At 69.3% G+C, this 53183-nt stretch carries 62 protein-coding genes and 2 pseudogenes (1 of these 64 running past the window's edge); 31 read left to right on the plus strand and 33 right to left on the minus strand.

All coding sequences use genetic code 11. The features are described 5' to 3' along the window. The first annotated feature begins 420 nt into the window (after positions 1 to 420). Together ACFY0I_RS37660 and ACFY0I_RS37665 are read left to right on the plus strand one after the other, a co-directional pair. The gene (locus tag ACFY0I_RS37660) at positions 421 to 651 is read left to right on the plus strand and encodes a helicase-related protein (protein WP_388904179.1); all 231 of its coding nucleotides are present in this window, start codon (positions 421 to 423) and stop codon (positions 649 to 651) included. Further along, positions 645 to 1148: a hypothetical protein gene (locus ACFY0I_RS37665; protein ID WP_388904180.1), complete on the plus strand. Its 504-nt coding sequence runs from the start codon at positions 645 to 647 to the stop codon at positions 1146 to 1148. The genes ACFY0I_RS37660 and ACFY0I_RS37665 overlap by 7 nt, the downstream gene beginning before the upstream one ends. Positions 1149 to 1327: 179 nt before the next feature. Here the strand turns inward: ACFY0I_RS37665 and ACFY0I_RS37670 are convergent, their stop codons facing one another. Then, complete coding sequence (locus ACFY0I_RS37670) at positions 1328 to 1483, minus strand: hypothetical protein (protein WP_388904181.1); 156 nt, start codon at positions 1481 to 1483, stop codon at positions 1328 to 1330. An 804-nt stretch (positions 1484 to 2287) separates the two neighbouring features. Here ACFY0I_RS37670 and ACFY0I_RS37675 point away from each other — a divergent pair. After that, a complete protein-coding gene (locus tag ACFY0I_RS37675; RefSeq protein ID WP_388904182.1) occupies positions 2288 to 2995 on the plus strand; it encodes a hypothetical protein in 708 nt (235 codons plus the stop codon). Positions 2996 to 3384: 389 nt separating this feature from the next. Here ACFY0I_RS37675 and ACFY0I_RS37680 read toward each other — a convergent pair whose 3' ends face one another. After that, a complete protein-coding gene (locus ACFY0I_RS37680; protein WP_388904184.1) occupies positions 3385 to 3573 on the minus strand; it encodes a hypothetical protein in 189 nt (62 codons plus the stop codon). 625 nt (positions 3574 to 4198) lie between these two features. Between ACFY0I_RS37680 and ACFY0I_RS37685 the strand changes: the two genes are divergently transcribed. The 4 genes from ACFY0I_RS37685 (at position 4199) to ACFY0I_RS37700 (ending at position 8870) form a co-directional block, all read left to right on the plus strand. Beyond that, entirely contained in the window at positions 4199 to 4735 is a 537-nt protein-coding gene (locus tag ACFY0I_RS37685; protein WP_388904185.1) for a transaldolase family protein, read from the plus strand. Positions 4736 to 5385: 650 nt separating this feature from the next. Continuing rightward, positions 5386 to 6579 (plus strand): lycopene cyclase family protein, encoded by a 1194-nt coding sequence (locus ACFY0I_RS37690; protein WP_388904186.1) that lies wholly within the window; start codon positions 5386 to 5388, stop codon positions 6577 to 6579. A 9-nt stretch (positions 6580 to 6588) separates the two neighbouring features. Beyond that, on the plus strand, positions 6589 to 7296 hold the full coding sequence (locus tag ACFY0I_RS37695) for a class I SAM-dependent methyltransferase (RefSeq protein WP_388904187.1): 708 nt from the start codon (positions 6589 to 6591) through the stop codon (positions 7294 to 7296). Continuing rightward, positions 7293 to 8870, plus strand: coding sequence for an FAD-dependent oxidoreductase (locus tag ACFY0I_RS37700; RefSeq protein ID WP_388904189.1), 1578 nt, complete (start codon positions 7293 to 7295; stop codon positions 8868 to 8870). The genes ACFY0I_RS37695 and ACFY0I_RS37700 overlap by 4 nt, the downstream gene beginning before the upstream one ends. Positions 8871 to 9107: 237 nt before the next feature. Here the strand turns inward: ACFY0I_RS37700 and ACFY0I_RS37705 are convergent, their stop codons facing one another. The 5 genes from ACFY0I_RS37705 to ACFY0I_RS37725 form a co-directional block, all read right to left on the minus strand. Continuing rightward, positions 9108 to 9536: a hypothetical protein gene (locus tag ACFY0I_RS37705; protein ID WP_388904190.1), complete on the minus strand. Its 429-nt coding sequence runs from the start codon at positions 9534 to 9536 to the stop codon at positions 9108 to 9110. A gap of 209 nt (positions 9537 to 9745) precedes the next feature. Then, complete coding sequence (locus ACFY0I_RS37710; RefSeq protein WP_388904191.1) at positions 9746 to 10735, minus strand: DUF5914 domain-containing protein; 990 nt, start codon at positions 10733 to 10735, stop codon at positions 9746 to 9748. Further along, positions 10732 to 11715 carry a phytoene/squalene synthase family protein gene (locus tag ACFY0I_RS37715; RefSeq protein WP_388904192.1) on the minus strand — a complete coding sequence of 328 codons (984 nt, stop codon included), beginning with the start codon at positions 11713 to 11715 and terminating at the stop codon, positions 10732 to 10734. The genes ACFY0I_RS37710 and ACFY0I_RS37715 overlap by 4 nt, the downstream gene beginning before the upstream one ends. Then, entirely contained in the window at positions 11712 to 13250 is a 1539-nt protein-coding gene (crtI, locus tag ACFY0I_RS37720; RefSeq protein ID WP_388904194.1) for a phytoene desaturase family protein, read from the minus strand. The genes ACFY0I_RS37715 and crtI overlap by 4 nt, the downstream gene beginning before the upstream one ends. After that, complete coding sequence (locus ACFY0I_RS37725; protein WP_388904195.1) at positions 13247 to 14440, minus strand: polyprenyl synthetase family protein; 1194 nt, start codon at positions 14438 to 14440, stop codon at positions 13247 to 13249. Before ACFY0I_RS37725 ends, crtI begins: the two co-directional genes overlap by 4 nt. Positions 14441 to 15113: 673 nt before the next feature. On the opposite strand from ACFY0I_RS37725, the gene ACFY0I_RS37730 reads away from it, so the two are divergent. After that, a complete protein-coding gene (locus ACFY0I_RS37730) occupies positions 15114 to 17384 on the plus strand; it encodes a catalase (RefSeq protein ID WP_388904196.1) in 2271 nt (756 codons plus the stop codon). Positions 17385 to 17509: 125 nt separating this feature from the next. Here ACFY0I_RS37730 and ACFY0I_RS37735 read toward each other — a convergent pair whose 3' ends face one another. Both ACFY0I_RS37735 and ACFY0I_RS37740 read right to left on the minus strand, forming a co-directional pair. Then, positions 17510 to 18196, minus strand: a complete 687-nt coding sequence (locus ACFY0I_RS37735) for a HemK2/MTQ2 family protein methyltransferase (protein ID WP_388904197.1) — start codon at positions 18194 to 18196, stop codon at positions 17510 to 17512. A 572-nt stretch (positions 18197 to 18768) separates the two neighbouring features. After that, complete coding sequence (locus tag ACFY0I_RS37740; protein ID WP_388904198.1) at positions 18769 to 19443, minus strand: hypothetical protein; 675 nt, start codon at positions 19441 to 19443, stop codon at positions 18769 to 18771. A gap of 277 nt (positions 19444 to 19720) precedes the next feature. Here ACFY0I_RS37740 and ACFY0I_RS37745 point away from each other — a divergent pair, with 277 nt between their 5' ends. Beyond that, entirely contained in the window at positions 19721 to 20194 is a 474-nt protein-coding gene (locus ACFY0I_RS37745; protein WP_388904200.1) for a hemerythrin domain-containing protein, read from the plus strand. Between the two features lie 166 nt (positions 20195 to 20360). Here ACFY0I_RS37745 and ACFY0I_RS37750 read toward each other — a convergent pair whose 3' ends face one another. Beyond that, complete coding sequence (locus ACFY0I_RS37750) at positions 20361 to 20714, minus strand: MerR family transcriptional regulator (protein ID WP_388904201.1); 354 nt, start codon at positions 20712 to 20714, stop codon at positions 20361 to 20363. 1017 nt (positions 20715 to 21731) lie between these two features. On the opposite strand from ACFY0I_RS37750, the gene ACFY0I_RS37755 reads away from it, so the two are divergent. Beyond that, positions 21732 to 21878, plus strand: coding sequence for a hypothetical protein (locus tag ACFY0I_RS37755; RefSeq protein ID WP_388904202.1), 147 nt, complete (start codon positions 21732 to 21734; stop codon positions 21876 to 21878). A gap of 395 nt (positions 21879 to 22273) precedes the next feature. On the opposite strand, the gene ACFY0I_RS37760 is transcribed toward ACFY0I_RS37755, so the two are convergent. Next, entirely contained in the window at positions 22274 to 22567 is a 294-nt protein-coding gene (locus ACFY0I_RS37760) for a hypothetical protein (RefSeq protein WP_388904203.1), read from the minus strand. Positions 22568 to 22843: 276 nt separating this feature from the next. On the opposite strand from ACFY0I_RS37760, the gene ACFY0I_RS37765 reads away from it, so the two are divergent. After that, positions 22844 to 23209, plus strand: a complete 366-nt coding sequence (locus ACFY0I_RS37765) for a hypothetical protein (RefSeq protein WP_388904204.1) — start codon at positions 22844 to 22846, stop codon at positions 23207 to 23209. A gap of 20 nt (positions 23210 to 23229) precedes the next feature. On the opposite strand, the gene ACFY0I_RS37770 is transcribed toward ACFY0I_RS37765, so the two are convergent. Then, positions 23230 to 23433: a hypothetical protein gene (locus ACFY0I_RS37770; protein ID WP_388904205.1), complete on the minus strand. Its 204-nt coding sequence runs from the start codon at positions 23431 to 23433 to the stop codon at positions 23230 to 23232. 303 nt (positions 23434 to 23736) lie between these two features. On the opposite strand from ACFY0I_RS37770, the gene ACFY0I_RS37775 reads away from it, so the two are divergent. Then, complete coding sequence (locus ACFY0I_RS37775; protein WP_388904206.1) at positions 23737 to 24147, plus strand: ATP-binding protein; 411 nt, start codon at positions 23737 to 23739, stop codon at positions 24145 to 24147. 576 nt (positions 24148 to 24723) lie between these two features. Here the strand turns inward: ACFY0I_RS37775 and ACFY0I_RS37780 are convergent. Next, the gene (locus ACFY0I_RS37780) at positions 24724 to 25602 is read right to left on the minus strand and encodes a SigB/SigF/SigG family RNA polymerase sigma factor (RefSeq protein WP_388904208.1); all 879 of its coding nucleotides are present in this window, start codon (positions 25600 to 25602) and stop codon (positions 24724 to 24726) included. Positions 25603 to 26175: 573 nt separating this feature from the next. Between ACFY0I_RS37780 and ACFY0I_RS37785 the strand changes: the two genes are divergently transcribed. From ACFY0I_RS37785 to ACFY0I_RS37800, 4 genes are all read left to right on the plus strand, one after another. Then, entirely contained in the window at positions 26176 to 26655 is a 480-nt protein-coding gene (locus tag ACFY0I_RS37785) for an STAS domain-containing protein (protein WP_388904209.1), read from the plus strand. A gap of 136 nt (positions 26656 to 26791) precedes the next feature. Beyond that, positions 26792 to 27595, plus strand: a complete 804-nt coding sequence (locus ACFY0I_RS37790) for an alpha/beta fold hydrolase (protein ID WP_388904210.1) — start codon at positions 26792 to 26794, stop codon at positions 27593 to 27595. Continuing rightward, positions 27595 to 28932, plus strand: coding sequence for a PP2C family protein-serine/threonine phosphatase (locus tag ACFY0I_RS37795; RefSeq protein WP_388904212.1), 1338 nt, complete (start codon positions 27595 to 27597; stop codon positions 28930 to 28932). Before ACFY0I_RS37790 ends, ACFY0I_RS37795 begins: the two co-directional genes overlap by 1 nt. Continuing rightward, on the plus strand, positions 28929 to 29282 hold the full coding sequence (locus ACFY0I_RS37800) for an STAS domain-containing protein (protein ID WP_388904213.1): 354 nt from the start codon (positions 28929 to 28931) through the stop codon (positions 29280 to 29282). The genes ACFY0I_RS37795 and ACFY0I_RS37800 overlap by 4 nt, the downstream gene beginning before the upstream one ends. 233 nt (positions 29283 to 29515) lie before the next feature. On the opposite strand, the gene ACFY0I_RS37805 is transcribed toward ACFY0I_RS37800, so the two are convergent. Together ACFY0I_RS37805 and ACFY0I_RS37810 are read right to left on the minus strand one after the other, a co-directional pair. Further along, positions 29516 to 29878 carry an ATP-binding protein gene (locus ACFY0I_RS37805; protein ID WP_388904214.1) on the minus strand — a complete coding sequence of 121 codons (363 nt, stop codon included), beginning with the start codon at positions 29876 to 29878 and terminating at the stop codon, positions 29516 to 29518. 121 nt (positions 29879 to 29999) lie between these two features. Next, on the minus strand, positions 30000 to 30347 hold the full coding sequence (locus tag ACFY0I_RS37810) for an STAS domain-containing protein (protein ID WP_388904215.1): 348 nt from the start codon (positions 30345 to 30347) through the stop codon (positions 30000 to 30002). Between the two features lie 259 nt (positions 30348 to 30606). Here ACFY0I_RS37810 and ACFY0I_RS37815 point away from each other — a divergent pair, with 259 nt between their 5' ends. From ACFY0I_RS37815 to ppk2, 3 genes are all read left to right on the plus strand, one after another. Then, the gene (locus ACFY0I_RS37815) at positions 30607 to 30738 is read left to right on the plus strand and encodes a hypothetical protein (protein WP_388904217.1); all 132 of its coding nucleotides are present in this window, start codon (positions 30607 to 30609) and stop codon (positions 30736 to 30738) included. 112 nt (positions 30739 to 30850) lie between these two features. Beyond that, positions 30851 to 31024: a CsbD family protein gene (locus ACFY0I_RS37820; RefSeq protein ID WP_388904218.1), complete on the plus strand. Its 174-nt coding sequence runs from the start codon at positions 30851 to 30853 to the stop codon at positions 31022 to 31024. 231 nt (positions 31025 to 31255) lie between these two features. Continuing rightward, positions 31256 to 32245, plus strand: coding sequence for a polyphosphate kinase 2 (gene ppk2 / locus ACFY0I_RS37825; RefSeq protein ID WP_388904219.1), 990 nt, complete (start codon positions 31256 to 31258; stop codon positions 32243 to 32245). A gap of 106 nt (positions 32246 to 32351) precedes the next feature. Here the strand turns inward: ppk2 and ACFY0I_RS37830 are convergent, their stop codons facing one another. The 3 genes from ACFY0I_RS37830 to ACFY0I_RS37840 all read right to left on the minus strand — a co-directional run bounded on the left by ACFY0I_RS37830 (position 32352) and on the right by ACFY0I_RS37840 (position 33819). Further along, positions 32352 to 32804, minus strand: a complete 453-nt coding sequence (locus ACFY0I_RS37830) for a DUF2267 domain-containing protein (RefSeq protein ID WP_388904220.1) — start codon at positions 32802 to 32804, stop codon at positions 32352 to 32354. A gap of 74 nt (positions 32805 to 32878) precedes the next feature. Beyond that, positions 32879 to 33274: a DUF2267 domain-containing protein gene (locus tag ACFY0I_RS37835; RefSeq protein WP_388904221.1), complete on the minus strand. Its 396-nt coding sequence runs from the start codon at positions 33272 to 33274 to the stop codon at positions 32879 to 32881. A gap of 110 nt (positions 33275 to 33384) precedes the next feature. Next, the gene (locus ACFY0I_RS37840; protein ID WP_388904222.1) at positions 33385 to 33819 is read right to left on the minus strand and encodes an Hsp20/alpha crystallin family protein; all 435 of its coding nucleotides are present in this window, start codon (positions 33817 to 33819) and stop codon (positions 33385 to 33387) included. Positions 33820 to 33958: 139 nt separating this feature from the next. Between ACFY0I_RS37840 and ACFY0I_RS37845 the strand changes: the two genes are divergently transcribed. The 4 genes and pseudogenes from ACFY0I_RS37845 to ACFY0I_RS37860 form a co-directional block, all read left to right on the plus strand. Then, positions 33959 to 34636 carry an HSP18 transcriptional regulator gene (locus ACFY0I_RS37845; protein WP_388904223.1) on the plus strand — a complete coding sequence of 226 codons (678 nt, stop codon included), beginning with the start codon at positions 33959 to 33961 and terminating at the stop codon, positions 34634 to 34636. Positions 34637 to 34689: 53 nt separating this feature from the next. Then, the gene (locus ACFY0I_RS37850; protein WP_388904224.1) at positions 34690 to 35058 is read left to right on the plus strand and encodes an STAS domain-containing protein; all 369 of its coding nucleotides are present in this window, start codon (positions 34690 to 34692) and stop codon (positions 35056 to 35058) included. Positions 35059 to 35317: 259 nt separating this feature from the next. Then, positions 35318 to 36496: a PP2C family protein-serine/threonine phosphatase gene (locus ACFY0I_RS37855; protein ID WP_388904225.1), complete on the plus strand. Its 1179-nt coding sequence runs from the start codon at positions 35318 to 35320 to the stop codon at positions 36494 to 36496. Between the two features lie 114 nt (positions 36497 to 36610). Next, positions 36611 to 37096: pseudogene (locus ACFY0I_RS37860) on the plus strand (IS5 family transposase); the annotation flags it as partial. Here ACFY0I_RS37860 and ACFY0I_RS37865 read toward each other — a convergent pair. The 5 genes and pseudogenes from ACFY0I_RS37865 to ACFY0I_RS37885 form a co-directional block, all read right to left on the minus strand. Beyond that, positions 37061 to 37465, minus strand: coding sequence for a hypothetical protein (locus tag ACFY0I_RS37865; RefSeq protein WP_388904226.1), 405 nt, complete (start codon positions 37463 to 37465; stop codon positions 37061 to 37063). The pseudogene ACFY0I_RS37860 and the gene ACFY0I_RS37865 overlap by 36 nt on opposite strands. Continuing rightward, positions 37439 to 37690 (minus strand): annotated as a pseudogene (locus ACFY0I_RS37870) (transposase); the annotation flags it as partial. The pseudogene ACFY0I_RS37870 and the gene ACFY0I_RS37865, both read right to left, overlap by 27 nt. 197 nt (positions 37691 to 37887) lie before the next feature. After that, on the minus strand, positions 37888 to 38490 hold the full coding sequence (locus tag ACFY0I_RS37875) for an SMI1/KNR4 family protein (RefSeq protein ID WP_388904227.1): 603 nt from the start codon (positions 38488 to 38490) through the stop codon (positions 37888 to 37890). Positions 38491 to 38744: 254 nt separating this feature from the next. After that, positions 38745 to 38918, minus strand: coding sequence for a CsbD family protein (locus ACFY0I_RS37880; RefSeq protein WP_388904228.1), 174 nt, complete (start codon positions 38916 to 38918; stop codon positions 38745 to 38747). 261 nt (positions 38919 to 39179) lie between these two features. Continuing rightward, positions 39180 to 39611, minus strand: coding sequence for an ATP-binding protein (locus ACFY0I_RS37885; RefSeq protein ID WP_388904230.1), 432 nt, complete (start codon positions 39609 to 39611; stop codon positions 39180 to 39182). Positions 39612 to 39937: 326 nt separating this feature from the next. Here ACFY0I_RS37885 and ACFY0I_RS37890 point away from each other — a divergent pair, with 326 nt between their 5' ends. Beyond that, entirely contained in the window at positions 39938 to 40099 is a 162-nt protein-coding gene (locus ACFY0I_RS37890) for a hydrophobic protein (protein WP_267726032.1), read from the plus strand. Positions 40100 to 41204: 1105 nt separating this feature from the next. Here ACFY0I_RS37890 and ACFY0I_RS37895 read toward each other — a convergent pair. The 4 genes from ACFY0I_RS37895 to ACFY0I_RS37910 all read right to left on the minus strand — a co-directional run bounded on the left by ACFY0I_RS37895 (position 41205) and on the right by ACFY0I_RS37910 (position 42956). Beyond that, positions 41205 to 41444, minus strand: a complete 240-nt coding sequence (locus tag ACFY0I_RS37895) for a hypothetical protein (RefSeq protein ID WP_388904231.1) — start codon at positions 41442 to 41444, stop codon at positions 41205 to 41207. Between the two features lie 139 nt (positions 41445 to 41583). Then, positions 41584 to 42264: an HNH endonuclease family protein gene (locus ACFY0I_RS37900; RefSeq protein ID WP_388904232.1), complete on the minus strand. Its 681-nt coding sequence runs from the start codon at positions 42262 to 42264 to the stop codon at positions 41584 to 41586. 121 nt (positions 42265 to 42385) lie between these two features. Next, on the minus strand, positions 42386 to 42520 hold the full coding sequence (locus ACFY0I_RS37905; RefSeq protein WP_388904233.1) for a hypothetical protein: 135 nt from the start codon (positions 42518 to 42520) through the stop codon (positions 42386 to 42388). A gap of 91 nt (positions 42521 to 42611) precedes the next feature. After that, complete coding sequence (locus ACFY0I_RS37910) at positions 42612 to 42956, minus strand: MerR family transcriptional regulator (protein ID WP_388904234.1); 345 nt, start codon at positions 42954 to 42956, stop codon at positions 42612 to 42614. 1182 nt (positions 42957 to 44138) lie between these two features. On the opposite strand from ACFY0I_RS37910, the gene ACFY0I_RS37915 reads away from it, so the two are divergent. Beyond that, positions 44139 to 44471, plus strand: a complete 333-nt coding sequence (locus ACFY0I_RS37915; RefSeq protein WP_388904236.1) for an STAS domain-containing protein — start codon at positions 44139 to 44141, stop codon at positions 44469 to 44471. Between the two features lie 36 nt (positions 44472 to 44507). On the opposite strand, the gene ACFY0I_RS37920 is transcribed toward ACFY0I_RS37915, so the two are convergent. After that, positions 44508 to 44672, minus strand: a complete 165-nt coding sequence (locus ACFY0I_RS37920; RefSeq protein ID WP_388904237.1) for a hypothetical protein — start codon at positions 44670 to 44672, stop codon at positions 44508 to 44510. On the opposite strand from ACFY0I_RS37920, the gene ACFY0I_RS37925 reads away from it, so the two are divergent. The 3 genes from ACFY0I_RS37925 to ACFY0I_RS37935 all read left to right on the plus strand — a co-directional run bounded on the left by ACFY0I_RS37925 (position 44671) and on the right by ACFY0I_RS37935 (position 46648). Continuing rightward, positions 44671 to 44913, plus strand: coding sequence for a hypothetical protein (locus ACFY0I_RS37925; protein WP_388904238.1), 243 nt, complete (start codon positions 44671 to 44673; stop codon positions 44911 to 44913). The two genes, ACFY0I_RS37920 and ACFY0I_RS37925, sit on opposite strands and share 2 nt — an antisense overlap. 569 nt (positions 44914 to 45482) lie before the next feature. Beyond that, a complete protein-coding gene (locus ACFY0I_RS37930; protein WP_388904263.1) occupies positions 45483 to 45875 on the plus strand; it encodes a hypothetical protein in 393 nt (130 codons plus the stop codon). Between the two features lie 356 nt (positions 45876 to 46231). Continuing rightward, entirely contained in the window at positions 46232 to 46648 is a 417-nt protein-coding gene (locus ACFY0I_RS37935) for a hypothetical protein (protein ID WP_388904239.1), read from the plus strand. 130 nt (positions 46649 to 46778) lie between these two features. Here ACFY0I_RS37935 and ACFY0I_RS37940 read toward each other — a convergent pair whose 3' ends face one another. Next, positions 46779 to 46991 (minus strand): hypothetical protein, encoded by a 213-nt coding sequence (locus ACFY0I_RS37940; protein WP_388904240.1) that lies wholly within the window; start codon positions 46989 to 46991, stop codon positions 46779 to 46781. A 1155-nt stretch (positions 46992 to 48146) separates the two neighbouring features. On the opposite strand from ACFY0I_RS37940, the gene ACFY0I_RS37945 reads away from it, so the two are divergent. The 3 genes from ACFY0I_RS37945 to ACFY0I_RS37955 are packed head-to-tail and all read left to right on the plus strand — an operon-like array spanning position 48147 to position 50859. Further along, positions 48147 to 48476 (plus strand): hypothetical protein, encoded by a 330-nt coding sequence (locus ACFY0I_RS37945; protein ID WP_388904242.1) that lies wholly within the window; start codon positions 48147 to 48149, stop codon positions 48474 to 48476. Further along, a complete protein-coding gene (locus tag ACFY0I_RS37950; protein WP_388904243.1) occupies positions 48470 to 49117 on the plus strand; it encodes an RNA polymerase sigma factor in 648 nt (215 codons plus the stop codon). Before ACFY0I_RS37945 ends, ACFY0I_RS37950 begins: the two co-directional genes overlap by 7 nt. Then, complete coding sequence (locus ACFY0I_RS37955) at positions 49114 to 50859, plus strand: IclR family transcriptional regulator C-terminal domain-containing protein (RefSeq protein WP_388904245.1); 1746 nt, start codon at positions 49114 to 49116, stop codon at positions 50857 to 50859. The genes ACFY0I_RS37950 and ACFY0I_RS37955 overlap by 4 nt, the downstream gene beginning before the upstream one ends. A 639-nt stretch (positions 50860 to 51498) precedes the next feature. Here the strand turns inward: ACFY0I_RS37955 and ACFY0I_RS37960 are convergent. The 4 genes from ACFY0I_RS37960 to ACFY0I_RS37975 form a co-directional block, all read right to left on the minus strand. Then, complete coding sequence (locus ACFY0I_RS37960; RefSeq protein ID WP_388904246.1) at positions 51499 to 51927, minus strand: ATP-binding protein; 429 nt, start codon at positions 51925 to 51927, stop codon at positions 51499 to 51501. A gap of 51 nt (positions 51928 to 51978) precedes the next feature. Continuing rightward, the gene (locus ACFY0I_RS37965) at positions 51979 to 52146 is read right to left on the minus strand and encodes a hypothetical protein (protein ID WP_388904247.1); all 168 of its coding nucleotides are present in this window, start codon (positions 52144 to 52146) and stop codon (positions 51979 to 51981) included. 466 nt (positions 52147 to 52612) lie between these two features. Further along, positions 52613 to 52945: an STAS domain-containing protein gene (locus ACFY0I_RS37970; protein ID WP_388904249.1), complete on the minus strand. Its 333-nt coding sequence runs from the start codon at positions 52943 to 52945 to the stop codon at positions 52613 to 52615. Positions 52946 to 53059: 114 nt separating this feature from the next. Continuing rightward, positions 53060 to 53183 carry the 3' portion of a MerR family transcriptional regulator gene (locus ACFY0I_RS37975; RefSeq protein WP_388904250.1) on the minus strand. Its footprint extends 245 nt past the window's final position, so the window shows 124 of its 369 coding nt (coding positions 246-369); the start codon falls outside the window, past its right edge; the stop codon is at positions 53060 to 53062.

Raw genomic sequence — 53183 nt, forward strand, 5'->3', positions numbered from 1 at the left:
CCGACGCCGGCCTCACGGCCATCACCGCCGCCACCGCCCGCGAACACGCCCTACTGCGCCAGACCGGCGGCGGCCTCACCGACCGCGAGGTGGCCTCCTGCGTCAAGGTGTTGGGCCAAATGCTGAACCTCTTCGACGACGTCGAGGCCAGGGGGACACCACCACGTTAGAGCGGCAACCCCCGGCCCGGTGCACGGGCCGGTTCGGCCGCCGGCAGGCCCGCCACAGTTCGCGGTGTGAACACGCACGCCCACGGCAGCCAGCCACCTTCGCGATTGGCGCCTGCCGGCAACCTGAATACCACGATCACCTTCCACCACCGCACAGTCGAGGCGCAGGCGTTCGTCGGCGGGCTCGACCGTGTGGCGCGCCGGCTGCACGCGGTGGACCCGTGCGGCGTCCCGAGACCGTGTGGAGCGGGTGGCTGCGCGGCGAACACGAACCGGGGCACCACCGGGCCGCCGTGTTGGCGGACTTCGGGCGCCGGGCCGGGCCCGCGCCGTCCTGGCGAACTGCAAGGTGCTGGGTGAAGGCGTCGATATCCGGGTCGTGGGCAACTTGATTCTCATCGACCCGAAGGGGTCGGCCGGCGACATCGTCCAAGCCGTCGGCCGGGCCCTGCGGCAAAAGCCCGGCGAGGGAACATGGTGACGCTGATCGTGCCGATATTACTGCGGGAGGACGAGAATCCCGAGGACATTCTCTCCTCGAAGTCGTACGGCACGTTGATTCAGGTGTTGAACGGGCTCCGGGCGCATGATGAACGGGTGGAAATGCTAGCCATGCCCCAGGAGAACCAGAAGCACGTCGTGGAGCCGTCGTCGCTCATCGGTGAGGCGCCGGGCGACGGCGAGGAGGAAGCTCGGCTGCTGATCCGGTGCGCAGCCCCCCGCGACCCGGCCCTGGTCGCGAAGTGGATCAGCTATCAGCCCACGATCGCAGATGCGGAGGGGGACGGTGTTGGGCTCGCCTGGTGTACGGCGGGCAACGCCCCCTGGACAGCTGTGCTGCTCCCCGGTGTGGTCGTCACGCTGGTATCCCCGGCGCAGGCCACCGCTCCGGCAATCATCCCGGAGAGCATCAGGGCGAGTGCACGGTGCATCGCGCCTCCCGGTGCACAGAGGGGCTCATCAGAGCGCGGAACGTAGGGAAAATTCCACGATGCTGGCGGCGGTGCAGTGGTCAAGCCTTTGGCGAGGAGCTCACGGACCTGCGGCCAGTCGTCGCGAATGACGCAGTGCAGGGTCTCAGTCCCGTACCTCGCCGTCGGGCACCGGGGAATGCGCTCGCCGCACACCCTCGATGACCCACCCGACCTGACTCACCGTCACTCCGAGGTGGCGTCCGCCTCGTCCAGCGCGGCAGCGCGCTTCTCCTCCTCCTTGTCGGAGAGGGCAAGATCGCTGGAAGGCTTGACGATGGTGTGCGTGATGACCTGCCCCTGGATGTGCTTGGTTTCCAGCTTCTGCTTGCCGTCTGTCACGTCCTGTCTCCTTTACCTGTGCCCGATAAGTTCGTTCGCTGGCATGCTCCCATCCGGGCAACCTCGCTACGAGACGATAGCGAGACAGCGATCTCCCTGTTTTCGGCTTGAAACGACTACAGAAGCCGAGACCCCATGTCCGCAGTTCCCTCCGGCGCGTTCAGCAAGCTGAGCGTGAAGAAGGCCGGACGGGCGCGTAAGGCCGTCGCGGCGTCCGGGCCCGGCGCGGGCGCGGGCGCGGGCGCGGGCGCGGGCGCGGGCGGCGAGGTGTTCCACAAGCCTGGAGGTGCTCGCGCAGCACGTCACGGGGGAGGGCCGGCTGCCGGGGCGCGGCATCGTGGCGGTCTTGGCCGATGGGCCGAGCCTCGGCCTCGGATCTGGGTCGCGAACGTGGAATGTTCTCCGTGACAGGCTCGACCTGGTGCAGCGCGCTGCCCGAGGGCGACAGGGACGGGCCTGAGGCTACGAGAGAGGGCAGGGGCGGCCCGGTGTCCGTCGTACGAATCGTGATTCTGCGTCCGACCATGATTGGGCCGGGCCTCAGTGCTCTTGACGAGCCGCCCCAGACGCCGGCAGGTATTCTCGAAAAAGGAGCCCCATGGCGCGGGGCCGCCGCAGGCCGTTACGAAGGCCGGTCATCCCGCCCGTGCCCGCGGACAGTCGGCATCGAGCATTGATCCCACGTCTGCAGCCGGCCGGTCGCGCCCCTCTTGCCGCGACACCTCTCGCGTCACCCGCCATGGCGAGCCCGATCCCTGATTTCGCACACACCCCGGCAGTATCTCTGCCATGGAGGGAAAGCGTATGAATCGGCAACGTCGTTGTGCGCTGGTCGCCCCACTCCTGGCCTCCGCGATGGCCCTGCCCCCGGCGATGGCGGCCCAGGCGGCCCCGTCGACCGAGCAGGCCCCTGCCTCCCCGGTATGCCAACTGCAACCCGTGGGCGGCGCCTCGTCCAACGTGAACGTGGTGATCACCGGCTTCCCGTCGAACCAAAAGATCACGATCAGCCGGGTCGGCGGCAGGACCTCGGACGTGCGGGTCGACGCGCAAGGCAGCCTCACCGCGAAGAACCTGCGCGATGGGACCTACAACGTCAAACCTCACAACGGTGGACGCGGCTCCAGCGTCTCGTGCAAGGACGCGCCCGCACCCGTAAGCGTCAACATCGCCGAGGCCGACCTGGTCGCGACCAAGCCGGACACCCCCACGGTCAACTGCAACCAGGCGACTCCCGTGACCTTCGAAGGCACTCTCACCGGCACGGGAGCCGGTGACATCAAGGTCGTGTGGATCAGCCCGGACACCGGTAAGCGGTCCGAGCCCACGATGAAGTTCACCGGCCCGAGCACCAAAACCCCAGCATTCGTCGTCAACGCCCCCGCCCGCGCGAACCCCGCGGAACCGCGACCCACGGTGAAGGCCCAACTCCTTGTTCCCCGGCAGGGATCGGAGCAGGGCGTCTCGTCGGCGGTGTTCACGGTGACGCTGCATTGCGCAGCCGGCACCTGATCTGAACAATGGCGACAACACGCCAGGAGGGACCAACGCAGGATGTGGCGGCCCGTGCCTCTCTCGGGGCACGGGCCGCGCCGGTGTAACAGGCGTTTGGGCTTTCGGTCATGGGGCGCCGTGATCGCGCCGAGCACGAACCGGGCCATGCCCCGCCGGCCACGGGCTGCGGCTTGAGGGCGACCGGATCCTGGTCACCGTCCTCACCCCGGACCTTCTCGCGCAGACCGCCCAGACGGTGTGTCACCCGGGTCCGATCGTCACGGTTTTCGCAGGAAGACGCACCGGGGCTGAACGCGAACGAACGTGTACGGCCCAACACGGTGCGCACCCACAGAGGTCCGGCCGACGACCGCTCAGCCAGTCCACTGATGCGTGGGGTCACCCCGCTAATCCACCAGATTCGGATCGTCCAGCGCGTTCTCCGCCTCGATGACTCCGGCGGCCTCCAGGAACATGATCAGCTCTGTGTCCGAGTGAGCCCGGCCCAAGATCTCCTCGCGTCCCCCAGAGCGCATGATGACCTGCTGGCCATCACTGGGAAGGCACCGGTGCACGACCACGGGCACGCTGTTCACGTCTTCAGGATGCGACCGTACGGAGCACTGCGCACCCGGCCTGGGCGCACACGGCAGTCCTAGCCCTGGTGTTGAAGTTTGGCGCGATCCCCATGCCTCGCCCTGCGGCCAGGCGCGGGCCCGGTGGGCGCGGCCTACGGCCCGCCGGCCGGACAAGTCCAAACACCCTGCAGGCCGGACGTCCCGCATCGGTGCAGGTTGATCGGTGTCAACATCACCTCCATGGGCGGCAAGATCCACACCCAGCTCGGCGGCTGGTACCACGGCACCATGTTCGCTCGAAGCCCTCAGCGAACGGCTCGGGTGGTGCCGACGACCGGTCAGGGCCGACATCGTGCGCGGTGGTCCGACCCCGGTCCAAGGGCCGGAGGTAGGGGTGCCGGGTAAGCCCGCTCCGTCTCCCCGTAGCTGACCCAACCCACAGCACCGGTCTTTACCCCGCCGCACAGCAGGGAGTAGAGACCACCGGTGTCCAAAGCCGCCATTCCGCGTGATGCGCTTGCCGCAGGGCGATTCGGGCAGGTGCGGAGGGAACCACCGTGTCGAGCGCCGCCGCCGGCAATTCGTCCCTCAGCCGAATCGCCTTCCAAGCGTGCGTGGTGCCGCACCGTTTTGGAGGTTTCGCATGCCCCTCTCCGCTGAATCCGGCCCGCTCGCCAACCTGTCTGCGGCCGGTGTATCGGTCTGGCTCGACGATCTGTCCCGGGAACTCCTCGCGGGTGGAGAACTGAAAGGGCTAATCGCGGACAAGAACGTCGTGGGAGTCACCACGAATCCCACGATCTTCGCATCGGCCCTGTCCAAGGGGGACCGCTACAACGAGCAGCTGCGCCGCCTCGGCGACGAGGGAAGCAGCGTCGACGACGCGGTCTTCGCCCTCACCACCGACGACGTGCGTGACGCCTGTGACGTCCTGAGCCCGGTGTACGAACGGACCGCGGGCAGCGACGGGCGGGGCTCCATCGAGGTCGATCCGCGGCTGGCGCAGGACGCCGAGGCCACGGTCGGGGCCGCCTCAAGACCAACGGTCATCTCCTCTCCCGGTCCCCGCTCAGCGACGTCCTCGAGGCAGAGTCCATGCTCATGGGCGTCCAGGGCAAAACCGCCTGCTGGCGCGCCCTCCGCGCCCTCGCCGAGACCGACGAACGGCTCACCGCCGTAGACCTGGACGTGCTGCTGGAACGAGCCGAACAGCAGAGCACCACGCTGGAGGAGCTGCACTCCGCCGCGGCAGCCCGAACGATGCGATCCCGGCCCACGGCCACGCGGCAAGAACGACCAGTGCATCAGTGAGTGCCGACCGGTTGGGCCACGAGCATGCATCCCCGGAGTGGGACTCGCGCGTTGAGGGCTTCGCCGTGGATGTCGCGGTCCGGTACGTCGGGGTGGCTCAAGCTCGACCATCGGATCGCGCCGCCTTTCGGGCCCACCAGCGCGGCGAACTTTTCCTCGGTCCTTCCAACGGCCCGGTAGTCACCAAAGCAGCTGGTCGAGGAGGGGAGGTCCGGATCGGTCGAGAGGTCGGGGGCTGGACACGCTGTGCAGGGCCGTCAGGTCGGAGGGATCTTTCTGAGGTTCCGAGGGTCATGCCGGGGAGCATCCGGTACGACACGATCGGCTGTCCCTGTCCCTGTCTCAGTGCCGGCCATACGCGTTCAGCAGCCCGAACCGGATCTGCGGCGTGTGTGCTCCACCTTCCTGGGGCAGGTGGGGCCACACTGGTGTCTTTTCTGCATCCGTCCAGGCGTCCGGGTCGGAAGACGGACCGTCGCCGCACCTGTCGGAAGGCCCGAATTGAGCTGGGACGCTGATGTGACGATTGTCGGAGCTGGAGCGGCAGGGCTGTCCCTGGCGGCTCGCCTGGCCGGGTCGCCCTCCTGCTCAGGGTTTGGGCCGCGTGTCCTGGTGGTGGAGGCCCCTCCGGGGCCCCTGCGTTCTCCGGAGCGGACCTGGTGCTTTTGGGAGGCGGGCGGTGGGGCGTACGACGATGTGCTCGAAACGAGTTGGGACCGGCTGCGCGTATATGGGCCTGACGGGACGGTTGTCGACCGGTCGTTGGGGGCGTTGCGGTACAAGATGCTCAGGTCGGGGCGGTTCGAGGAGGCCATGTTCGAGCGGCTGCGCGGATCGGGGGTCGTGGTGCGGCAGCTCGCGGTCGAGCGGGTCACGGACATCGGTGACGAAGCCGTGGTGTGGGGCCGTGATGCGACTGGGGCTGTTTCGGTCCTGCGGTCGGGTCTGGTGTTCGATTCGCGGCCGCCCCGTCGGCTGCCTGCTGCCAGGACCACGCTGTTGCAGCACTTTCGGGGCTGGTTCGTCCGTACTTCGAAGCCGGTCTTCGATCCGCGTTCGGCCATCCTGATGGATTTCCGTCTTCCCCAGCCCGTGCGGGGCCTGGCTTTCGGGTACGTCCTTCCCACCAGCTGCCATGACGCTCTGGTGGAGTACACGGAGTTCTCCCCCGCCGCCCTGGACGAAGCGGCCTACCAGCGGGCCCTGAGCCACTACTGCGGCAACGTGCTGAAGCTGGGTGAGTACGTGGTGGACGAGCAGGAACAGGGGGTGATTCCCATGAGCGACGGACGCCTTCCCCGCCGCCATGCGGGCCGGGTCTTCCCCATTGGTGCGGCGGGCGGGGCGACCCGGCCGTCCACCGGTTACACCTTCGCCGCGATCCAGCGCCACAGTCTGCACCTGGCCCGGGCCGTGCGGGCAGGACGCTCTCCGGCGCGCGTGCCGTCACCGCACGCACGGCGGGCGCGGTCGATGGACGCCGTGCTGCTCCGGGCCCTGGACACCGGGCGGGTGGACGGCGCGCAGTTCTTCACACGGCTGTTCTCCTCCGTGCCGGCGGAACGAGTGCTGCGATTCCTCGACGGAGATACCTCCGTGTGGGAGGACGTCAACGTGGGGCTGCGTACGCCCGCGGTGCCGATGCTGCGCTCGCTGCTCGAACTCCCCCTGCTCCGTCGGTCCGTGCCGGCTTCGTGGCCGGTGCCTCGCTGAAAGGCTCTCATGTCCCTGCTGCGCGACGATTCCCTGTCGGAGGCGTTCGACCACGCCGCGGCCCGCTACGACCGGATGGTTTCGGCGAGTCCCGGCTATCACGGGCACCTGCGCCGCTCCGCCCGGCGGCTGGCCCTGCCGGACGCAGGGCGCGGTGCCCGCGTTCTTGATTTGGGGTGCGGTACCGGTGCTTCAACCGCTGCCCTGTTGTCGGCTGCGCCACTGGCCCGCATCACGGCGGTGGACGCTTCTTCGGGCATGCTCGCGAGGGCGACGGAGAAGCCGTGGCCTCCCGGCGTCCGCTGGGTCGAGGCGTCGGCGGACGGGCTCGGTGATGCCGACGTCGAGGGGCCCTTCGACGCGGTCTTCGCCGCCTACCTGTTTCGCAACGTGGCCGACCCCGACCGAACACTGAAGTCGGTGCGCGCCGTGATGGCGCCCGGTGCCCGAATCTGCGTGCATGAGTACGCGCTCAGCGGCAAGCGCAGGGACCGGATGTTGTGGACGGCGGTGTGTCGGTCGGTGATCATCCCGCTGGGTAGGGCGTGTGGGGACGCGCGGCTGTATGAACATTTGTGGCACAGCGTGTTGGGGTTCGACACGGCGGCGGAGTTCGCGGGACGGATGCGGCAGGCCGGCTTTTCCCGGTTGCGGGTGCTACCGCTGCCGGGGTGGCAGACCGGGATCACACACACGTTCGTCGGGATCGCCGCGTGAAGGGGCACCCGTATCCGGGGCGGGACCGGCGGGCCCACCGGATCGAGGCCCCGGGCGGGCAGGCGCGTCTGGAGCAGGGCGAGCGGCGGGTGGCCGTGGTGGGCGGCGGCATCGCCGGGCTGTCCGCGGCCACCGTGCTGGCCGAACGCGGGGTGCGGGTCACCTTGTTCGAACGGGACGCGCAGCTCGGGGGCAGGCTGGCGGGCTGGCAGACGCGGCTGGCCGACGGTTCACAGACCACGATGAGCCGCGGCTTCCACGCGTTCTTCCGCCAGTACTACAACCTGCGGGCGCTGTTGAGCCGGACCGATCCGGGCCTGCACGGATTGACCGGACTCGCGGACTACCCGCTGCGCCACCGCAACGGAGGTCAGGACAGCTTCGCGCGCGTGCCGCGCACGCCGCCGCTGAGCGCACTTGGGTTCATCGCGCAGAGTCCGTCCTTCACGTGGCGCGACCTGGGAAGGATGGACGCCCGGGCGGCCTTGCCGCTCCTGGACGTAGCGGTGCCGCAGGTGTACGAGGCGCTGGACGGTACGAGCGCCAGCGAGTTCCTGGCGGCCATCCGCTTTCCCGAGGCCGCGCATCATCTGGCGTTCGAGGTGTTCTCCCGAAGCTTCTTCGCCGACCCGGCGGAGCTGTCGGCGGCCGAACTGGTGCTCATGTTCCACATCTATTTCCTGGGATCCAGTGAGGGGCTGCTCTTCGACGTGCCACGCGAGTCTTTCCCTCAGGCGTTGTGGGACCCGCTGGCCCGTCATCTGGACGGGCTCGGCGTGGAAATCCGCACGGGTACGGCGGTGAACGAGGTCCGGCCGGCAGGTAGGGAGGGGCTGACCGTCGTCGCGGGGGCGGGCGGCGAAGGATACGACGCGGTGGTGTTGGCCCTGGACACTGGCGGGCTGCAGACGGTGGCCGCCGCCTCACCCGAGCTGGTGGACGCCCCGTGGAGGGAGCGGATCGCCGCTCTGCGAACTGCCCCGCCGTTCCTGGTGTCGCGTCTGTGGCTGTCGCGGCCGGTGGCCGGGGATCGGCCCGGATTCCTGGGCACCAGCGGCTACGACGGCCTGGACAACGTGAGCGTGCTGGACCGGTGGGAGGGCGAAGCACACCGTTGGGCGCTGGCGAACGGTGGCTCGGTGGTGGAACTGCACGCCTATGCCGTCGATCCTGCCCCGGCGCGAACGCAGGTCGAGGAGGGACTGGTGACCCGGTTGCGAGAGGTCTATCCCGAGACCGCGGACGCAAAGATCATCGACTCGCGCCACGAATGGCGCGCGGACTGCCCCCTGTTCACCGTGGGGGGCTACAGGGACAGGCCGACTGTGCGTACCGCTGATCCCCGGGTGGTGGTGGCCGGGGATCTCGTGCGTACCGGGTTGCCGGTTGCGTTGATGGAACGTGCTGCCACCAGCGGCTTCCTCGCCGCGAACGCTCTGTTGAGAGGCTGGGGCGTTCGGGGCGAGACGTTGTGGACGGTTCCCCAGAAGGGCCGCCTGGCTACCGGCCGGGCACTGGCAGGTCTCAGGCGCCTGCGGCCGACAGCGGCGTTCGGCGGACCGTCCTTCCCCTAGGCAGCCCGCCTTGTGCCGGGTCCGCGGGTCGTTTCGGCACTGCCTCGGTAAATGCGAAGGCGAACCCGGATCCTGGTGACAGGCCTGCCGGAGCACTGCCGGATCTGCAACCCGTGCACGGCCACGTCGTCGCCCGACAGGGTAGATCCGCAGGCGAAGGCGTGCGGTTCGCACTCAGCGGCCGAGCCGCGACCGGGCGGGGCGCTGGAGTGCGCCCCGCCCGGTTGTGGGTTCGGGTCAGCCGCACTGGAGGCCGGTCTGGGCACTCGCGACGGCGGTGTCGAGCTTTTGCAGGTTCGGGGTGAGCTTGGTCAGGGCTTGAGCCCCGGTGGTGTCGCCGGGGAGGTCTTCGTACGCCTTCTTAACCTCGTCGGCCGCGGACTTGATCGCGTCCTTTTGTGCGGCGTTGAACTGCGCGGTCGACTCCGCGACGGTCTTCCAGTCGTCCTGGACGGCGTCGTGCGCGTCCTTGATCTGGTCCTTGGTGGCGGTCGCCGGGTCGAGTGCTTGCAACTTCGCATTGTCGGCCTTGAGTTCGGTCAGGCTGCTGCACAGCTGCTTGGTCGCGTCATCGGTGGGCTCGGCGGCGGAGGCCGAGGCTGCCCCGCCGGCCACGAGAAGCGCTGCGGCGACCGTGCTCACGGCCGTGGCGAGAAGTCGGTTCATGTGCGATGCATCCCTTCAGGGAAGACGCCCCCCGGCCCAGCCCCCACTCGTACCAAGCTGGCATAGGGCCAACGGGCCCGCATCCGCACACAACATCACCACCCTCGGTATGCCAGGTGAAACAGCAGGTCAGCCGGGTTCCGTAGCCTGTCGGACGGTGGTCAGCCCATGCTCCCGTGCTCGGGCGATACCGACCGGACTCCTTCTGGTCAGGTGGGGAAGCGGCCGGCGCTGCGCAGCTGCCAGCGGCGTTCGGCGTAGGCGAGATCGTCCTTCCACAAGCGTCCTGCCGCGTGCCGGATCAAAGGGCGTAGCAGTGGGGCCGTGGTGCGGGCGATGGTGAAGCCGGGCCGGTGTGAGGTGGCGATGACGGCTTCGGTGACGCGGGTGCGGGGTCGGCCGTCGTGGGCGGTACCGAGGGGGGTGGCATGGGTTTCGACGAGGGATCCGATGCCTTCCCCTTCGATGATGCGCATGACCACGGTGCGGGGGCCCGGGGCGCTGAATTGCGCGGTTACGGGTACGACGAGTCGGTTGCCCAGTTTGAAGGAGACTTTCACCGTCATGACGTCGGTGGTGGCGCCGTCGTCGAGGACGGTGAGGTCGGTGAAGGAGTAGGGGTGGAACCAGGCGCCGTGCCAGGGGTCGAGACGGTTGGCGACGATGTCCTGCGGTTCGCACACACCCGTGGCGGTGTAGACGGTGGCCAGTGAGGATGCGGCAGGCGGCCGGGACCCAATCACGGGCGTTTTGAGCGGGTCTTCGCCGCCGTGTTCGTCGAGCCGTACCCAGGCCAGAATGCCGTCGTCATGGGCGGGGAAGGGCTGCCAGCCGGCGAATGGGGCGCCGTTGAGGGCCAGGCCGTGCCAGGGGCAGACCAGGGTGCCGCGGCGGATGGGGGCCTTGGCCAGGGCGGCGCCCATGTGGGGACAGGCGCCGGGGCCGGCGATGAGGGCATTGTTGACGTCGCGCCAGGCCACGACCTCGATGTCTTCGACGGTCGCGCCGTAGGCGGCATCGGGACGGACGGCGGCGCTGGGCCCGAGGACATACCAGTTTCCTGTCGGCCGGATCTGGGCTCGCTTGAGGGCTGTGGCGATGATCTGGGGTGAGGCGGCGCGCCACGTCGGCTGCTGACGGTGCCAGGGCGCCGGATTCCGGCGCAGGCTGATGGGCAGGCGGCGGGGACGAGGGGTCATCGGGAAGGCTCCTCGCGGGCGGGGGCGACGGTGTCCGGCAGGCAATGGCGTGCGGTCAGGCGTGCTTTCGTGATCGCGGCGAGTCCGGCGGCGGCGACGGCCGCGCGACGGGCGGGTCCCACGGTCGAGCGGTGGTGGACGCTGGTGTAGCCGTCGCGGGCGACGGCGTCGAGGATTTCCCCGTAGAGCACGAAGGCGGTACGCACACAGGGCCGGGAGACGGGGTCGAGCATGCCGATGCCGGGTTCCGCCTTCGTGTAGAAGGTCCGGGTGAGCGCGGCAGCGGCCTGAAGGGCGCGGGTGATGCGGGGGTCGCGGCGGCCGGTGCGCCTGCTCCATCGCAGCAGGTCGCGGTCCACTCCGTCGGCGGCGAGGAGGTCGGCGGGCAGGTAGACGCGGTCGCGGTCGAGGTCCTCGCCGACGTCGCGGACGAAGTTGGTCAGTTGGAACGCCTCGCCGAGGGCCGCGGCGTGGGGGGCGGCTTCGTCGCGGGGCGTGACGTGGCCGAGGACCGGGAGCATCTGGAGACCGATGACGGCGGCGGAGCCGTGCATGTAGCCGCTAAGGGCATCGAGAGTGGGGTAGTCGGTGACGGTGAGGTCGGCGCGCATGGAGGCGAGGAAGTCATCGAAGTAGTGGTGGGGAATGCGGTAGCGGTGTGCGGTGTGGGCAACTGCGGTGACGACGGGATGGCGGCCGGGTCCGCCGTCCATGGCCGCGCGCACGTCTTGTGAGAGCGTCCGCAGCTGCCGAGCCCGGTGTTCGGTTGAGGTGGGGGTGCTGAGGTCGTCGACGATGTCGTCCGCGAGGCGTGCGAAGCCGTAGAGGGCGTGGACGGCGGGGCGGCGGGAGGGTGGCAGGAGCCGGGTGGCGAGGAAGTAGGTCTTGCCGTGGCGGGCGTTGAGGCGGCGGCATTGGGTGAAGGCCGCACGCTGGGTGGGGTCGGTGATGCGGGCGGCGTCGAGTTCGCGTCGTGTCATGCGCTGTGGCCGTGGGGCGCCGCGGACGGGGCGGGTGTTCGTTTGGGGTGTGGCCGGGTGAGGCCGGTGATGCGGGCGGCTGCGAGGCGGCCGGAGATCAGGACGGTGGGGACACCGACGCCCGGGGTGGTGCCGCAGCCGGCGAGGACGGCGTTGGCGGTGCCGCGGGGGAGGTTGCGGGGCCGGAAGGGGCCGGTCTGCGGGAAGGTATGGGCGACGGAGAAGGGTGTTCCGGCGGCATGGCCCTGGGCCGTCCAGTCGGCTGGGGTGATGAGGGCCTCGGCGGTGATGGAGTCCTCGAAACCGGTCAGGCCTCTGTGCTCCAGTGCGCGCAGCAGGCTGTCGCGATAGCGGGGCCCCAGGTCCTTCCAGGAGGTGGCCGAGGGGCCGATGGTGGTGTTGGGGCAGGGCGCGAGCACGTAGTGGATGTGCCGTCCGGGCGGGGCGAGGCTCGGGTCGGTCGCGGTGGGTCGGGTGATGAGCAGGGAGGGATCGCTCATCAGCCGGCCGGTGCGGGTGAGTTCGTGGAAGGTCTGCTTCCAGGCGGCGCCGAAGGAGATCGTGTGGTGGGCCAGTTCGGGCCAGGTCCGGTCCGTCCCGGCGTGCAGGACCACTGCCGATGGGGAGTGACGTAGGGCGAGGGGGCGGCGCGGGCGGGCGCCGAGGAGCCGGTAGGCGGCGGGTAGGTCGGGGGTGAGGACGACGGCGTCGCAGGGGATGCGCTGCTGGTCGGTGATGACGGCGGTGATCCGCTCGCCGGTGCGTTCCAGGGCGGTGACGGTCTGACCGTAGTGAAGGGTGGCGCCGGCGTCCGCGGCGGCCGCGGACATGGCGGTGGGTACGGCGTGCATGCCGCCCTGGGGGAAGTACACGCCGGCGATGGTGTCCATGTACGCGATGACGGCGTAGGCGGCCAGGGCCCGGGCGGGCGGAATGCCGGCGTAGAGGGCTTGGAAGGAGAAGACGCGCTGGAGTCGCTCGTCGGTGAGGAAGCGGCCGATCTTCGGCTGGAGGCGGCCGAAGCCGCCCAGGGCGGCGAGCCGGGCCAGGTCGGGGTTCAGGAGGGACAGTGGCGAGTCGAAGTTGGCGTCGATGAATCGGTTCATCTGCGCCTGGTAGATCTCGTGCAGCCACTGGCGCAGACGGCGGTATCCCGCCGCTTCCTGGCCTCCGGCGAAGCGTTCGATCTCGGCTTCCATGGCCTGGGCCCCGGTGTGGACGTCGAGGCTGGTGCCGTCCGCGAAGCCGGCTCGGTAGGCGGGGTGGAGCGGGTGCAGCGTCAGGCGGTCGGACATGGACTGGCCTACGGCGGCGAAGGCCTCTTCGAGCAGGTGCGGCATGGTGAGCACGGTCGGGCCGCTGTCGAAGCGGAAGCCGTCGGCCTCGATGAGGCCGGCACGGCCGCCCGGCAGCAGGTCGCGTTCGACGATGGTCACGCGTCGATGGGAGCCGAGAAGATGGAGAGCGGCGGACAGGCCCGCGAGGCCGGCGCCGATGACGACGACGTGGTCTGTGCGCCCGGTGATCGTCTTCATCCAAGGCTCCCGGGGTCGGCTGCGCCGGCGGTGTACTGGTGGCGCGGGGCGGCAATCTGACGCAGCAGCGCGGTCAGGTGATCGGCGGCCGGCCCGCTCAGATGTGCCGCGCACAGGTGGTGTTCGGCGGCGCGGCTCAGGCGCGCGATGCGTCGTTCGACCCGCTCCGGGGCGCCGGTGGAGACCAAGGCTTCGCGGACGGCCGCCAGGGTCTGCTCGGAGAGTGCGGCGTCCCCCCGGCAGGAGTCCAACAGGTCGGTGACGGACGTGTGCTTGGTGGCCTGGGCGCGTGTGTGGGCCAGCGCGATCAGATAGGTCGCCTTGCCGGAGCGGATGTCGTCCCCGGAGGGCTTGCCGGTCACCGCAGGATCGCCGAACACGCCAAGTAGGTCATCACGTAGCTGGAAGGCGATTCCGGCGCACCGGCCCGCCGCGCCCAGGGCACGGGAGGTGCTCTCGTCGGCTCCGGCCAGCACCGCGCCGAGGGCGAGAGGACGTTCCACGGTGTAGCGGGCGGTCTTGAGGCAGACGGTGCGGATGGCCTGGACCGCGGAACGGGACGAGGTGGCCTGGCCGTGCACATCAAGGTATTGACCGGCAACCATCTCAGCCCGCATGGCACGCCACACATGCAGAATCTTCGTGCGTGTCCTGGGTTCGAGGTCAGCGGTCGCGACCAGGTCGTCCGCCCAGGAGAGAGCCAGGTCGCCGGCAAGAACAGCAGCGGAGTGGGCGAAGGACTCAGCTGCGACCTCCCGGCCGCGGCCCGAATATTGGAGTGCGAGCTGCGCGTGGAAGGAGGGTCGTCCTCGGCGCACCGCGGAGTGGTCCATGACGTCGTCGTGGATCAGCGCGCAGCTCTGGATGAGTTCGAGAGCCGCCGCGATGCGCAGGGCCGCGGGTGTTTCGACGTCCGATCCGCCACATGAGCGTAGGGCCCACCACAGGAATCGCGGGCGGATCCGTGAGCCGCCGCCGAGGGTGTAGGCGGCCAGACGTTCGGCGATGTCGGTGGCGAAGACCGGGTCCAGGGTGTGGGCGAACGCGATGAGCTCATCGCAGCGGAGCTTCAGTTCGTGGTGTACGGCTGCGACGACGTCTTCGTCGACCGTTGCGGCCTGGGCGCCGGCGAGTCTTGAGGGCGAGATGTCGAAGTGGGTGGGATGTCGCGCAGCCGACACTTCTTGCATTCGGTCCTCCGTGTCGTGAGGTGGCGTATGCCGCCTGTTTCGCGTCGACAGGGCGGACGGATGCACTCGGCCGTGTTCCCGCGGCTTCGCAACCCATATGTCCCACGCTTGACGGAGGCCTCAGACACGGTGCCCGGCCGAATCCACCCGATGGGCGCATCTGCTCGGAGGCGAGGTCGGCCCCTGACAGGCAACCGCTATCCCCGTTGGTCCCCGGGGCTGTTTCGCTCCTTGGCGGTGCGGGACGTGCAGGGTGAGGTCGGCGCCCTACGGGCAAGCACGAGGCTCGAAGCACGGCGTGGGCCGCTCGCTCATGGCCTATTCAGCTTCTGCGGGCTTTACCGCGGGAGCGGGTGGAGCCTGTGTTCGGGTGTGTGGTGCGGTTGGAACGGGCAGCGGTGGCGTACGGGACGACAGGGCCCACACTTGCCACGGCGGTCGGGGGCTGTCGATCACGCCCGGTCGGGTGAGGAAGCTGCGGGTGGCGGTGGGGTGAAGGAGCCGTGCCACGGGAGAACACAAAGTGATCCGCGGCCGGCGGCCGGCGCGGTGGGCGCCGCGACGGGCAGTGGTTTTGCCTCTCGGGCCGGACAGGCTAGTCCAGGTTTCGGGGCATATCGCTTCGGGTCACACGTGTAGGGCTTGAGGTCCGCCCCTTGTGTCTGGAGATGAAATGTCCGAGAAGAACCCGGTAAGGGCCGTCGCCGACAAGATCGCCGGTGTCGTGCATGCCGGTCCGGCAGGGGGCCCGGAGGAAGGTGTCCCCGGCAAGCCAACCCCCGTTTCTCCCCAGCTCGTCGAGCCCACGACGCCGGTTGAGCCGCTGCCTCCGAAGGCGGACCAAAGCGGTCCGGAGACGGTCAGCCCGACCGGACAGCCCACCGGTGCGGAGCAGGCCAGGATGGCGCAGAGCGGCGCGTTCCTGACGACGGCGCAGGGCGTTCGGCTGCCGGATTCGGATCACTCGCTGAAGGCGGGTCCGCGGGGGCCGGTACTGCTGCAGGACCATCACCTGCGCGAGAAGCTCATGCATTTCGACCACGAGCGGATCCCGGAGCGCGTGGTCCATGCCCGCGGCGCGGCCGCGCACGGTGTCTTCCAGTCCTACGGCACCGGGCAGACGGTCAGCAAGGCCGCGTTCTTGGCCCGGGACGTCGAGACCCCGGTGTTCGTACGGTTCTCCACCGTGCTCGGTTCCCGCGGCTCGGCCGACACGGTGCGAGACACCCGCGGCTTTGCGACGAAGTTCTACACCGAGGAAGGCGTCTTCGACCTGGTCGGAAACAACATCCCGGTGTTCTTCATCCAGGACGCGATCAAGTTCCCCGACGTCATCCACGCCGGCAAACCGCACCCGGACCGGGAGATTCCGCAGGCGCAGTCAGCGCACGACACGTTCTGGGACTTCGTGTCCCTGCACACCGAGGCGACCCACCACACCATCTGGAACATGTCCGACCGCGGCATCCCCCGCTCGTACCGGATGATGGAGGGCTTCGGCGTCCACACCTTCCGTCTGGTCAACGCGCAGGGCGCCACGACGCTGGTGAAGTTCCACTGGAAGCCGAAGCTGGGCGTGCACTCCCTGGTGTGGGAGGAGGCGCAGCTGCTGGCGGGGATGGATCCCGACTTCCACCGCCGTGACCTCTTCGACGCCATCGAATCCGGGGCGTATCCGCAGTGGGAGCTGGGGATTCAGACGTTCCCCGACACGGATGACCAGATGTTCGAGGGGATCGATCTCCTGGACCCGACGAAGATCGTGCCGGAGGAGCTCGCGCCGGTGAAGCCGCTCGGGCTGCTGACCCTGAACGCGAACCCGTCGAACTTCTTCGCCGAGGTCGAGCAGGTCGCCTTCCACACCGGCCATCTCGTGCCGGGTATCGACGCGACGGACGATCCGCTGCTGGCCGGGCGGATGTTCTCCTACCTCGACACCCAGATCACCCGGCTCGGGGGCCCCAACTTCTCGCAAATTCCGATCAACCGCACGCACGCGCCCGTCAACGACATGCTCCGCGACGGCTTTCACCAGACGGCCGTGCACCGGGGTGTGGCCCCGTACAAGCCCAACAGTCTCGACGGGGGCTGCCCGTTCTTCGCCGGTGCCGACACCGGTGCGTTCATCGAGGTCCCGGTCGAGGTCCCGGCCGGACGCAAGGTCCGCGAGGCACCGGCCTCATTCTCCGATCACTTCTCCCAGCCGCGGCTGTTCTGGCTGAGCATGAGCCCGGTCGAGCGCGAGCACATCATCGCCGCGTACACCTTCGAACTCGCCAAGTGCTACGAACAAACCATCAAGGAACGCGCCCTGGCCGTGCTCGCCAACATCGACGGCGACCTGTGCGCACAGGTCGCCACCGGCCTCGGCCTGCCGGTCCCGGCCGCCACCGAGCCCCTTGCCGAGGTCAGCCCGAGCCCCCGCCTGTCACAGATCGGCGACACCTGGCCGCTCGACGGGCGTGTCGTCGGCATTGTCGCCGGCCAGGACATCGACATGATCGGCGTGCGGTCGGTACGCCAAGCCATCCTCGACGCCGGAATGGTCCCGCTGGTCATCGCCGCGGCCGGAGGAGTACTCGGCGGCGCCGAGCCGATCACCGTGCAACGCACCTTCGCCACCGCACGCTCCGTCGAATTCGACGCGCTGGTCTTCGCGGGCGTCCCAGCGGCGGGCGCCGACGCCTACGGCGCACGCGACGCCAAGGCCGGGGCCCCCAGGCCGCCCGTGAGCGACCCCCGCGTCCTCGCACTGCTCACCGAGGCCTACCAGCACGGCAAGGCTCTGATCGGCCTGGGCGACGCCGGAGCCCTCTTCGAGGCCGCCGGAATCACCGTCGGCGAGCCCGGCGTCGTCGTCAGCGACGGCGCCCAGGGAATGTGCAGTCTCATGGAACTGCTCGCAGCCCACCGTGTCTGGGAACGCTTCCCCGCCGCCATGTGACACCCCGTTCCCCGCCGCGGTCGCTGTCCGGAAGGGCACCCGCGGCGGGAATGGCACGCCAAGGCGAATCGAGTGGAAGGATGCGCCCCGGTTGGGATGGTGGCGCGGTTCGCAACGGTGGTGAATCAAGGTTGCAGGGCGCGGATCAGCACGAGTTGTTCCCGGTTGTCGGACTTGCGGGCCAGGCCTTGTGACTCCAGCCAGGCCCGGCGGGAGCGCAGGACGGGGCCCCACGGTACGGACGCGGTTGCCGCGATGTCCGCGGTGAGTCCCGCGCGGGTCAAAAGGGCGACGGTTTCCTGAGCTCCGCACATGCCCGAGTGCACCATGAGGAGTACTCCTCCGGGGCGTAGCAGGGCAGGAAGGCGTGCGCAGATCCGGTCGATGATCATTCGCCCGTTGGGTCCGGCGTCCCAGGCGCGCTCGGGGCCCCGTGACGGCAACCCGCTGCCCGGGGCCGGTACGTAGGGCGGGTTCGTTACGACCAGGTCGAACTTCTGTCCGGTGGTGCGGGCGGCGAAGTCGCCGTGCAGCACTCGTAGGGGTAGCCGGTGCAGCCACGCGTTCATCCGGGCCGTGGCCACGGCCATCGCGGAGACGTCGACCGCGGTCACCGTGGCTCCGCGGCCGGCGGCGTGCAGGGCGAGTGCTCCCGTGCCGGTGCCGATTTCCAGGACGTCGGTGCCTGGCCCGAGTGCCTCATGGGCGAGGGAATGGGCCAGGAGCCGGGTATCCGCCTGGGGCCGATAGACGGTCGGCAGGGCTATCAGTCCGGGAGGGAGCGTCCCCAGCGTCAGAGCCCTACTCGACATCCTCCACCTCCAGCATCAGCAGCACCGCGCACTCGCAGCCGCCGCGTCGGTACTTTGCCCGACAGCTGGCGACTGCCCCCGTGACCGGTCCTCATGCCGAGACGAGGTCGGGTGCCTCCTGCGCCGTACCCTTGCTCCTGCCAAAAGCAGTGAACAATCGGTCCTCGTTGTCCGCTGGTCCCAGCAGAGCGGCGAACAGCATGCTGGCGCCGAACGCCCTCGGGCCCGCGATGAGCCGGCTGCCCAGCCCTGGTCCGTGCGATGATCGGCTGGTTGGTCGGTGGGCTCCCGAGCGCCGTATCCCGCGGCCGAGCGGTCGGCGATGCTGTTGGCGGCCTGGTGCAGATGCTGGAATTGCGGGCGCAGTATCTCTGCGTAGCCGCTTGGCGTGCGCGGGCAGCCGGCTGCGCTTCGAGTCGAGCGCTCGTGGAAGTGACGGCGGCCCAGCACCTGCTGGAAGATGATCGCATCGACCGCATTCGCCGCGGCTCCGATGAGGCAGCCCCACCGGCATGATGACTGAGGTCCCGGCTCAGGGCGGGTTTCAGGCCTGCCAGAGGCGGTCACCTGCATCACCCGATCAGATCAACCATCCTTTGGTAGTCCAGCTGATCCTTGCGCCTGGCGATGAGATGAACACGGACGTCCGACAGGAATTCCTTCAGGGCCATGTATCCGGCGACGCAGCCCTCATGCTGCTCTGCGACTTCCGAGGGCGCCCACAGGATCAGCAGTGTTTCGTGCCTGCGCGCGCCTTCCCTGGTCGCGAAGGCCAGCTCATGCACGATCAGGCGTGTCGCGTCCGCCGACAGGGTCTGCAGCAGCTCGTCATGCGTCAGGTTGCCCTTCAACACGAGCGTCAAGGGGCTTGACCTTTCGGGGCAGCGAAAGATCACGGTGTTGACCTCCCTCCGGCCCCTGAGGTGAGTGAGGGCCTCAACGCCTGCAGGTGGCAGTTCGATCGGAGTGTTCACAGGTGTCTCGTTTCGATCGCGGCAAAGGTCTGAAAAACAACGACCCAGGTCCGGTCGAGGATGCGACCACCTTCGTAAGGCCTTCATCGTCGGGCAGGCACGGAACCTCACTCGTGCCGTGTCCCCGGATGAGTCGCTCGGCTCCGATGCTGAGTCGGGGCACTGCGCGGCTTGCGCGCGGCGGCCTTCTTCAACTTCGCTGTGGGCCAAAGGCGTCCACGTGGGCGCTGTACAGGGGTACCGCCCCCTGCGAGTGCCAGGTAATGCCGCCATGCCGTGTCACCGCGGACGGCCGACGCGACCGCGTCGACGGGGTGGGCGGCGCCGCGAAAGCGAACAGACCTCGCCGGGCTGCCGGCGAACCCGCGCACCATGCCGGTCTTCGGCATCAGCGGAACGGAACGTCCTTCGTCGGGTTCCGGCGTACGGCGCAGGGAGATGCCTCGTCCGGGCCAAGCTCTCTTCACTGCCGCGTCCGGGATCCCTCGTCCGGGTACATGGCGTCGGGCGGCCATCCGGCCCCCGGTCCGCCAACGGCGTGGAGGTTTTGATGGACGGGATCGTGCTGCTCAAGGAAGACCACAAGACGGTCGAGAAGCTGTTCAAGCAGTTCGAGAAGGCCGGTGATGACGCTCACGCGGAGAAACGAAAGATCGCCGACCAGGTGATCGACGAGCTGACCACGCACACCTGGATCGAGGAGAAGATCTTCTACCCGGCCGCCCGGGAGGCCGCGCCCGACACCAGGGACCATGTCCTGGAGAGCATCGAGGAGCACCATGTGGTGCTGTGGATGCTTTCCGAGCTGAAGGACCTGAACGCGGCCGACGAGCGGTTCGACGCCAAGATGAGCGTGTTGATGGAGAACGTTCGCCACCACGTCGAGGAGGAGGAGAAGGAGTGGTTCCCCGACGTGCGCAAGGCCATGGGCCGCAACCGCCTCACCGAACTCGGCGAACAGATGGAGCGGGCGAAGAAGAAGGCCCCGGGCGAACCCTTGGCCGTGCCCAGCGCCAAGAAGTGATCCGAAACGCCGTCGCGGTCGGCGCCGGTCGGGCGCAGGAAAGGGTGCACGCAGAACATTGGACGTGGGCTGGTCGGGTTGGGTTCGGGGCTGCTCGACGATTCGGGTGAGGGTACGGACCACCGATGGGACGGGTTCGGAGCGGGAGGCGTAGGTCCTCGTCGTTTCAGGTTGTTGTCGTGCCTGTCGATGCGGTGGCGCGGCGGTATTCGTCGTTGATGCGTTGTGCTTCTTCGAGTTGGTCTTCGAGGATGACGATGTGGCAGGCCGCCTCGATCGGTGTGCCCTGGTCGACGAGTTCCCGGGCGCGGGCGGCGATGCGCAGCTGGTAGCGGGAGTAGCGTCGGTGGCCGCCCTCGGATCGGAGCGGGGTGATCAGGCGGGCTTCTCCGATGGCGCGGAGAAAGCCTTGGGTGGTGCCGAGCATCTCGGCGGCCCGACCCATCGTGTAGGCGGGGAAGTCGTCGTCGTCCAGGTGGCCTCGGAGCGGGCCGGTGGTGGTGGGGTTTTCTGCTGTCATCGCACCTCTTTTGGGAACGCGTGGAGGGGCCCTGGTGCCTATGGCACCAGGGCCCCGAAGGAACTTTTACACCATCTACCTACCGGCCCTGGTACTGCGCCGGCCTTCTGTGTCCGCCGACCCGACGGTGATGCTGTCGGGGGTGCGGGGATCGCGGTGCTTGACCGGAGACCACCTCACTGACGACGTCCTGCGGTACCCGGACTCGCGTGGCGTCCGGGCGATCCTGATGGCGGCTGGTCCCTCCGTTCATCCCTCGGATGATCAACTGCATTCCTGGTGGAACTGCTGGTGCTGCGAACTGCGGATACTGCTCCACTCGGAACTGCTTGTACTGCTGGTGATGCAAACTGCTCGTACTGCTCGCGGCCTGACCGAGCACCACGCTTCCGGCAGCCAGCCCCGTCGCCCATCCTGCGTCTGCTCTGGCTTGGAACCCCACTGCCGGACCTCCCGGTGCGCGCGCCCGCAGCCGACGCCTTCACCGAGGTACTGCTCACTGATTTCACTGCTGGGTACTGCACACCGCGTTAGCCGCGTACTGCCTGTGGTGGCCCCTGATGACTGCGGGCCACCCGGTCCGGTGATCAGTCCCGTCGCCAACCTGCAACTGCTCTGGCTTCGACACTCCACCACCGCACCGCCATACGGGTACTGCCTGTACTGCTGGTGCTGCCGGCCCGGCAGTTCGTCTCTGCCAGGCCCTGCGGTCTCTCTGGGCTACGAGAGAAACCATAACCACGCGATCGCCCAATGTCTACTCCGGCCGTCACAGATTTCCGGATCCGTGTCTCTGAGGTATCGAGTGCTGCCGTGTTGAACGGCTGCGGGCCGAAGCACAACGACCGGGCCGGCGGGGCCGGATACCGACAGCAGAACCCGGAGCGCGTGATGACCACGATGAGCGCCGAGCGCACATCCCCTCACCCCCTGTCCGCCGTCGCCGAGGCGCGCCAGGCCGCCCGGGCGTTCCTCGGAACCCTGCGGCCGGCGATCGGCGGGTAGCAGGCCGACACGGTGGTCCTGGTCGTCTCCGAGCTCGTGACGAACGCCGTGCGGCACGGTGGCTGCTCCTACGCCCTGCGCCTCGCCGCCCGCGCCGGCGGCGGCGAGGTCACCGTCGGGGATCCCAGCCTCGGACGCCCGACCTGGTCGAGGGGATGAGCGGATTCGGCCGGCACATGGTCGGCGACCTCGCCCCCGCCACCGTCGTCACCCCCAGGCCCGAGGGCGGAAAAACCGTACGCGCCCTCCTCCCCCGCTGGACCCGCGGGTAGTCGCGGCCTGGGGCGAGTCGTCGTCGGTCGGGAAGTTCGACCGACCCGCAGAAGACGGTCTCCTCCGGTCGGCCGTGAGGATGGCCGCACCAGCTTCCGCGCCGAACGTGGCGTCTGCCGAGGGCTCACAGCGCATCGACCGACCCGGACCGATTGGGCGATCCGCAGGTGTACAACCCCGTGCGCGCCGCCGGCTCCAGTTCGGCGCCGCTCGGGTCTCAGTCCCTCTCGGCAGTCGCCCGCAGCTCCACCCCCGGCGCCGTCACCCACACCGTTCGAACCTCACCAGGCGCTTTCCTGCGGGCAGACCTCGGCCAAGAGCTCCAGCAGATGGGCGGCAACCGGTTCGGATTCACCGCGCCGCACCCAGCTGTAGACGGCAGCCCGGGCCGTCGCATCGACGTCCTGCAGCACATACCCGTCCACCAACCCCTGCGTACCGGGGCACTCCCGTGCCCGGATCTGCCAGGGCCTTCCATCCTGCTCGACCAAGACCTCGACGACCTGGCGCTCCGGGCCGTCCTGAAACCGATACACCCAACACATCCGCATATAGACCATTGTTTCCACTGCCACGCGCCACCGTGCATCGGACACCCTGATGGGCACACCGGGAGCGCTCCCGGTCAGGCGTCGGGCCCGGCACCGCCTCGCGCGGCTGAGCCCGACACCTGACGCGGACACCACCTCCCATCGGTGAAACCCGCTCCCAGGCCGGGTCCGGCCGGGCGGAACGCATCGGGCGCCTAGACGAGTAGATCCCAAGTGCCAGATCGCGTCTGGCATCTGGCTGGCATCATGGGAGTCCGATCTTGAAGGAGTGCCGGCCGCGTGAGACTCGTCTGTGACCCCGTGTACGGCGAAGTGGACATCACGGCGTCGGCAGAGGAGTTGAGCCGCTTGGCAGGCGCGGTCGCCACTGGCGAGGGGTGGCTCAGCTCCACGGCTTCGCCGGGCACCAACGCCCTGGCGGGGGCCGAGGTCAAGGGGACTTCTGGCCCCGGGGTCCTTATCCACCTCGACCGCGAGCGGCAGATCCTTGTGATCAGCGGTGACTCCGCCGGCAGGGCGATGCTCGCGGACAATCTGCGCGGCATGGCTTCCGCCGAGGACGGGGGTCACCTCCACATCGACTACTTCCCCGGGCACTTCTACCTTGCTGAAGGGTCTCTGCCGTTGGTGGTCAACAGCCCTCACGGAGGCATGCCAGCCCGCTGAGTGGCCGTTGGCCGCTGCGGTCAATGGTCGTAGGCGACCAGCGACCTGGTGACCGGTGCGCCGATCTTGTTGTTGTGCCAGATCCCGGCCGCCATGACCAGGATCCACTGGGCCACCCGGATGGCGACGCCCTCGACGGTCCGACCGCCGTGTTCCTCCAGGTCGAGCTGGCCCTCGAGGGTGTCGTTGACCGACTCGATCAGCTGGCGAACCTTCTTGCGCATCGGCTCCCCGAACCGCTGCTCTTCACGCTTGCGCGAGGGCCTCAGCAGTTGGATGCCCTGCTCGGCCAGGGCCTACTCGAAGAGCGCGGACGCGAAGCCCTTGTCCGAGATCAGCAGGATGCCCTCGCGGTCGGCGACCAGTCCGGCGTCGATCTCCAGCATGGCGGCGAGGAGGGGCCGCGGCGGCGTGAAGGCGGCAGCGCTGCGTCGTGTGCGCCGGCCGATGGCGGGTGGGCGGATAGAGTCCTCCGATGGTCCGCCCGCGGCGTGGCCACCCAGAGGACAGAGGAGGCCGGACAGCCCGTGAGGCGTACCAACCCCATATCGTGCTCCGCCGCTTACACGGGCGGCGAGCCGGTCGCCGAGGCCCGCCACCTCACCCGCCGATTCCTCACCGAAATCCAGGACGTTCACCGAGTGCCGGTCAGCGAACGCGCCCTGGACGTCGTGGAGCTCGTGGTCAGTGAGCTCGTCACCAACACCCGCAAGTACGCGCCCGGACCGAGCCGGCTGAGGCTGGAAGTGCGGGAGGGCAGCGTGGAAGTCATGGTGTGGGACAGCAACCCGACCCCGCCCACGATCCTGCCCCTCGACCCCCTGCGCATCGGACAACAAGGCCTCGCGATCGTCATGGCCGTCACCCACGCCTTCGGAATCCAGCGTGAACCCGCCGGAAAAACGATCACCACCTCGATCGCGCTGACCGACGGCTGAGGGGTCCGGCCAGAAGCAGGCCGACCGACGAGCCGCACTCCGGTGCGGAATACCGGCCTACGCGCAAGCAACGTCGACCATCAAAACGAACACGCGAACGCGACCCCGTCCGCCCCGTGCTCGACGACGGCCCAGCCGGCGTGCTGCAGGGCATGGGTTGAGGGAGGACCTTTGTCGGCGGGGTGGTGATGAGGACGGCGGAAGGCCCAAGGACTCCCGCTCCACGGCCCGAAGCAGACACCATCAAGGACTGCCGGCATCGGGGAACGGACCTGACGTGGGCGTCAGCGGTTAGACAGCCTCGGACGCGGCCATGAGCAGGCGCTCGCGGGCCTGCCGCAGGTAGACGTCGGATCTGATTCCTTGCCCGGAGAACTCGCCGCTACTCCCTACCTGCCGGGACCTTGTCGCCCGGGTCGGTTCGGAATCCGGCAACCACAGTTCGCGGGCCGGAGTCGTGTGCAGCGGTCAGCCCAAAGCGTTCTCCTGTCTGGGACGCTTCTTCCGAATCATCCTGCTGACCAGATGAAGAGGCTGATACGTGGATGCGGCCGATGTGAGCTGAGCTGAGCGTTGTCAGTCGGCGAGCATGCCTTCGCGGAGGCGGTTCAGGGTGCGGGTGAGGATGCGGGAGATCTGCATCTGGGAGATGCCCAGGCGCTCCCCGATCTGTGCCTGCGTCATCTCCTGGCCGAAGCGCATCTGCAGGATGAGCCGCTCGCGCCCTTCGAGCTGGTTCAGCAGCGGGGCGAGGGTACGGAAGTCCTCGAAGAGCTCCATCGCCGGGTCCTCATGTCCGAGGACTTCGGCCAGCGGTCGTGCGGCCCTCTCGGAGGACTCGTCCGTCTCCTGTTCCAGGGGCTGGCTGGAGTGGCCGTTGGACGCGACGAGTCCCTCGATGACCTCTTCGTCGGTCAGTTCCAGGTGCTCGGCCAGTTCGCGGACGGTCGGCGCGCGGTCGAGGACCGCATGGAGTTCTTCCTTGCCTCGCGCCAGTTCGATGCGCAGTTCCTGCAGGCGGCGCGGGACGCGGACGGCCCAGGTCGTGTCGCGGAAGTGCCGCTTGATCTCCCCAGTGATGTAGGGGAGGGCCAGGGTCGTGAACTCGTTGCCGAGGGTCGGGTCGAAGCGGTCGATGGCCTTGATGAGGCCGATGGTGCCGACCTGGATGATGTCCTCGATGTCCGTACCGTCGGTGCGGTTGCGGAACCGACGGGCCGCGAACTGGACCAGGGACAGGTTCATCTCGATCAGCGTGTTGCGGACGTACTGGCGCTCGTGGGTGCCCTCGTCCAGGGTCCGGAGCCGCTCGAAGAAGGTCTTGGACAGGGCGCGGGCGTCCTCGGGGGCGACCTCGCGGGGCTCGGCGATCCGGGGCAGCTGCTCGGGGAGTCGCGTGGTGTCCGTCACCGCCTCGGTCGCTGCGACCGCTGCGTGCGTGGTGAGGGTGTCCATCTCATCTCCCCAAGTACTCGGCTCCGTCGCCCTGGTCACCCGGGCGGCGCTGTCTGCTGTCCCAGAGCATTGCGCCCAACACCCACACCCGTCAAGCAATACGCGAAACCAATTTCGCTAGTTGGATTGCTGCCTACATGCGGAGACGCCGACAGGACCCTGCCTCGCCGAAGAAGCACCCCCGTGCCGTCCACCGTCATACCGACGAACCTTGTGCACCGCAGTGGCAATCATGTCCGTGCCGGACACAGCGTCGCGGGCAGACCGCGGATCGGCCCTGGACCGCGACCAGCAAGCCGGCCTGCTCACACCCGACGAATCAGTCTCCGCAGGGCGCCGACGTTGGGCGAACTGTTCGGCGACGGCCGTCCGATCCCTATGATCAGCAGTTCGCACCCATCCGTCCGCGCAATACGCCATCGAGACGGTCGTCCGGACAACTCGTGTGTGCAGCCGGGGGCATCGATGACGACCAGGTGCCACGCACCGAGCTCGCGCACGGATTCGCCCCCCTGTCGTGAAAGGCCCACCCCCGGCCGATGCTGACCTGCGGGGGTTTGGCATGATGCTGCGATGGATTTCGGCCCCGGGGTGAGCGTGCAGGTACGTCAGAGCCACGGATGTTGGGTGCTCGCCGTCGCCGGGCACGCCGACCACGACGAAGAGGACAAGCTGACGTCCGCGATGCGGGAGACCGCGACGGTCACCCTCCCCATGATGGTCATCGACCTGTCGGCGCTGACGTTCGCCGACACCAGCTTCATCCACTGGCTCCTCATGGCCCGCCGCGACCACGCACACGCCGGCACTCGACTCATCCTCGCCGGACCCCTCCACGGACACGTCCAACGGGTCCTGACCGTCACCGGCCTCCTCGACCACTTCACCCTCGCCGACGACCTCGACACCGCCCTCGGCCACGCGGCCCCCGTAGGGAGGAGAAGAACACAGCCTCCGCCCACCCCCGAGCACACCACCCTCGCCGCCGTCCCGACCGATCCGGATGCTCAGGGGATCCCCTCACAGACATCACCCTCGATATCGGCTCCCTGAGTTCTTGTCGTGGGCAGCGGCCCGAATCCGCTCCGGGAGGCGATGAAGCCGGTCGTGCTGCCTCGGTGGCCGTCGCTGTGCTCCTGCAGGCCGCCCCTCGTCCTGGGGTGATCGGGGTGATGGGAGACTTCCGTGCATGGATACCCTGCGCAGGAACAACGTCAGCGTCGCCGGTCGTACGGACGGGCCGGTGCTGTTGCTCGCGCATGGATTCGGTTGCGACCAGAACATGTGGCGGCTGATCGTCCCGATCCTGGCCCAGGATCACCGGCTGGTGCTCTTCGACTACGTGGGTTCCGGACAGTCGGACCCCTCGGCCTGGGACGAGCGCCGATACAGCTCCTTGGACGGCTACGCCCAGGACGTGCTGGAGATCTGCGAAGCGCTGGATCTGCGGGATGTGACCTTCGTGGGGCATTCGGTCAGCGCCATGATCGGGGTGCTCGCGGCGGCGAAGGCACCGCATCGGATCGGCCGGCTCGTGATGGTCGCTCCCTCGCCGCGCTACATCGACGAGGACGGATACCGCGGCGGGTTCGACGCCGACGACATCGACGAGCTGCTCGATTCGCTGGAGTCGAACTACCTGGGCTGGTCCGCGGCGATGGCCCCGGTGATCATGGGCAACCCTGATCGTCCGGAACTCGGTGAGGAGCTGACGACGTCGTTCTGCGCCACCGACCCGGACATGGCGCGGGTCTTCGCCCGCACGACGTTCCTGTCCGACAGCCGGGCCGATCTCAAGACGGTGACGGTGCCGACGCTGGTGTTGGAGTGCGAGCAGGACGTGATCGCCCCGCGCGAGGTCGGCGCCTACGTGCACGCGGCGATTCCTGGCAGCCGGCTGGTCACGCTGAGGGCGACGGGCCACTGTCCGCAGTTGAGCGCACCGCAGGCCACCGCGGGCGCGATCGGTGACTTCCTCGGGGCCGCGCTGTGATGTGCCGGACCGAGGAGGATCGGGAACCCGACGAGAAGCCGGACCCGCACGCCATCGACGACGCGGAGGGTGCGGCGGCAGGGGACGGCGGTGATGCGGCGGCCTTCACGTCCCTGTTGGAGGACAGTGCGGAGGAGCTGTACGAGCAGGCGCCGTGCGGCTATCTGTCAACGTTGATGGACGGCACCATCGCGAAGATCAACGCCACGCTGCTGAACTGGTTGGGTCTGCCCCGGGACCGGGTGGTGGGGCGGATGCGGTTCACCGACCTGCTCACCGTGGGCGGCAAGCTCTACCACGAGACGCACTTCGCCCCGATGCTGCAGATGAAGGGCGAGGTCAGCGGAATCGCCCTGGAGATCAAGGCAGCCGAAAAGCAGCGGATGCCCGTCCTGGTCACCTCCAAGGTGAAGACCAGCGACGACGGAGAGCCGTTGCTGATCCGCACCACGATCTTCGACGCCCGCGACCGCCGCGCCTACGAGAACGAGTTGCTGCGCGGCCGCCAAGCGGCCGAGGAAGCCCGCCGCCAGGCGGAGGAAGCACGCCGGCAGGCGGAGGCCGACCGTCAACGGCTCCAGGAGGCCCTCGCCGTCCTCCAGCAGAACCTGCTTCCCGCCACACTGCCCACCGTCCCGGGGTTGGAGGCCGGCTCGTACTACCACACGGCCTCCCCGGACCTTCTCGGCGGAGACTTCTACGACCTGTTCCCCCTGGGTAGCGACCGGTGGGCGTTCTTCCTCGGCGACGTCTGCGGCAAAGGCCCTCAAGCGGCTGCCGTCACCTCGCTCACCCGCTACACCCTGCGGGCCGCGGCCCTGCACGATCCCGATCCCGTCACCGTGCTGACCACTTTGAACACCGTGCTCCACGAGCGGTACTCCAACGGCGACCCCCGCTACTGCACCGCCATCTTCGGAGTCCTGGAGCCGACCGGCGAGCACGTCGACGTCCACCTCGCCTCCGGCGGGCATCCTTCCGCGCTGATCCAACGCGCCGACGGCACCGCCGACTACCTGCCCACACCCGGCGGCATGCTCATCGGCATCCTCCCCTGGGCACAGTTCACGCCCGCCCACACCCGGCTGCTGCCCGGCGACACCATGCTCCTGTACACCGACGGCCTCACCGAAGCCCGCGTCGGCCCCGACCGCGCCCTGTACGGCGAAGACGCCCTGCGCACGTTCACCACCGGACAGCCGTCCGCCGGCCCACAGGCACTGATCGCCGCGCTGAGCAGCCTCCTCACCGGCTTCGGCGACGGACTCGACGACGACACCGCACTCCTCGCCCTCGGCATCCCCGCCCCCGCCCCCGTGAGTGAAGACCGGACATGAGCCCACTGAAGATCACCACCCGAGACGCCGACACCGGTCCCGTTCTGGAGATCACCGGCGACCTCGACTACGCCACAGCACCCGAACTGCGCACCGCTCTCGACCGCCTGACCCTTGTCCCAGGGCAACTGCTGCTCCTGGACCTGGCCGACCTGGACTTCTGCGACTCCACCGGCATCACCACCCTGCTCGCCGCCCGCAACCTCGCCACCCAACACGGCGCCGAACTGGCCCTGACCGCGGTCCCCACCAACACCCTGCGCATCCTGGCCATCATCGGCCTCGACCGCGTCTTCACCATCCACCCCAACACCACCACAGCCACAACCGCCGACGCCCACGCCTGCTGACAGGCCGCACCGCATCACCCGGCACGAAACCGCCCCCGCCTGTGGGGCAGACCTTCGCCTTCCGCCGGTCCTCGTCACCCGCTCGACCACGTCCAGCGGCGGACGCTCACGCCCGAGCCGCCCTCCGCGCCCCCAGGGGCAGCTGGATCAGATGCCTGAACGCCCAACAGCCGGGTTTGCGTTCCGGCGGCCGCTGGACCGAACCCATCCCAGGGAGGTGGCCCCGGTCGGTCTCAGGCAAGACGCAACACGGCGGTGATGGTCTTCCCGCCGGGGTGTTCCCGCACGTCAAGGTGTGTGGTGAGGTCTTGGATCAGGGGCCAGCCGAAACCGCCCGGCTGCTCCGGGCTCTTCGTCCGCGCCGCCGGAGTGCGCGGGCTCATATCGCTGACGGACAGACACAGGACGCTGTCGGTGATCTCGGTGCGGAAGGCGGTGATCCCGCCACCGTGGCGGATCGCGTTGGTGACCAATTCCGAGGTGACCAGAAGTGCGTCCGCGGCGGTGACGCTGTCCAGGCCGATGCCGACGTGCTGCAGCAGAGCGCCGACCTTGTCGCGGGCCGCGGCAGCGGATCGAGGGGCGGAGCCTGCCATAAAGCTGCCATCACTTCGGCCTTCGGCGGTGTCGGCTGTGGGCGGGTTCATACCGTCATCGCCTGCCCAGGCTTATGAGCGACATGCGAGCGCACGCCGGCTCGGAGGAACCGCGTTGTGGTCAGCACGTCATCGCGCTCTCCAGGCTGTCCGTCATCCGGAACGCGGCCCCGGTACCGGTGACCTCGAACAGGCGGCGGACGGCCACCTGCAGCGGACCGGCCAGCACCAGGGACCTCCCCGCCGCCCGGTGCAGCTTCTGGGCATCGAGCAGGGCATGCAAAGTATGGGAATCCGCGAAACTGGTGTCCGAGAGGTCGACCACCGTGCGCGAAGACCCACTCACCGCAGCCTCGGCGAGCACCCGGACAAGACCGGGCGCACTGTCCGCGTCGACGGCTCCACGCAGACGGATGACCACTATGCCCTCGCGCGTGGTCGCCATGACCACCGATTCGTCTCCGATCACCCGGACATCTTCCTACACCCCGGAGACCTCTGCCGGAACGGACCAGTGGTTACCCACGGCCCGGGCCAGCGGTCTCCAGCTCCTCCGCGACCAGTGGATACAGGCGGCCGGCGATCGGCGGGGAGCAGGCCGACACGGTTGTCCTGATCGTCTCCGAGCTCGTGACGAACGCCGTGCGGCACGGTGGCGGCTCCTACGCCGTGCGCCTGGCCGCCCGCCCCGGCGGCGTCGAGGTCGCCGCCTGGATCCCAGCCCGCGGATGCGGACGCCCGACCTGGTCGAGGGGATGGGCGGATTCGGCCGGCACATGGTCAACGACCTCGCCCACCACGTCGTCGTCCCGCCCGGGCCCGAAGGCGGCAAAACCGTCCACGCCCTCTTCCCCCGGTAGCCCACCGGGCGGCGGCGCGTCAGGGCCTGTCGCGGCCGGCCTGTTTACGAGCGCTTCAAGCGGCCACACGGGGTTGTGTAAGGCGTTTCCGCCCAAGAGGGAGTGATCAGCTGTGTCCGGTGAGCAGAAGACCGAGGCGAAGGTGGAGCAGGCCAAGGGCAAGCTCAAGGAGACCGCCGGCCGCCTGACGGGCAACGAGCGGCTGACCGCCGAGGGCCGCACGGAGCAGGCCACGGGCGATGCCCGCCAGGCCAAGGAGAAGGTCAAGGACGTCTTCAAGCACTGACCGCTCGCATGCGTCGGGGCCGGGACCGCAGGAGCGGTCCCGGCCCCGACGCGTGTCCGGTCGCTCTCGATCCGGGTCAGGCGGCAGTCGGCTCGGGCCGGTGGTGCAGTTCGATCCGGCCGAGAGGAGGGAATGGCCCGCGATGGCAGCAGAAGTGTGCCGGCGTTTGGCCTGTCTCGGCCCGTGGCGTACGGGCCGCATTCAAAGGTCAAGACGGGGTAAAGGGAAGGCGTGAACAGCGAGGAAACCAAGCGGCCCGAGGCCGAGAACCTGCTGGCCGGGCTGCGCGTGGACGACTCCCGGCCGGAGCAACCCGTGCTGCTGGACTCCTCCGGCGCCCCGATACGGACCTGGCAGGAAAACTACCCCTACGACCGCAAGATCCGGCGCGCCGAGTACGAACGGGACAAACGGATTCTGCAGATCGAGCTCCTGAAACTGCAGCGCTGGGTGAAGGAGACCGGCGCCCGGGTGGTGGTGATCTGCGAGGGGCGGGACGCGGCCGGCAAGGGCGGGACGATCCAGCGTTTCACCGAACGTCTCAATCCCCGCGGAGCCCGGATCGTCGCCCTGGACAAGCCCACCGAACGGGAGAGCGGGCAGTGGTACTTCCAACGCTACGCCGCGCACCTGCCGGCGGCGGGTGAGATCGTCTTCTTCGACCGGTCCTGGTACAACAGGGCCGGCGTCGAGAAGGTCATGAACTTCTGCACCGAGGAACAGTACGAGCTGTTCCTCGATCAGTGTCCGGCCTTCGAGAAGATGCTGGTGGACGAGGGACTGATCCTCATCAAGTTCTGGTTCTCCGTATCGCGCGCCGAGCAGCGGACCCGTTTCGCGATTCGCCAGGTCGACCCCGTCCGGCAGTGGAAGCTGTCTCCCACCGACCTAGCCTCCCTCGATCTGTGGGACGCGTACACCGACGCGAAGGTCGCCATGTTCCGCGCGACCGACACCGAACCCGCGCCATGGACGGTGGTCAAGAGCAACGACAAGCGGCGCGGGCGCCTTGAGGCGATGCGAAGTCTGCTGTGGCGCATCGACTACGACCGCAAGGACGAAACGGCCGTGGGCGAGCCCGACCCCCTCATCGTCGGCTCCGCCGACACCCTCCTGGAAACAGGAGAAGAGGCAACTTCCGCCCTCTCCCCCACGCCGCTGGCCGGCCCGCCCACAGGCCCCGGCCTCCACCCCCACCCGGAACACCCCTCGGACGCCTGAACCGATCCACGCCTGCTGCACCGCGGGCCCGGACCCTTCAGGCGGGGGCCTGGCCGCATGGCCGGCCCGGCCCCCCGCACGGCATCCGCAAGCCCGCGCCCACGGCTCAAACGGCCGCGGCCAGCAGCCGGGGCCGGCGCAGTTCGACCTGGCCGAACAGGAGGGCGTAGCCGTTGGGAAGCCCCTCAATGACGCGGGCGAGCAGGTCGGGTCCGGCGAGGCGGCGGACGACGGCGAGTACGGCGCCGGTGTCCCAGCGGGCGATCGCCGGGCCGGCGCCGGTGCGGGCGGCGAGGTCCTTCACGAAGCCCCAGCCGGTGAGGGGCTCGGTGTCGGGGATCTGGGAGGTCAGGGTGAGGGCCGCTTCGATGGGCAGGCATTGGGCGAGGTCGGCACGCTCGTCGCCGGTGAGCTGGCGGCCGAGGGCGGCCAGGACGTGGTGGACGGCTTCGGCGGCGCGTTCGCGGGTCGGGTAGGCACCTTCGTAGCGCACGCGTTCCAGCATCTGGTCGAACGTCATGAACGTCTGGGACGGGTTCGGTCGCGGCTGGTCGTACATGGCTGGCGGTTGCCTTTCTCTGCGAAGGGTGCGGCCGGCGATGGGCGGCCGGGCTGCGGTTTGATGGGCCGAGGTCAGGTGGGCTGGGGGTGTCCGAAGAGGAGGTCGTAGCCGGGCGGGAGTTGGAGCAGGATCTCGCGGGTCAGGACGTCTCCCGCGGCGGCGGCGACGGTGGACAGGACCGCGCCGATGTCCCATAGGGCCGTCTTCTCGGTGGCACCGTCTATCCAGGCCGCGGTCGCGCGGACGAACCGCTCGGGTGAGAGCGGCTCCGCGGCCTGCAAGGGGTTGAGGAGGATCAGGGCGTAGGTCTCGGGGAGGCGGGCGGCGAGTTCGGCCCGCACGCTGCCGACCAGGTGTGCGCCCAGCAGGGCCAGGACGACGCGGGCAACACGGTCCGCCTCGTGGGGGGTTTCGTACTCGCCGTGTTCCTGGACGTGGGCCAGGAATGCTTCCCTGCGCATCGACATCACGTCACCTCCGGAAAAGGGGTGAAGGGGTCAAGGGGGGTGCGGAGGGCGGGGTGCCGGAGGGGGAATCGGCTCTTCCCCCGCCCTCCGCTGCCGGCCGGCGGGCGAGCTCAGCCGGAGATCTGCTTGTGCCCGTCCGTGCGGCCGATGCTGATCTTGCGGGGCTTGGCGCGCTCGGCGATCGGGATTCGCAGGGTCAGGACACCCGCGTCGTAGTCGGCCTGGATGCGCTCGGTGTCCAGGGTGTCGGCCAGGACGACCTGGCGGGAGAAGACGCCCAGGGGTCGCTCGGAGAGCTCCATCTGCACGGTGTCCGTCTTCGCGGCGGGACGGCGCTCGGCCTTGACCCGCAGCATGTTGCGCTCGACGTCGATGTCGATCGCCTCCGGGTTCACCCCGGGAAGGTCGAAGGCGATCACGTACTCGTCGCCCTCGCGGTAGGCGTCCATCGGCATGACCGACGGCTTCGACCAGGTCCCCGACGCACCCGACAGCTGCTGGACGATCCGGTCCATCTCGCGGAACGGGTCAGTGCGCATCAACATCGCGAAACACCTCCAGTTGGTTCAGGCAGAAACTGCCAATGCGCTTCAACGTGCATCCGTTGTAGCATGTCATCAAGACGATGACAAGTTCGCTGTCATTGGAAGAGCGACATTGCTGATGTCGCTGGGAGGATGACTTATGGAGGGTGTCATGCGGGAGTCAGAACCTTTCGATCTCCAGGCGGCCGTGGCCGCGTTGGAGAGCATCGACCGGGCCCTGCGGGACGCTGGCCATGCGCCCACTCCCGAGGCCTCGGACGGCTCCCCGGACTCGCGGGGCGTCGGCCCCGAGCCTGCTTTGGCAGCGCTGACGATGCTGCGTGAGGTTCGTGAGCGGCTGGCCGGGTGGGAGAGCGGGCTGGTCGAGGCGGCTCGGGACAATGGTGCGAGCTGGGCCGACCTCGCCGGCCCGCTGGGTGTGGCCAGCCGCCAGGCCGCCGAACGCCGCTACCTGCGCCTACGCCCCGGAGCCGCCGGCAGCACCGGCGAGGAACGCGTCACGGCCACCCGAAACTCCCGGGCGGCGGAGCGCAGCGTCGCGGCCTGGGCCCGCGACAACGCCGCGGACCTGCGCCGGCTGGCCGGCCGGGTCAGCTCGCTGAACGACGACCTGCCGTCCGATGCCGCCGCGTCCATGACGGAGCTGGACCAGGCGCTCGCGGACAACGACGTCGCACGGCTCGTCGGGCCCCTGAGCGGGGCGCGTGAACATCTGCGTCCGCAGGATGCGGATCTCGCCGAGCGTATCGACGCCATGACCCGGCATACGGAACGGCTGCGGCAGGACAGCCACGACCAGCGCAACACCCGCAACTGACCGCCACCCGAACCGCGCCGCCGTGGCGTGGTCGCGCGAGAGGGTTCTCTGTCATGACCGTGAATCCGTCGGAGGCCGCCGGTGGGAACAGTGTGGCCGTGGAGGTACTGGATGAGGCGGTGGCTGTGCGGCCCGTCGGCGAGATCGACATCACCACCGGCCCGCACCTGAGCCACGCGCTGGCCGAGGCACTGCGGCACGCCACCCCCGCCAGACCGGTTGTTGTCGACTGCAGCCGGCTCACGTTCTGCGACTCCGCGGGCCTCAACGCCCTACTCACCGGCCGGCAAGCCGCCCAGAAGGCGGGCGTCGACATCCACCTGACATCCCCCAACCGCCAATTGCAGCGCCTCCTGGACATCACCGGCGTCCTCTCCCTCTTCCCTCTCCGGCCAAGCCCTCCCGGCGAAACGCCCGTGTAAGCGCGCCCGCTTCCCAGCTCGGCCATGCGTGGCCCGCATGACGTGCTCGCACAGATGGATGTGCGCGGAGCGTGCGCCTGCCGGGTCTCGTCGCCCGACGGGAAGGGTGGGTATGCCGTTTCGTCGGGGCGGCTCGTTCACGCATCCGGAGGGCGGCCCGGGTGTGAAGACCCTGATGAAGCTGTTCCACCTCACCCCTGGCGCAGCATGGGGTGTGCCGTGCCGGAAGTGCGGGGGTTGGTGATCTGTGGAGGCTGTTGTGGGGCGTGATCGGATCGGTCTGGCGGAGGTGCTGGCGGCGGCGGAGGCCGCCGCTCCGGTGGACTCCCTCGATGTCGTGGCGCGCAATCTGCGGGACCGGTTCGGAGCGGCGTCCGTGTCGTTCCTGTTCGTCGATGTCGTCGGTCGGCGGCTGCTGCGGGTTCACGACACGGCGGCGGAGCGGCACGAGGACCGTGCCGAGGAAGCCGCGCTGTCCGGCAGGACCGTTTACGACGAGGTGCTACGGGGTCAGCGGCTGGTGCTGGCCGCTCATGGCGGGCAGGGGCAGCGGGTCCTGGCGCCGGTGACGAACCGCGGTGACACCATCGGGGTCCTGGAGCTGTTCCTGCCCGAGGTCACGCCGCAGGTGCTGGCCGAGGTGGAGGAGGCCGCGCACGCGCTGGCGTACATCATCGTCACCGACCGCCGTTTCACCGACCTCTACCACTGGGGCAACCGCACCACCCCGGTCAGCCTGTCAGCGGAGATCCAACGCCAGCTCCTGCCCACCGCCCCCTCCTGCGAAGCCCCCCAGTTCACCCTCGCCGGAGCATTGATCCCGGCCTCCGACATCGCCGGTGACACCTACGACTACAGCCTCGACACCCACACCCTGCACCTGTCGATCACCGACGCCATGGGCCACGACGTCGACGCCGCCCTCATGGCCACCCTCCTCGTCAACGCCTCCCGCGGCGCCCGCCGCGCCGGGACGGACCTCGCCGAGCAAGCTCGCCAGGTCCACCAGGCACTCGTCGACCATGGCCGAAGGACCATGGCCACCGGCCAACTCCTGCGCATCGCCCTCGACGGAAGCGGCGCCCGGCTCGTCAATGCCGGCCACCCCTGGCCATTGCGGCTGCGCGCGGGCGCGGTGACCGAACTGCCTCTGGCCGTGAACCTGCCCTTCGGCTACGCCGGCTTCAAGGGCTCGTACGTGGTGCAGGACCTCGACCTGCGACCCGGTGACCGACTCCTCCTCCACACCGACGGCATGCAGGATCGCCACGCCGAAGCCGTCGACCTCCCCGCCCTCCTACGCAAAACAGCCGCCGACCACCCCCGCGAGGTCGTCCGGACCCTGGTGGGCGCCGTCACCGACGCCTACGACGGTAAGCCGCCGAGGGACGACGCCACCGTCCTGTGCCTCGACTGGCACGGCCCCCAAAACGACTGACGCCGAGCGGACACCCAACCAGGAACGGGCAGGAACGATACGAATGGGGATGTCGCCCGCCGTGGTGGCGCGCCTGGCGATCGGCGATCCCTGCACGGTGCCGTTTCACAATGGGGCCCCAAGACGGGACGAAGCCCTGTTGACCGGGGCAGGACGGGCAGCAAGCACCACTTGATCACCGATGCCACCGGTATCCCGCTCGCCTTCACCCTGACCTGCGGTAACCGCAACGACGTCACCCAGCTCATTCCACTGCTCCAGGCAGTGACGCCCATGCGGGGCAAGCGAGGCCGCCCCCGGCGCCGCCCCGACGTCGTGCTCGGTGACCGCGGCTACGACCATGACAAGTACCGCCGCCTCGTCCGCGCGCTCGGCGTGAAACCACTGATCGCGCGACGCGGCACCGAACACGGCTCCGGACTCGGCACCCAACGCTGGGTTGTCGAGCGCGCCTTCGCCCACCTGCACTGGTTCCGCCGCCCGCGGATCCGCTGGGAGATCCGCGACGACATCCACGAAGCCTTCCTCACCTTGGGATGCGCGCTCATCTGCTGGCGGCGCCTGTCACAGCCGACCCGAGCTCTCGCCCTCCCGCAGTAGCCATTCCCTGACCGAAGGAGCATGGTCAAAGAGCTGGCTGACCTGCATGCCTTCTTCGCGTGAGGTCGCCCGGGGCAGCGGCGTGAAGTCGTCGGGAAGCACGTCCAGCAGGCTCTTCACGCGGTCTCCCGCGCGCAGAGTGATCAACAGCTCGCACCGCAGCTGACGTGGAACGTCCGGGCGGTGGGACAGGCTGTGCCACATGGCCGGCCACAAGTAGTGGGTGCCATCAGGCGCCGCATTCGCTTGCACCCAAGCCGGGTCCAACCGCTGGCTCAGGCCGAGGCCACACGCCCGCTCCTCCAGCTTGAACAGGGATGACGAATCAACGGCTTTCAGCTCGCGAGGCAGCGGTTGATCCAAGTCCATCGCCCCATGTTGCCCGACAGCACCCCGCGACGAGGAGCCGACCCCACAGAGGCATTCTGTTAGGAGTTCTAAGTCCACCGGGGACTTCACCGCACCGTCCGCACAAAGCACCGCGTCCACTAGCTCGAACAACTCGTCACGCCGAGCGGTCAGACACCCGTAGAACTCGCCCCGGAAGCGTGACGCTTCCGCGAACGCTTCCCTCCGAGCAGCTTCAGCCAGCAGGACTCACCCTCACGGCCTTCGTCGTGGTCACGTGCGTCCTCGGTCGGAGCACATGATCAGACGAAGGTCGCCCCTACGACCGGCGAATGCCCAGGTGAGCGAACCAGTTCGAGACGTCGTTCGAGGCCGGATGCCAGAGCGATGCAAACGTGCCGATGCGAGTACGACCCACCGGTTTCAGCAGTGCATGGTCCTGCTCACCAGTCGATCTCTCCGTCCTTGTCCACGGAGGGATGGGCGACGGTGTCGAGTCTGTCGGTCCGATCGTGGTGTTCCATGGCTTCAGCCACTCCGTGGAGCCAGGAGCCGAGACTTGGCCACCCCAGGAAGTAGGCATGGTCTGCGTGCGGGGCGCGACCGAGATGGCCATGCCACAAGCCCGGGCCCGCGTCGATGAACTGCTCATCGCCATGGCCGCCGGCGAAGGGGATCCACTGCGTTCCCCACCACGGAGTGTCCTGCTCGTCTGGGTCGTCCTCGCCCTCCCAGATCTCCATGCGGCTCTGTCTCACGTCGGCGATTGCATCCGTGGAGTACAGCGGGCCGCACGGCAGTATGCCGAGATAGGACGAATCTCCGTCGTGACACAGCAGTGATGCGCGCAGGTCAGTGGGAAGACGTACGTCCAACGTGACTTCGAGCTGGTCGATGGCTTGTGGCGAAGCCGGAGCACCAAGCTCTGCGAGTCGAGCGGGGGCATGCCGGGCCAGCCACGTGTCGATGCGCTGCCAGGAGGTGGCGACGGGCGGAATCACCGGCGTGATGCCGATCAGAGGCGGCCTAATCATGAGCTGAAGCATCTCACCTGGGTTCAGCAGCCGGCCGAGAGGTGCAGGTTAGGAGCGCGTTCTCATGCGCTTGGGCAAGCTAGAAGATAGAGAACAAGCCTAGTCGGCAATGGCCCAGCCGTAGAAGGCTCCCAGCGCCAGAATGAGGACGATAAGGAACATCTTGGCGAGTTTCACGGTTTCTCTTTCGCTGGACGTGGCTGGGCCCCGGCCACCCGGGGACGGGGGTCGGGGCCCAGCGGGTGACGGATGTTCGTCGCCCATGCCTAGTGGCTGAGGTTGTCCTTGACGTCTTCCTTGGTCCGGCGAGCGTTGCCCTTGGCCTGGTCGGCCCGGCCTTCGGTGGTCATCCGCTCGTTGCCGGCCATGCGACCCATGGCTTCCTTGGTCTTGCCCTTGGCCTGCTCGGCGTGTGCCTTGGCCTTCTCCGTGCCCGACATCGGGACCTCCTCGTGTTGTACCGGATTTGGTCGTGACCCTCTCGTGCTCACGACCGCTGCCCGCAAACTCGTGGGCATTCGCCGACTTTCGCCGAGGCCCAGGTCCCGGGGCATGGGCGGCTTGCTCGAAAGCGTCGGCCGCAACCTGGACGCGGTCGCGGACGAGGGCCCTGCTCGGGTGACCTGGAACAGGGTGTGGGCCGGGTGAGTTCCGCTCGTCCCGGGCACCGGCACCGCATCCCACGGGTGCGGCAGGGGCCTTTACGCCGGGTTCGCCGTGAGGCGCTGGACGGCGGTGATCGTCTTCCCGCCGCCGGGGAGGAGGGTGATGTCGACGTGATCGGCGAGGCGCCTCACGAGGGACCAGCCGTATCCCCCGGGGTGACCGCGCTCGGTCGTGGAGCGGGCCGCGGGGTGTTCGGGGCTGGCATCGCTGACGGCCAGGCGCAGGGTGTCCCCGTCGAGGGCGGCGTGGAAGCCGGTGATGCCGCCGCCGTGGCGGATCGCGTTGGTGACGAGCTCCGATGCGACCAGGAGGGCGTCCCCGGCGGCGATGCTGTCGAGGGCGGCGTCCGCGGCCCGGAGCAGCTCGGTGACCCGCCGGCGGGCGGCGGCCGCGGTGCGGGCCGCCCGCGCGACGGGGCGGCTGTGGTGGTGGCCGGGGGTGCCGTCGACGGCTGCGGTCGGATTCATGCTGTATCGCCTGCCCCGGGAGATAGGGTCCGAATCGGCTGAGGGTGCGGTGTTCAGCGGGTGATCGCCTGCTGCACTCTGTCGGCCCAGAGGAGGGCGGGCGCGGTGTTGGTGACCTCGAACAGGCGGCGGACCGCAGTGTGCAGTGGGCCGGCGAGGACCATGGCGGTTCCGGCCGCGGCCCGGTACCGTCGGCTCGGTCTTCCGAGCCCGACCATGCGTGAACGGGTGCGTCCTTGTGCCCGCCTGCACGGATAAGAAACACATAAAATCGAATGCATGGCGGGGTCGGGGTCGGGCACGCGGTGCCTCGGAGGTTGATAACTATGGTTCCCCTGCTTCTCGTTCTTCTGCTGGCACTGATCCTCTTCGGCGCGGGTTTCGCGGTGAAGATTCTGTGGTGGGTCGCCATCGCCGTCCTGGTCCTGTGGCTGGTCGGCTTCGTCGCCCGCCCCAAGGGCAGCAGCGGCCGCTGGTACCGCTGGTAGCCGTACGGCAAGACCGCAGCCCGACGCTGCATGCTGGTGGCCTGGCCCCCCGTCCCGATCGGGGGTCCAGGCCACCAGCATGTCCGCATCCTCCCGGGCCCGTCCAGATCTGGGTCAAGTCCCGCGTCGGGGGTATCCGAAGAGCAGCCGGGACGGTCGCCGTGACGCAGCAGGGAACCTGCTCACCTCCAACGACCGTCGGCCGCCCCGGCTCGCGGCGCGGGCGGGCGTCAGGCTCTCTCCCGCCACAGTCCGGCCGCTGGGTGAGTGTTCGAGGTCTATCGGACATTGATGGCGGGGGTGGCGTTCAGCGTGTGTCGAAGCGCCACTGGGCACTGTCTCCATAGCGAGGGTTTACTCAGCATGTCCGGCCGGACACCTGGCACCGGACACCACGAAACCCTGTCCATAACTTCTGCTCATAGGCCACAGCGGCGCGGGCGCGTACGGGCAGCCTGCGCCGGCAACGGTTCCACCGGCGGCCGCGGCACCATCTCCCCACCCTCCGCCTGTCGTCGGAGCCCGAGCCCGCACCGCCCGCCCGGAACACGGGACCGTCGATCCCGCTCACGACAGGACCCGGCCGCCGTGACTACGGGGCGCGCCGGCCGGTTCCTGTCCGGGAAGGGCCCGTCGTCGACACGGTTCCCATACGCACCGTCCCACGCCCCGGACCCCGCCGCCTCGCCGGCCGTGGCGGACGGATGAGGAGTCCACCCCCATGGACGCGTAAGGCGTTCGAAAGCCGACCGGTCGTCAACAGGCCGAGATGGTCCGCCGATGCCCATCACGGCCCCGGTGCCGTTTCCTGTTGTGGCGGGGATGCCGGTGGCCGGGGAGGGACCACTCGCACGTCGTGCGGGCGGGGGTTACAGGCCGCCGGTGTACAGCAGGCGGTTGAAGCTGGTCGCGGACTGTTTGGGTGTTCTTTCCGCACGGATGGGCCCGGGGCCAAGTGCGGTCCGGTCACTCCAATGCGCTCTGGGTACCGGTCCTGACCCACGCACCCATGCCGGCGCGGACTGGCATGACCCCAACGATCACAACCCCCGCACCGCAGGACTCCCGAGATGCCCGCAATCGCGGATCGCACTTCCGCCATGCCCTACCCGGCCGCAGGCCGGCCATCGCCCGGTGCGAGCCGGTCGGCCGGCACGGACACGCCGGCCGACCGCGCGCACCGGTCCCCGAAGCGCTGGGCGTACTCCTCGTTCGACAGGATCACCAGTTCACCGTCGCCGTCCGGGTCGGGACCGGCGGCCTGTGCCGCCGGAGTCGCCAACAGGGCCGACAGACAGGCCGCCGCGACCGCGCCAACCAGGCGGCGGAAGGGTGCAACAGGCATCAGGAACTCCTTCATCGGTGCACTCACCGGGGACACCGGGCGGTTGCGGCAAGAGAGAGGAGACGGACCGGAGGCCCGGCATCGCCCGCTCCCGGGCGAAAGTCGGTCCGCCCGGAATCGCCCCAGGCGCGTTGTGCGCCTACGGGGCGGGAGTGAACTCCACGTCCGTGCCGCCGCAGCCGGCGGCGATGTCCAGCAGTCGGTCCCGCTCCTGCTCGTCCACCGCCAGGCCCCAGCGGAGCTTCGTCGCGGTCCACTCGGCACCGTACCGACACAACACCTCCGACGAACCCGACGGCGGCAACCATTCCGCCGGGTCCTGGTCGCTCTTACTCCTGTTCGATCGAGCCGTCACCGCCACCAAGGAAGACGCCTGCCCCTGATCGTTCGCGTACGTCTCCCGGCGGGCGGCAGTCCACGCCGAGGCCCCGCTGTCCCACGCCTCGGCGAGGGGCACCATGTGGTCGATGTCCAGCGCCCCAGCCGGCGTCACCTCCCGATCGTCGTAGTACGACCACCACACCCCGCCCGTCAAAGTGCAGCCCGGCCCGATCTGCGGGTACTCGATCGCTTCGGCCAGCAAGACCTCCTGCCGGGTGTTGCAGCCATCCGCGGGCAGAACGCCGGAGTTCCAATGCTTGAAGCTGGTGCGCTGGTAGCCGGTCCGGTCCTCGACCTCGAGCGCAAGCGCCGAGACGGCCACCCCCATCGGCAGGACTTGCGGCACGACCGCAGGACGCTCCGCCGCCCGCGCCACGGCGGCGGGCGGAAGCAGGGTGAGAGCGGCGGCCGCGACGACGGATCGCATCATGATCATCATGCGGTGGTTGTACCGGCCCACACCACGTCAGCAACAGGCCCCAAGGGCCCGGTTCACCCTGCCGGGGCACCGGGTTCACCGACGAAACGCCACTGCGCCCCGCACCCCCGCTCCCGCCATGTCAACCGGCGGCCGTCGCCGGGCCCGAACCGAACGAGGGGACGGCCTCGGGCGTCACGTCCAGGTGCATCCACTTGACGTGCACGACTGGTGGAAGGTGCCCACCCCGGTCGCCGCCGATGCTCTCGACTGTCACCCACGTTCGTCTCGGCTGGGCCGGGGTATATGGAAGAGCCGATGTGGGGTTCTCCACATCGGCTCATGAAGGTGCGTCAGGGCGGCTCGGGTCAGGCTGCGGCCTGGGGTCGCGCTGCCGCGGTGGCGGCCTGCTGCTGGTGCTCGGCGTTGATGCGCTGAGCTTCCTGGAGCTGGTCCTCAAGGATCACGATCCGGCAGGCTGCCTCGATCGGGGTGCCCTGGTCGACGAGCTCGCGAGCGCGAGCGGCGATGCGCAACTGGTAGCGGGAGTAGCGGCGGTGGCCGCCGGGAGAGCGGAGCGGGGTGATCAGGCGGGCGTGACCGATCGCGCGCAGGAAGTTCTGGGTGGTGCCGAGGATGTCGGCGGCCCGGCCCATCGTGTAGGCGGGGAAATCATCGTCATCGAGACGGTCAAGCGTGTCGCCTGCGGTCATTTCACCTCTCTGTGAACCATGCGGAGGGGCCCGGGCGCCTGATGGCACCCGGGCCCCGAAGGAACTACTACACCATCTACCGGCCCTGGAACTGCGCCGGCCTACTTACCCGCGTGCCCGACCTGAGCTCTGTCGGGGGTGCGGGGATCGCGGTTGCTCGACCGGAGACCACCTCACAAACGATGTCCTGCGGTACCCGGACTCGCGTGGCGTCCGGGCGATCCTGATGGCGCCTCAACTCCTCCGTTCATCCCTCGGATGATCAACTACCTACCACTGGGAACTGCTGATACAGCGAACTGCGTGTATTGCTCCACTCATAACCGATACTGCTGTACTACTTGTACTGCTCGTGGCCTACCCGAGCGCCACGCCTTCGGCTGCCAGCCCCGTCGCCCATCCTGCATCTGCTCTGGCTTGGAACCCCACTGCCGAACCTCCCGATGCGTGCGCCCGCAGTCGACGCCTTCACAGAGGTACAACTCCACTCAACTTCACTGCTGGGTACTCGCACTGCTGTACTGCGAACTGCTTGTACTGCTCGTGGCCTGACCGAGCGCCACGCCTTCGGCAGCCAGCCCCGTCGCCCATCCTGCGTCTGCCCTGGCTTGGAACCCCACTGCCGAACCTCCCGGTGCGGATGCCCACCATCGACACCCTTACCGAGGTACTGCCGGGTACTGCGAACTGCGGGTACTGCAACCAATCACTGCTGGTACTGCGTGTGGCGGCCCCTGATGACTGCGGGCCACCCGGTCCGATGATCAGCCCCGTCGCCGTCCTACAAAACCTTGGCTTCGACACTCCACCACCGCACCGTCATACGGGTACTGCCTGTACTGCTGATACGGCCTGCCCGGCAGTTCGTCTCTGCCAGGCCCTGCGGTCTCTCTGGGCTACGAGAGAAACCATAGCCACACGACCACCCAATGTCTACTCCGGCCATCACAGGTTTTCGGATGGTCGGCGGAGAGGTAATCGATGGCGGTGGCGCAGGGCGTCCATAGTCGCCGGCAGGCGGCGGCCAAGAAGACGGCAGGCGGCCGATTCACCAGGGATAAGAACAGGTGAGGGCGGGTTCGGGAGTACCTGGAAGCGGTTACCGTCGGTGGGAAAACGGCTACCCCGGGGGGAACGATGACCGCTCACGACCAGCCCACACAGCACCCCACAACCCCAGCCGTGCCCTCGAACCTGCGGGCAGTGGTGATCCGCGTCTGCGGGGAACTCGACATGGACGTCGACCACACCGCTGCCCTCGCCATGGCCCTGCAACGCGCGATCACCGACCCTGACAGTCCTACGGAGATCACCGTCGACGTCAGCGAGCTCCGGTTCTGCGACTCCACCGGACTCAACGTCCTGCTCCGCGCCCAGATCACCGCCCTCGGCCACGGACGCACCATCCGCCTGCACGGGCCAAGGCTGCAGCTCCTGAAGCTCCTGGAACGCACCGGAGCCATCGCCGTCTTCCGCCCTGATGACCCGTCCCCCACCCCGGAGCCGGCGGCCTGACACACCTCGGGACGCCCGATCGCGACACCGCCCCGTTCAGCGAGCACCGATGAGGCCGAGGCAGGCGACGACCAGGGCCACGGCCATCCCGGCCGCCGTAATCGGCACGGCCAGGGTCGGATGGCTGTGGGCGACGTAGCCGATCCCTCCTGCCAGGAGCAGCGGGGCGGTCGGGGCGAGTGAGGACACGGCGGTTCCCATGGTCGGGCATCTGCTCACGGCGGGTGAGGTCAGCCGGCAGGGTCCGGGGGTCCTGGGTGAGGTGGTGTTCGATGACGGCCCAGCCGGGTGTTCCGTCGGGGTTGGGCAGGGGCACGATCGGGTGGTCGATGCGGCCGGTGATCAGGACGGCGAGCAGGGCCATGTACTCGCGTTGCAGAAGGGTGTCGAAGGCCTGGCCATCGGGGCCCGCCAGGACGGCGGCTTGCCCGTCGGCCAGTAGCAGGCAGGTGGCGTCCGCGGCGCGGATCACCGCTTTGAAGCCGGCCGGGCCCAGACGTGCCAGAGCCGCGCGCAGGTAGTCGTCGAGTAGGTCCGCGTCCTCGGCGTGTGTGTTCATCGCCTGCCCCCGTACCCCGTGGTCGGGGACGACACTACGCCCGATCGGAGGCACTGTCCGGCGCTCGAACACGAACGGGGGCGGACATGAAATCGGGCGTGAACCGGTGCGCCCCGCGCGCACGCCGGAACCCATCTCCCCCGAGGGCCGGCGGCGACGGCGCGTGTGACGGCTGCCGGCCGGCAGCGCCACGGGGGCCGAGAGCGGTCCCCATGCACCACTGCCCGCGCCACCCCGGCGCCCCGCACCGACGCAAGGCACACCCACCTGCTCCCGACCCACGGTGCGCACTTACCGCGACGGCCGGACCGAACACTCCCGTGCCCGCAGCCGTCAACACGAAGCGCCGGGTACCAGCGGGTCACGAACCCGACACCTGGGCCGTCACGCCAAGATGATGGCCCCGGAAGGCACCGGCCGTCCGGGTGACAGGAGGCAACGCATTGATCACTGTGGACGTCCAGCACCACGACTACACCCTCTGGGCCATCGTCGGCGGGCAACTCGACGCGGACGGCGGCCCGGTACTGGGGCAGGTACTGGAGCAGGTCACCGGCTACGAGCGGGTCCTCATGGTGGATCTGCACGGTGTGGTCCTGATGGACCGTGAAGGGCTGCTGCACCTGCTGGACCTGCACCGCCGGGCGGAGGGCTGGGGGCTTCGGGTCCTGGTCGTGGGCTGGCAACCCCAACCGCAGCAGTGCATGGCCGACATCGCCGGTATCCGCGGGCGCGGTGCGGCCACCGGCGAACGGTATACGCTCCCCGGGTTCCGCCGGCTCATCGAAGAACGCGCCCACCAGGCCCGCGACCTCGCCGACGAGGCGGCACTGGCCACCGGCTGAGTTCCTCCTCGGCCTCGCCCGGCTCCCGCCGTCGTAACCATCCCGGGGGGCCGGGGCGTTGATCACCGCGCCGCGGACCGTTTCATCCCGGCCCGCGGTCCTCGGCGGCGACCGGACACCGCCGCCGGGACCTCCTCACCGTGCGCGGGACGGAGCGCCAGCCGGTTCTCAGACCTCGCCGCGCCCGGAACCCGCCTCGCGGCCGCGCTCCTCGATGTAATCGTCGGCCGCTGGATGCGTCAGCCGCTGCGCGCGTCGGCCGCCGCGGCTCATCCCTCCCGCGTTGACCTGCTGTCACGGCAGCGGGAGGATCAAGAGGGCCTGCCCGGCATGACCACGATTGAGAGGCCCCCTCGGTGTCCCAACGTGAATGGTTTCTCAGCGAACACGACTCCGGCTACGAGGAAGCTGCCCGCGACGCCAGGGAGAGCGGGGAGGAGCTCCTCGTCGTCCCCTACTTCGAGCCGACCTGGGAAGGCCCGCGCAAGGCAATGGGCGGTTGCATCACCGACTTCGAGGCCCACTTCCCCATGGTCGACTGGCAGGAACTCAAGACCTGGCTCGTTGAAGCCCGACTCGATGTGACCGAAGTCTGGTTCGCCCACATCTCCCAGGACGACACCGGCCGGTTCGCCCTGGGCACGCCCGATGCCCGCGCCCTACTGGTCCTCGCCGACGATGGCACCCTGCGGCTGAAGTCGGAAACCGCGAGCAAGGCCATGCCCTACCTGAGCAGCAAGACCCCAACCCCGCCGGCAACCGAACAAGACTGACCACGACATCAGCTCCCGACCATCCGACAGCCCCGGACCCCGGACCAGAGGCAGAGTCTTCGACGATGGTCAGCGCGTTCCGGCGAGGGACCTGGGTCCTGCGGATCACGCCCCGTTGCCGCGCCGCGAGTCAGGCGGCGCCGGGCGGCCACGGCGACCGTTCCGCCTCGGCGGCCAGAACGTCGACCAGGCGGCGCAGTGCGTGCAGTGCGGGATCATCCGCGCTCACATGGCGCAGCACGGTGATCGCGTCGCCGTTCAGGAGCCGGGCCAGGCGGCCGATCCGCACGCTGTTGCCGACCTCGCGCAGGGCGGCACGGATCGCGGGCTCCGTCCACGGCATCCGCGCCAGGCCCGCGGTGAACTCCAGCTCATCCTCCGAAGGAATCCAGCGGCCCCGCTCATACGCGGTGTTCAGGCGGGCGATGTCGCGCTCCAGCCGTCTCCAGGCGAGATCGGCCGGGCCGAGTCCGGGCTGCCTTCGACCGGGTCGACGTAACCGGCAGGGCGCGCACAGCGTCGACTCCTCCGGCCCGGGGTGGGGTGCCGATTCGACGGGCGTCCTGTCGGAGTCGGAGCACAACCGGCAAGCCACTGCGGGCCCGGCCGGTCGTAGGCGCCGGACGTTGCCGGCGCGGGAGTTGTTGTCCCTCACCCGTGCCCAACGACGGACACCACGCACTGTGACGCGGCAAGACCGACTTCGAGCGCGATCTCAGGGGCTCACTGTCCGGCGCCACCAGGTCCGGGGACGGGACGCGGCCCCCGGCATCCCACACGGATGAGGACGCCAGGGGCCGAGGGCGGTCCGGTCCTACTCCAGAGCGCTCTGGGTACCGGTCCTGACCCACGCACCCATGCCGGCGCGGACTGGGCATGACCCTAACGATCACAACCCCCGCTCCGCAGGACTCCCGGGATACCCGCCACCGCGGAAGTCACACTTCCGCCAGGCCCCACCCGGCCGAGGACCGGCCTTGCCGTGTGCGAGCCGGTCTCCCGGCACGGGCACGCCGGCCACCCGCGCGCACCGGTCCCCGAAGCGCCGGGCGTACTCCTCGTTCGGAAGGATCAACGTCTCGCCTCCGTCATCCGGGACGGGACCGGCGGCCCGTGCCGCCGGAGTCATGAGCAGGACCGACAGACAGCCGACGCGGCGGCGCTCATCACGCGGCGGAAGGGTGGAACGGGCCTCAGGGCTCCTTCATCGTTGTGCCCGCCGTGGGTGCCGGACGGGTACGGCAGGCGTGCGCGGAAGCGGGGCGTGGGTACGGCGGGGGGGCCTGGCCTCGCCCACCATGGGTGAAGGACGGTCCACCCGCCGGGCGGCCTTCGGCGCCCGGCTGCGGGCACAGCAGAATTCGCTCAAGCGGACGGATTGGCACTCGAATGGGTGAATCGAGGGAGGGGGAGGGGAGATCCGGGAGTGCGGGTTCGTCTGGTGGGCGAGGGCGCGGCTGCGTGTCCTCGTCCCCGAGAGATCTGGAGTACCAAGCACATGACGGCGTTCTTGGAGTGGACCGGGGATCTCCCGGCCGCCGTGAGCGCGCTGCAGGCGCTGGGCACGGTGGTGCGCCTGTGGGGGCACAGGCGGGTCGGCAAGGCCGCCGCTTCCCGCGCCGCGGTGGATGCCGTGGCCGACGAGCAGGGCGAGAACGCGATTGCCGCGGCGTGTGGGACGGAGACGCGGGTGCGCATCGAGGTCGCGGACCAGGTGCGGGTGCGGTCCGTCGAGGTGGTCGCCGAGGGGTCGGTGACAGTGCTGGTCCGCGTCGCCGGCCGAGCTCCTGGCGGGCGGGATCCGGAAGGGGAGCTGGGTCGGTGGTAGAGCCGGCGGTCGGTGACGGGCTCGGCGGGGAGGCGGCAACCCTGAGCGGCGATGTGGCGCAGCGGGTGCTTGCCGCCCATCGGGAGTTCTTCGGGTCGGAGCCGTACGCGGTGCAGCGGGCGTTCCCGAAGTTGTCATGGCCTTCGTGTCAGGAGGCGGTGCATGAGGCGTATCTGCAGGTTGGCCGGCGTGCGGCTGCGGGGAAGTTGGGTCCGCGGACGGATGTGATGGCGTATCTGCGTCGGGCGGCGCGCAACTGCGCGATCGATCAGATTCGCCGTCAGCAGCGGGAGGGCCGGCGCGTGATCGTGCTCGATGAGGCTCTGTTGGACGCGGTGCGGGCCCCGAGGCACCAGCAGTTGGTGGTGGAGCCGGCAGCCCGGACGCAGGAGGATCGGCGGGTTCTTCGTGATCTGGTGATCCCCGCGATTCGGTCGATGCCCGAGAGTCGCAGGCGTCAGGTGGTGGATCTGCAGTCCAAGGGGCTGAGTGACCCGGATATCGCTGTTCGGCTCGGGATACCCCTTGATCGGCTGTACAAGGACCGCAGTGCCGCGGTCGCGGCATTGCGGCGCACTCTCGCGGGGCATATTCGTGTCGGGCTCAAGATGAAGAAAGAGCACGGAAGGAAGGACCGGTGACGGATGTGAGCAGGTACGACGACCACCACGGCGGGGCCGGGCGCCCGGAGCCGGTGGTCCCGGCCGCGCTCGCCGAACTGCTGGCCCACCTTGCCGGGCCGGCTGATTTCTGGGACCGGCCCGACGGTGATTTCGGTCCCCTGAGCCGCCAGTATGCGCTGAGTGAGGAGGAGCGCGAGCACGCCAACACCATGTACCGCCTCGGTAGCAAGGCGTTGCGGCGTGAAGATCTGCTGCGGGCCGCGGATTGTTTGGGGGCTGCGGCCGAGGCGGGTCATCCGGGTGCCTTGTTCCGGATGGCGGCGTTGGTCGCGCGCGCGGGCAGGGGGCGGGAGGATGTGCGGTTCCTGGTCGCGGAAGCGGCCCGGCACGGGCACGGCGACGCTCGTCATCTGCTCGCCGAATCCTCCAGGGGACTGTCCTCGCGAATGGATGTTTCACGGGGTGGTGAGGATCCGCTTTACGCGCAGGAGATCGGGCGGGCTCTCTCCGGGGCCCGGCCGCCCGCCGCCGCTCCGTTGCAGGGAGCCGGGTTCGCGGCCTCCGGCGCCCAGGATCCGGCCGCTGAGGGCGAGAAGGTCTTTCGGGAGAGCCCGACCGGAGCCGGGCGCCTGGTTCTGGTGCCCTCACCACGCGTGGGGCAGTACCTGAAAGCCACGGATGCCGTGCGTCCCGCCGGGGACGGCGGGGATGTTCATGGGCGGGGCGAGTACGGTCCGGGGGGCCGGCCCGGGCTCCGGCCGGTGCCCGGCAAGGGCACCAGTCGGCTGGTTCTGCCGCCCACCGTCGACGAACCGGACCTGAGCCCCTTCGTGACCGTGCCCGGCCGCGAAGGCCCGGCGTGCTGGTCGGTGCACGCGTTGCGGCCCGCGAAGCTCAACGATCTGGCTCGCGGCACCCCAGTCCACTGCGACACACCCCGCCAGTGGGAAGCCGCCGCCCGCGCCTTGGACATCCTGTACCTGGTGGACGGAGCGGAAGGGATCACCAGCCGAACGTTGTCCCGTCGTACAGGCCTGTCGGCCACCGCTGTTGCATGGCTACTGCACTGGCTTCGGAGCCAGCAATACATCGACACGGTCGCCGGCGCCCACCACCCGGGCCCCCTGATGAAAATGGCCCACGACCCCGCAGGCCGCGGCCGGCTCCTCCAGCAGACCCTCGACTCGCTTCGCGACGAGATCGGGGCCGCCGTCTACGCCTCTGGATACATCGACGGTGACATCGACGTCTTCAGATCCGCCTCCAGCGCCACCGCCCCGCCCGTCGAGCAGTGGGTCGACTTCCGGGACTGCGCGCACGCCTCGGCCGTCGGAAAGAGCCTCTTGGCCCAACTCGACTTCGACGGCCGGATGAACCACCTCGCCCGCTACCGACCCGTGCAACTCACCCAACGCACCATCACCAGTCCCAGAACCCTGTTCGAGACCCTCGACGGACACGGACCCCACGCGGCTCAATTCGATCTCCTGGAGTACTCCCACCGCGAGGTCTGCGCCGCGTTCCCTCTCGGCATCCCCGGCCGTGCCACCGCCGTCGCGCTCTCGCTGCCCGCCACGGAACACCACCGCCTACTATCCGCCGCCACCGCGCTCAGCGAACGCTGCGCAGGCCTACTCCTCACCCTCCTGCTCACCCACGACACCCCCTACCGGAGCACCCCGCACAGCAGAGCGCACCCCACCAACACGCCTTGGAGGACCCCCAAAGGGACCAGCGTCGCCGCACTCGCCCTGCCTTGACACCGTCCACCGAGAACATCGCGCGGGACCGCCACCGGCCGGGGCGGGCCCGCGCACCCGACAGAGGGACACCGACCTACCGGTACGGAGCGGACGACACCCATGGGTGCGCGCCGCGATGACGGCAGTCCGCATCCTTCGAAGGGGACGAAACCAACACCACCAGGTGGTCGTCCACCTCAACCCCGAGGCCCGCGAGCAGGCGTTCGTTTTGACCCTGGTTGTCGCTCATGCCCATCGCCGCACCGGGATCGGCCGAGCTCCTCTCCGAGACGCACCAGCCATCCAACTCCCTGAAAGCGTACATAGACCGCACATATTGCGTATGCGCGCTCTGTCCGTCGAGCGCTCCTGTCTGCCCTGGCCAGCGGCGCGGGGACCCGGCCCGGGCCTGGTCGGGGGGCTGCCGGAGTGGTTGCTGGTGCTCGCGGACTGCGCGAGGGCCGCCAGGGCGGCGTCGAGTCGTGGGACACGGTGACGTGGCCTCAGGACGCCGTGACAGTGGACCCGACCGCGCAGGGGACCGATGGGGGGCGCTGCCGAGATGCCCGAGGTGACCTGGAACGGGCTGTGGGCCGGGTGAGTTCCGCCCGTCCCGGGCCCCGGCGCCGCCGCACCCCATGGGTGCGGCATGTCGCTTTACGCCGGGTTCGCCGTGAGGCGCTGGACAGCGGTGATCGTCTTCCCGCCGCCGGGGAGCAGGGTGATGTCGATGTGATCGGCGAGGCGCCGGATGAGGGGCCAGCCGTATCCGCCGGGCTGCCCGTGGCCGGTGGAGCGGGCCGCGGGGTGTTCGGGGCTGGCATCGCTGACGGCCAGGCGCAGGGTGTCCCCGTCTAAGGCGGCGTGGAAGGCGGTGATGCCGCCGCCGTGGCGGATCGCGTTGGTGACGAGCTCCGATGCGACCAGGAGGGCGTCCCCGGCGGCGATGCTGTCAAGGGCGGCGCCCGCGGCCCGGAGCAGCTCGGTGACCCGCCGGCGGGCGGCCGTCGCGGTGCCGGCCGCCCGCGCGACGGGGCGGCTGTGGTGGTGGCCGGGGGTGCCGTCGACGGCTGCGGTCGGATTCATGCCTTATCGCCTGCCCGGGGAAATGGGGTACGAATCGGCTGGGTGGGGTGTTCACAAGGTCATCGCCTGCTGGACGGTGTCCGCCCAGCGGAAGGCGGGCCCGGTGTTGGTGACCTCGAACAGGCGGCGGACCGCCGTCCGAAGCGGGCCGGCGAGGACCAGGACGGTTCCGGCCGCGGTGCGGGCCCGCTGGGCGGCAGGGAACCTGCTCGCCTCCAACGATCGACGGCCGCCCCGGCACATGGGCGCGGCCGGGCGTCGTGTTCTCTCCCCCGCAGCCGGCCGTGAGCTGGAGGCCGCCCCGGGAGCTCGGGGAGAAATATCCCGGGGCGGCGTGCATTTCCCACCCCCCAACGAGCCGGCTCCCCGCGGGTTCCGGACGGTGTTCCCGGCCGCCACCCGCATGGCCGAAGCCCCCGCGCCTCCCCGCCCGCGTTCTACCGGCATGACACCCCCCGCGCATACCCTTCCGCCCGATCCCGCCGCCGCGCCGGACCGGTTCGCGATGTACGAGGCAGCCCTGATCCGCCGCCAGCTCACCGACGCCGAATGGCATCAGCTCCTCACGACCCGGCCGCAGCTCGCCGCCGCCCTCACCGCGCATGAACGGGGACGGCCCGGCGGTGCCGTCCCCGGCCGAAGGGACGCCGGGCCTGACCCCTGCACACCGCCAGGTCCCCCGCCGCTACAGGATGCGGGCCTCTTCCACACTGCCGGCGACCGTGAACAGCTGGCCGGCCAGGGTGATCTCCAGGACCTGGGCCAGGAGGCGGGGCAGCGGGCCGGCCAGGACCAGGCGGCCGCTGCGCTGCACGTGCAGCATGGCGTCGAGCATGGAGGAGTCGACGAAGGTGACGCGGCTGACGTCGAGGACGATCCGCCGGACCGCCGGGTCGGCGACAGCCCGTGCGCAGGCCCGCCGCAGCGGTTCCAGGGTGGCCTGGTCGAAGTCTCCGGAGCACGCGATCACGCGGACGCCGTTGCCCTCGTCCGGAAGTACGAGGACGTCTTGTTCCACAGGGTTTCCTCGATCGTGGCTCAGGGGTCTCGGCTGGACAGGGGGCATGGAAAAGCCGATGCGGGGGTCTCCACATGGGCTCGTGAAGGTGCGTGAAGCGAGTTCCGGTTCCGGTCAGGCCGCGGACCGGGGCCGGACAGGCGCCGCGGCGGCGCCAGCCGTGGCGGTGGTGGGGGCTGCCTGCTGGTGTTCGGCGTTGATGCGCTGTGCCTCCTCCAGCTGGTCTTCGAGGATCACG

The organism is Streptomyces sp. NPDC001568 (assembly GCF_042893755.1).
Lineage (GTDB): Bacteria > Actinomycetota > Actinomycetes > Streptomycetales > Streptomycetaceae > Streptomyces.

Excerpts from the sequence above, each read along its gene's own strand:
- ACFY0I_RS37865 (WP_388904226.1), bottom strand. The coding sequence starts at position 37,465 with ATGGACTTGGATCAACCGCTGCCTCGCGAGCTGAAAGCCGTTGATTCG.
- ACFY0I_RS37885 (WP_388904230.1), bottom strand. The coding sequence starts at position 39,611 with ATGAATCCGACCGCAGCCGTCGACGGCACCCCCGGCCACCACCACAGC.
- ACFY0I_RS37705 (WP_388904190.1), bottom strand. The coding sequence starts at position 9,536 with ATGAACCGACTTCTCGCCACGGCCGTGAGCACGGTCGCCGCAGCGCTT.
- ACFY0I_RS37665 (WP_388904180.1), top strand. The coding sequence starts at position 645 with ATGGTGACGCTGATCGTGCCGATATTACTGCGGGAGGACGAGAATCCC.
- ACFY0I_RS37940 (WP_388904240.1), bottom strand. The coding sequence starts at position 46,991 with ATGCCGTGGACGGAGCCCGCGATCCGTGCCGCCCTGCGCGAGGTCGGC.
- ACFY0I_RS37750 (WP_388904201.1), bottom strand. The coding sequence starts at position 20,714 with ATGACAGCAGAAAACCCCACCACCACCGGCCCGCTCCGAGGCCACCTG.
- ACFY0I_RS37840 (WP_388904222.1), bottom strand. The coding sequence starts at position 33,819 with ATGTTGATGCGCACTGACCCGTTCCGCGAGATGGACCGGATCGTCCAG.
- ACFY0I_RS37920 (WP_388904237.1), bottom strand. The coding sequence starts at position 44,672 with ATGGGAACCGCCGTGTCCTCACTCGCCCCGACCGCCCCGCTGCTCCTG.
- ACFY0I_RS37735 (WP_388904197.1), bottom strand. The coding sequence starts at position 18,196 with ATGTCGAGTAGGGCTCTGACGCTGGGGACGCTCCCTCCCGGACTGATA.
- ACFY0I_RS37770 (WP_388904205.1), bottom strand. The coding sequence starts at position 23,433 with ATGCGCAAGAAGGTTCGCCAGCTGATCGAGTCGGTCAACGACACCCTC.
- ACFY0I_RS37890 (WP_267726032.1), top strand. The coding sequence starts at position 39,938 with ATGGTTCCCCTGCTTCTCGTTCTTCTGCTGGCACTGATCCTCTTCGGC.
- ACFY0I_RS37880 (WP_388904228.1), bottom strand. The coding sequence starts at position 38,918 with ATGTCGGGCACGGAGAAGGCCAAGGCACACGCCGAGCAGGCCAAGGGC.
- ACFY0I_RS37715 (WP_388904192.1), bottom strand. The coding sequence starts at position 11,715 with ATGACACGACGCGAACTCGACGCCGCCCGCATCACCGACCCCACCCAG.
- ACFY0I_RS37875 (WP_388904227.1), bottom strand. The coding sequence starts at position 38,490 with ATGCTTCAGCTCATGATTAGGCCGCCTCTGATCGGCATCACGCCGGTG.
- ACFY0I_RS37800 (WP_388904213.1), top strand. The coding sequence starts at position 28,929 with ATGAGCCCACTGAAGATCACCACCCGAGACGCCGACACCGGTCCCGTT.
- ACFY0I_RS37830 (WP_388904220.1), bottom strand. The coding sequence starts at position 32,804 with ATGTACGACCAGCCGCGACCGAACCCGTCCCAGACGTTCATGACGTTC.
- ACFY0I_RS37745 (WP_388904200.1), top strand. The coding sequence starts at position 19,721 with ATGGACGGGATCGTGCTGCTCAAGGAAGACCACAAGACGGTCGAGAAG.
- ACFY0I_RS37785 (WP_388904209.1), top strand. The coding sequence starts at position 26,176 with ATGGATTTCGGCCCCGGGGTGAGCGTGCAGGTACGTCAGAGCCACGGA.
- ACFY0I_RS37835 (WP_388904221.1), bottom strand. The coding sequence starts at position 33,274 with ATGTCGATGCGCAGGGAAGCATTCCTGGCCCACGTCCAGGAACACGGC.
- ACFY0I_RS37910 (WP_388904234.1), bottom strand. The coding sequence starts at position 42,956 with ATGACCGCAGGCGACACGCTTGACCGTCTCGATGACGATGATTTCCCC.
- ACFY0I_RS37960 (WP_388904246.1), bottom strand. The coding sequence starts at position 51,927 with ATGAATCCGACCGCAGCCGTCGACGGCACCCCCGGCCACCACCACAGC.
- ACFY0I_RS37795 (WP_388904212.1), top strand. The coding sequence starts at position 27,595 with ATGTGCCGGACCGAGGAGGATCGGGAACCCGACGAGAAGCCGGACCCG.
- ACFY0I_RS37695 (WP_388904187.1), top strand. The coding sequence starts at position 6,589 with ATGTCCCTGCTGCGCGACGATTCCCTGTCGGAGGCGTTCGACCACGCC.
- crtI (WP_388904194.1), bottom strand. The coding sequence starts at position 13,250 with ATGAAGACGATCACCGGGCGCACAGACCACGTCGTCGTCATCGGCGCC.
- ACFY0I_RS37850 (WP_388904224.1), top strand. The coding sequence starts at position 34,690 with ATGACCGTGAATCCGTCGGAGGCCGCCGGTGGGAACAGTGTGGCCGTG.
- ACFY0I_RS37790 (WP_388904210.1), top strand. The coding sequence starts at position 26,792 with ATGGATACCCTGCGCAGGAACAACGTCAGCGTCGCCGGTCGTACGGAC.
- ACFY0I_RS37900 (WP_388904232.1), bottom strand. The coding sequence starts at position 42,264 with ATGATGATCATGATGCGATCCGTCGTCGCGGCCGCCGCTCTCACCCTG.
- ACFY0I_RS37740 (WP_388904198.1), bottom strand. The coding sequence starts at position 19,443 with ATGGCGGCATTACCTGGCACTCGCAGGGGGCGGTACCCCTGTACAGCG.
- ACFY0I_RS37815 (WP_388904217.1), top strand. The coding sequence starts at position 30,607 with ATGCGGACGCCCGACCTGGTCGAGGGGATGGGCGGATTCGGCCGGCAC.
- ACFY0I_RS37805 (WP_388904214.1), bottom strand. The coding sequence starts at position 29,878 with ATGGCAGGCTCCGCCCCTCGATCCGCTGCCGCGGCCCGCGACAAGGTC.
- ACFY0I_RS37895 (WP_388904231.1), bottom strand. The coding sequence starts at position 41,444 with ATGCCTGTTGCACCCTTCCGCCGCCTGGTTGGCGCGGTCGCGGCGGCC.
- ACFY0I_RS37675 (WP_388904182.1), top strand. The coding sequence starts at position 2,288 with ATGAATCGGCAACGTCGTTGTGCGCTGGTCGCCCCACTCCTGGCCTCC.
- ACFY0I_RS37725 (WP_388904195.1), bottom strand. The coding sequence starts at position 14,440 with ATGCAAGAAGTGTCGGCTGCGCGACATCCCACCCACTTCGACATCTCG.
- ACFY0I_RS37710 (WP_388904191.1), bottom strand. The coding sequence starts at position 10,735 with ATGACCCCTCGTCCCCGCCGCCTGCCCATCAGCCTGCGCCGGAATCCG.
- ACFY0I_RS37945 (WP_388904242.1), top strand. The coding sequence starts at position 48,147 with ATGACGGCGTTCTTGGAGTGGACCGGGGATCTCCCGGCCGCCGTGAGC.
- ACFY0I_RS37730 (WP_388904196.1), top strand. The coding sequence starts at position 15,114 with ATGTCCGAGAAGAACCCGGTAAGGGCCGTCGCCGACAAGATCGCCGGT.
- ACFY0I_RS37925 (WP_388904238.1), top strand. The coding sequence starts at position 44,671 with ATGGTCGGGCATCTGCTCACGGCGGGTGAGGTCAGCCGGCAGGGTCCG.
- ACFY0I_RS37780 (WP_388904208.1), bottom strand. The coding sequence starts at position 25,602 with ATGGACACCCTCACCACGCACGCAGCGGTCGCAGCGACCGAGGCGGTG.
- ACFY0I_RS37685 (WP_388904185.1), top strand. The coding sequence starts at position 4,199 with ATGCCCCTCTCCGCTGAATCCGGCCCGCTCGCCAACCTGTCTGCGGCC.
- ACFY0I_RS37845 (WP_388904223.1), top strand. The coding sequence starts at position 33,959 with ATGGAGGGTGTCATGCGGGAGTCAGAACCTTTCGATCTCCAGGCGGCC.